This window comes from Gilliamella sp. BG1, from assembly GCF_046635625.1.
In the GTDB taxonomy this organism is placed as follows: domain Bacteria; phylum Pseudomonadota; class Gammaproteobacteria; order Enterobacterales; family Orbaceae; genus Gilliamella; species Gilliamella bombi.
The window spans coordinates 57,672-115,342 of sequence record NZ_JBIDFG010000002.1; the positions used below are offsets into that span (position 1 = coordinate 57,672).

The window sequence follows — 57,671 nt, forward strand, 5'->3', positions numbered from 1 at the left end:
CACGCTTGTGCCATTATGCGCAATTCACCATTAAAATCAGGCAAATCAAGCTCAACAACGCCCTCGCCATCATCATTTAGCTTAATGGTTTGCAATTGCTGAGCCACAATATTGACATCATTTGATGGTTTTTTGCCGTTAGCGCTAGCACCAAGCATTGCATCACCACCAAAGCTCACATTGACATTACGACCTTTACCTTCAATCAACTTACCATAAACATCATAAATATCGACGTTATAACGTTTACGACCTAAAAACGCACTATAAGGATCAGGGGTAACAAAATTGGTAATATTCAACACGCCAGAATCCACAGCCGAAACCAACACCGTTACCTTACGATCTTTTTGGATTGATTTTTTATCCAATTTAATTTTTATTGGAATGGTTTTTTCAGGCTCTGTCTTTTTCGGTGCTTCGATATTGACATTTAATTGACGATCTGAAGTATCAATTGGTAGATAAAGCAAACCAATAGCTCGCTTAATTGTCTGCACTGTGGCATCGGTTGATGGACGAATAATCATCGCATTAATATAAATATCATGACGTTCCCAGTTTTCAATTGGAATATCAACATCAAGACCATTATCATCAATGGTAATATTTTTCTTCCACAATATACCGTCATTAGTTTCAAGCGAAATATAACCAGAACCAGCAACAGGAGCTTGAACATGAATTTTTGCGGTATCACCGACTGCATAAGCCGTCTTATCAAGACTTAATTTAACCTGATCAGGGCGAACAGAATTAGTACCGTTGGTATTATCTTCCCAATTATAACCACTTCTAAAACGTATACTACTTATCACATTACTTTTAGTATCAACCACCTCAATACGATAAAAACCATAATCATTGGTTTGATAAGAAACTTTAGCTATACCATTTTCAGCAATAGAAAGCGGTTGCTCTTGCACAACAAATTCACTCGAATTGTACTCTTGATGCCACCCTGAATCGCTAGACCAGCTCCAATAGTAATTACGACGCTCACGAACAATCCTTGCCTTTAAATTCTTTGTTGCTAATTTATTGCCCTCAACGTCAACATAAGCGACTTCAAACTCAGCATTATCGCCTTTATCAACCGTTGGGCTTTTTTCATAGCGATCTGTCGACCAATCATAATAAGGCAATTGAGAAAACAACGCCCGCACAGCTGGCATTTGAACGCTTGGCCAAATCGCTTGGCTTGCATAACGAGTCACAGGGCGACCGCCAGAATCAAGCAAACTTGCCTGTAAAACCACATTAACTGGCGAACTCAATTTACCCCAATTGCTTGTATCAACTACTACTTGCGCATTTCCGTTTTTATCTAAAGTCGTCTCAACATTATCAAGTTGACTAACCTTATTACTGTTAGTTACATCACCAATGTTATAATCGGCAAGTTGAGGAATCGAATCAACTTTTTTAAGATAAATATGACCATCTAACGTATTTCCTGCGGCTGGAGCACCATAAAGGTACCAACCTTTAACATCAAAATTGATATGTTTATCAAACTGAATCGGATTAGTTGATGCGGTTGTAATTTCCATCCCCATACGTTCTGGCAAAAACTCTTCCACATTAAAATAAGCATAATGGTAATCAATATTACCTACATGAAAACGAAACGCCCATTTACCCGTTGCCGCACTTGCTGGAATGACATATTTCCATTGATACAAACCGCTTGAATCTTCATTTTCTTTAACCGTAAAATTGTCAACCACTAAATTATCGGGCGACATAACATCAACCACAATCGGTTGAGCAGGAAATGGCTGACCATCGGTATCACGCAAAAGTGCATTAAAATAAACTGTCTCTTTTGGACGATATAAATCACGAGAACCAAAAGCAAATAATTGTTTTTGATAGAAAGGAGATCCCGTTAAATTATATTCGCTTAAATTCAACGCACCATGTTCCAAATCAACCAAAGAAATTTGCTTGCCATCGCTTGCTGTCAGCAAGGCATATTCCATATCATCTGGCAACATTACATCGGCATAACCGTTTTCATCGGTTTTTGTTGAAATCGTTCTACAGCCCTTATTGCTATCACGCTCTCCTTTTCTACATAACACCGATACATCAATGTCTGAAAGCGGTTTACCATCATCTAAAGCATGCGTCATGATCGTCAAATAACCATAATGATAATCACGCACCGAAACGCCAATATTACTGACAAAAAATAAAGACGCAGGATTTGAATAATCATAGCTACCCGCTTTACTCATCACCGCAAAATAAGCACCCTCTTGTTGCAATGGTGAAATGGACGATAAATTAAGTAATACTGTTTCTTGCGAATTACGTTTTGGATTTAAATCAAAGCGAGACGTATAAACTAAATCAGCAAACTGTTGAAAATCCTTAGAGTCCCAACTTGATAATTGTTTAATAAAACCATAACCAGCAATAAAATCGGACAGCTTTTCAGGCTTAATTCTAAAAAAGTTAACATCAACCTTATCAACGTTAAGAGTAACCACAGGCAAACCGCTCATTGATTTGCTTGGCAACAAATAGCCACTACTAGCAAACCCAACCATTGGCTTACGATCTTGGGTTTTAATGTTAGTTTGATAAACCCAACCTAAATTACTGCCATTAATGCCTGCTAACATCTTATCAATGGTGAGATCTAATTGACGATTTGGTTCAAGATAGCGATGTCTTAATTCTAATCCGTTATCCGACAACTCCCAAGCTCCGTCAACATTACCCGTTTGGCGATCAACTAAACGAAGCAAATTAGAAAAATTGAGTTTAGGATTTAAAGGAACCGAAAAGGTAATAACTAAAGTACTTGAACCATCAATAATGACCTCTGAACTATCAATAACAGTTAATTCTTTACCGTGATATTTTTCAACTAATTCTGGTGTGGGGTTAAAGGCTAGTTTTGACGATTCATCTTGTACGATATCGTTGTCATCACTAGGATTGCTAATATCAGCGGTTGTATTATTATCAATAACTTTTGTTTCTGATTGCGTTTCTGCCTGTTCAGCGCGTGTGTTTTGTTCAGCGTCTTTATTATCACAACCAGCTAATGCTAACAGCAGGCTAAATACAACTAAATGCTTTACTAACCCCATTTTCCACCCCATAAACAATAATTCTTATTACTAATTATTTTTATCTAAATTTTAACCACATATTATGTACTACCTTTGACCTTTTAGCAAAGGGTGTTTAGTAAGAATAGTTATAGTGGATTGGCTGAAAAATGTAGCCGACTTAAAGTTGCTCGTCTCAGCCATAATATTCACCTTTTTTAAACTATCTTCGCCTTGTAAAATATTTAAATTTGTACCAATTTCTATCTACCTAATAAAACCAAATTCATCAATCCCTAATTAGCCTACTAACAACCTACTTTAGTTGAAGGGACATTTTAGTACTAGGATAAAGCAATCATATGGACTTTACGATATTATGGCAATATTGCGAGCGTTTATTTTTCTCAAAATTGTTCAAGTGGAATATTGGTTTTATTAAAGTTATTATTTCAATGTTTTTATTTAAATTAATTACTTATAAGCTAGGTTCTATTTTATTGGGAGATTGTATTTTATCTAGAAAAGCGCTCTTGCTTTTAGCTGCAAAAGCGCATAGATTGCCAACTTTGTTGGCTCTCAACCACTTATATTGGAGTGGCTTTTATTTTTTTCTTAACCTTAATTATCTCATAATCTAGATCGAGTTGAAAAGATTAACGATACCTAAGGGGTAATACACAAACCATAGATAAGATGAGGAAGCTCATAGCTACCTATGTGCCCAATATCAGGAGCAACAGCAAACTGACCAACTCCTACGGCAACATCACTTGTCCAATAATAGTCATTATACGGAAATCCCGTTCCAGGATAATCGCCCATATAACCCCACTCACTAAAAAAACCAGCACCAATTCGACGCTGATAATGATCACCAACTGAAGGAGGGGTGGCGGCTACTGAACCTTGACACCAACGAATTGAACTGACACCCGCACCTGAACAAATTGCATTGGTGACATCATTTACCTTTATAAGCCGATAACCTAAGCTATTACACCAATTTGCTGTATTAAAAGAGGTATCACGAGTTTCTCCACGATTAACAAGCCACTTCTGTAATTCAAACCCATATTTTACTACTGCGCTACCACTATTATCGTAACCAACTAACTCAAATGATTGTGGTAAGGTCGGTTTTCTAAGTTGACTTGGATTTGTAGCTTGCTGTTGAGTTTCGGTTGCTGTTGGACCTGTTAGCGTAACACGGACATTAAATCGACTTACATTAGTCATAGTAGCTGTAATCCCCCCCTTTGTCACTGTCGGCCAAGTTAATTGATTTGCCCCACCTATCTCCAAATCAAAGAATAAACCATTAGATGCTGTGGTTGGAAAGTTACGATTATAAGATGTAGGGTAGATAGACTGGGGGATAAAACCTCTATCTGAATCCCACATCTCAGCAGGACCGCGAAAATCTGTCCACGAATTTGTACCATATTTCAGATTAGGCTTGGCATAGCAAATTTTAGGTGGTAGATTTGGACTAATGTAATACACTGCGCTACCTTCTGTAAAAGTGCTAGTATCTGGTACTCCGTATTGCGTTCTTAAACTACCACCTGTACTACTTAACTCCACTTTATAAGGCGCATTACAAATATCTAAAGTATCATTACGATTAACCGTTTGGTTATTTTTATCCGTGATACTCAGCGTGATATCCCCTTTTACAGTGACATTACCATCACCATCATCATCTTGCCAAAAGTTACGAGTTATCACCAAGTCATTTAAACTCACTGTGTTAATAAATGGGGGGACTATCATATCAACATTAGCGAAAGTATCACTGTCATTTGGTAATACGATTGGGTTTGAAAATGATGATGTATTAGTCGTAGGTTGTAATATTGGTACCATCCGATAACTTAATATCTAATAAATCTTTAAATGAAATTGCTTTGGTTCTGCCACTATCAAACGTTAAATAGGGCGCAGTACCCTGAATGCGCTCAGAAGTCGTGGCCGATAATGCCTGTGATTCTAATGAGTACGGCAATAATAACAACGGCGCTAATGCCAATGGGATTTTTGAAAATAATTTTGTGAATAATTTCGATAATAATTCGAGAGATAATTTCGATGATATAAATGAGTTTCGTGCAAAAACTCGTCGAATAGGATTATTTGATAAATTTAAGACATAGGTTTGCCAGTGCCTTGTGCCTTGTGCCTTGTGCCTAAAATGGTACTGCATTTTGTTCCACCCGTCAAGTAACATTTTGTTTTATTTAGATTTTTATGGTTGTTCGCTTGTTTAATAAGCTTGCCTTTATAAAGCGGTTAAAGTATAGCTGTTTAGAAAATAGTTGGCTAGTTTTTTGGCGGACTTTTTTGTAAAGAAATGTAAAGATGAAAACGATTGGCTTTAGAGATAGGTGAATTTTATAATTAAAATATGTGTTAATTTTAGGAGTTTTTAACTTTTGTGGAATAATTAATATTGGTGATAACATCTAAAACAAAACACGCCCAACAGCCCAGTTTGGCGTGCTAGCTTTATTTCGTTATCGGTATATTTTGGCGCTCTGATAAGTCAAGCTTATTAATATTGTGGTGCTATAAGCATGTTTCTTGCTTTAAAATGATTCAGGTAGATTATTGATTTTATTGATTTTTTATTTTTAAATAAAATCAACCGTTTATAGCCTAGTTTTTTTATTACGTTGGATTTGGCTTTTTAAGAAAAGCGCTTTTGTTATTTGATAATAGCTATTAATAACAACTTGTTAATAACAGCTAGTTAATAACAAAAGCACAAGCTTTAAAATTGTATTGGTCGGGCGTTGTTTTGGCTTTTAGTCATTAAAGTGCTGGCTTTGCCTGCTCAGCGCCCAACTTGCGCCGTGGCTTTATTCTTTTGTTAGATTATCCTCTCACACCATAAGCACCTTCTGCGTCCTAATGATTAAGAAATAAACGCTAAAAACTAAGGTGTGGTGCAAATAGCATAATCGACGTTGCTGGCATTATCGTGCCTGACGACCCAGCCGCATCGAGAGTCGGCATGGTACTGGCGGCTGCTACCCGGTACGCCATTTGCCCAGCCGCCGTAGCCTTTGAAGCCCGTATCAGTGTAGCCGAGCATGTCGCCCCACTCCGTGAAAAATCCAGCGTCTATACGACGTTGGTATTGATAATGTCCTGACGACGGCGTGGCGCCATCTACGCCATTTATACATGGAAAGTTAAAATGTACACCACACTTCGCATTGGTTAAATCCCTTATCCTCGACATGCGATAACCCAAACCATTACACCATGCTAACTGGTCACTATAAATTCTCCATGCCCTCAGATAGACGAACCACTGCCTCAACACAAACCCATATTTTACTACCTCATCATTAGTTTTTATATCTCTACCCACTAACTCAAACGTCTGCGGTAACTTTGGCTTAGCAATTGGGTTAGGATGAGGATTGTACCATTGATTTTTTGCCTCTGGACCTGTTAACTTAACGCGAGCTACAACTTCTCCCTTATCTTCTTTAGGAATCCACTCATCATTAGCTACAACATTTGTCACTGTTGCAGTAATTCCCTCATGCGTGACTGGTTCCCATGTCAACTCTTCTGGTTCTATTCCTGTTATAAGTAAATCAAAATATAAACCATCCATACCAGTGGTCGGGAAATTTAAATTGTATGATTCAGAATTGATTGATTGAACTAAGAAGCCCTTATCAGGACTCCATATGTCAGCTGGGCCTGCATGTCCATATATGTCAGAACCACAGTCTAGATCCGGCCTTACATAATTGATAACTGGCGACGGTATTATTATTGCATCACTACAATTACCCGCTCGAGCCTTTTTACCATTCGCCTGTACATTCCATGACGATGACAATAATAACAGAGCTAATACTAGCAAAGCTGTTTTAGGTGATTTGAGCGATAATTTCGATAATACGTTGAGAGATAATTTCGAAGATATAAATAAGTTTCGTGTAAAAACTCGTCGAATAAGATTATTTAATAAATTTAAGACATAGGTTTGCCAGTGCTGGTGTCTGGTGTCTGGTGTCTAAAATGATAATTCATTATGGTTTACCTGTCAAGTAATTATTTGTTTTATTTATATTTTTATAATTATTTGCTTGTTTAATAAGCTTGTTTTCCTATAGCGATAAAAGTATAACCATTTAAAAAATTGTTGGCTAGTTTTTTGGCGGAATTTTTTGTAAAGAAATGTAAATTTTAGAAAAACACTGAGGTGTTTATACTTTGTGGTTAAAAACCCTCTAAAAACTCATAAGGTGCTTTTCCCGAAATCGCTTAAGATTTTGCATTCTATCTTTTAAATCGATAAATATTTGCTGATTATGTCATATCTCAATTCAAAGTTTTTATCACTCTTTCCGCTTTGCCATTCGTTTGTAGTCACAGGTAAATAAATAAAATTAGTTTATGATTAAAGATTATTTCAATTTCAGTAATTATTGATCCGTAATAATTTGCATACCATGTTGTCGCCCCGTCTGCATAAGGGAAATAATTTGTTTAATTTTGCCTTCATTAATTAAATTACTGACAGCAGGAGTATTGATAAGCACTTCAAACAACGCTTTACGCCCATTTTTTGTTAATATTAGCTTTTGACTGATAATTGCTCTTAAATTATTTGATAATTGTGTGCGAATAAAGTTACGCGAATTTTCATCAAATACATCAATAATACGATTAATGCTTTGAATAGCAGAACATGTATGTAACGTAGCAAAAACTAAATGCCCTGTTTCAGCTACTGTTAATGCAGTTTGGATAGATTTTTTATTACGTAATTCCCCAAGTAATATTATGTCAGGATCTTGCCTTAAAAGGCTATCAAGTGCGTAGTCAAAATTTGTAAGCTCTCTTTGTTGAATTAATGAATGTTGATTATGATAAATAAACTCAATGGGGTCTTCTAAAGTAATAATGTGTTTGGATTGAGTTGAGTTAATATATTCAATTAATGATGCAAGCGTCGTTGATTTACCACTTCCTGTAGCACCTGTCACTAAAATAATACCACTTTCGTGCGTTATTAGCTTTTTAAAAACCTCGGGCGCACCTATTTCATCTAGATCTGGAATCTGTTTTTTAATCATTCGAAACACTGCCGAAATACCACGCTGTTGATAAAAAATATTGACTCTAAAGCGACCTATTTCAGGAGATTGATAGGCTAAATCAATTTGTTTATCTTGCTGTAATTGTAATTTTTGTGATTCATTAAGTAACGCCAATAGTTCAGATTCTAAATCTAACGGCGATAACTTTTCGTTTGATACACACTGTAATTGTCCATTAATGCGAATGCGTGCAACTTCACCACTTGAAAGATGCAAATCGGATGCTTTTTGCGTTACACTAAGCGACAACATCGATTTTAACATTATATTTTACCTATTAGTTTATTAATTGGGAATTAACATGAATACAGTACGTGACAATTTACTTACTATAAAAAACACAATTCAAGAAATAGCAAAAAAATGCGAACGAGATCCCAATACAATCGAACTTATTGCGGTCAGTAAAACAAAGCCAGTAACCTTAATCAAACAAGCGATAGATGCAGGTCAACTATCTTTTGGTGAAAACTATGTTCAAGAAGGCGTTGAAAAAATCCAGTATTTTAAACAAACTCTCCCCAATACTTTATTAACTTGGCATTTTATTGGTCCATTACAATCGAACAAAAGCAAATTAGTCGCCGAACACTTTGATTGGATGCATACCATTGATAGATTTAAAATTGCTCAACGTTTAAATGATCAGCGCCCAGCTAATATGGAAAACTTAAATGTACTTATTCAAGTTAATATTAGTAAAGAAGCCAGCAAGTCTGGGGTTGAGCCTGAACAAGTTTCTGATTTAGCAAAACAAATTATAACACTACCCAATTTAAATTTACGTGGATTAATGGCGATCCCAGAAATTGAAAATGATTTTGACAAACAACTAAACGTCTTTAACAAAATGCACGAACTTTTGCGTTCTTTACAAACTGATTATCCATTTATGGATACATTATCCATGGGCATGAGTGGCGACATGCAAGCTGCTATTGTTGCTGGTAGCACTATGGTTCGAATAGGTACAGCGATCTTTGGAGCAAGGCAGTATTTGTGATATATTGCCCGAATAGTTTATTTTAAGGAGTCTTAAATGACATCGCTTTATTTTCTAGGTAATACCATCTTAACGGTATGTCTCTATGTTTTAATTTTGCGTTTATGGATGCAGCGTGTGCGTGTAAATTTCTATAACCCATTTACCCAATTTATCGTACGAATAACTCAACCTATTATCGGTCCATTACGCAAAGTCATCCCATCTATTAAGCAAATTGATACCGCTACATGGGTTCTTTTATATTTTGTTGCCGTCATTAAAATTATTTTTATTTCCTACTATGGAATGATTAATGAATCAATTTGGACTAGTAAATACCTGCTTTATGCTATTGCTGTCATAGCTCATGCATTTGGGCATTTATTATTCTGGTTATTACTATTTCGAGCAATTCTAAGTTGGGTTAGCCGTGGACAATCAAACGCGGATGAATTACTTGCTCAGTTAACTGAACCACTTATAGCACCAATTCGCCGTATTGTGCCACCGCTTGGAATGATTGATATCTCATTTATGATTTTTGTATTTATTTTAATGTTTTTAAATATGCTCGCTGTTGATGTATTTGGATATTTATGGATTGTGCTTTAAATTAAAATCAAAAGGGAGCTGTAGCTCCCTATTTTAAATAATATGGTCTTCCCAACAAATCACATCTTTTTCATAAACAATCCGATTTTTAACCGATATCTTCAGCTTATGCATAAGCTTTTTATTACCCGTAATAAGCGGATGCCAATGAGGCAATTGTCCTGTTTCAGAAAAATAACGATAGGTACAGGTTAAAGGTAACCATTCAATGGTAAGGAGGTTATCACGAGTCAACTTGATACAATCGGGTTCATAATCAAAACGTCTATTATAATGTTTACATTGACAAGTATTGGAGTCAAGCAAATTACAAGCAACATTAGTATATAAGATCTCGTCTGTATCTTCGTCCATCAATTTATTTAAGCAACATTGACCACAACCATCACAGAGCTGTTCCCATTCTTCATCACTCATCTGAGCTAATGTCTTATATTCCCAAAATGGCTCAATCATACTTTGAAATCATCTTCTTTTAGCATTTGTAAGAAAAATCCATCAGTTTTAATCTTTTCTTCTATTTCAGTGGCGGTACCAACTACAAATTTTCGTTTACCGTCAAGTAATACTTTCATGACAAAAACAGGTGAACCAAAAATAGACATTACTTTTTCAGGAATCGTTGAAAAATCATTTTCATGTTCCATATATAGATAGCAGTTCTCTTTTTTGGTACTTCGGTAAATATAACACCACATCATAAAATAAAACCTTTACTCATTAATACTATTTATTAAGACAATTTTGTAAATAAACACCTGCACCAAACAAGCCTGGATCTTCATGTGTTATTACATAAACAGGAATTTTTTTGACTAAATAGGACATACGACCTTTATGTTCAAAAGCATCTCTAAATGGAGATGTTTTAAAAAATTCGATAAAGCGTGGCACAATACCCCCAGCAATATAAACGCCACCTTGTGTATTAAGTGTTAATGCCAAATTACCACCAAAACGCCCCATAAAAGTACAAAAATAGGTTAAAGTTTGCAAGCAAAGTGGACAACTTTTAGATAGCGCTTTCTCAACAATAATGTCGGGTGTAATCTCTATTACTGGTTGATTATTAATTTGTAACAACGCTTGATAAATATTAACAATACCATTGCCTGATAAAAACCGCTCGGTAGAAACACGCCCAAATTTTTTGCGAAGTTGCACTAAAATACGGTCTTCATCATCACTTATCATTGGAAGCTCTGTATGCCCCCCTTCTCCTGACAAACTAATCCAACGTCCATTTACTTTAATTAAATGTGACACTCCAAGTCCTGTACCTGCACCATAAATTGCAATTGGATAATCTAAATCAGGTTCATCACCACCAATCTGAACAAGATCTTGTTTAGATAATTTAGGAATTGAAGTTGATACTGCTGTAAAATCATTAATTACTTCTAGTTTTTCAAGATTAAGTTCCTTAACTAATTCAGATCGTGAAAACGACAAATCATTGTTTGTCATACTAATTATATCTTCGTCATTAATCGGACAGGCAATTGCAATACAAGCCATTTTAACGGTAACCGATTGGGCTTGTAAGTAATTCTTAATTAATTTTAGCAATACATCATCCTTTGCAATAAGAACTTTAGTTATTGCTGATAGCTCATTTGTAGCCAAATTATAAAGCGCAAATCGAGCATTAGTTCCACCGATATCGGTGACCAGTGCATATTGATTCATGTTACTTCCTTTATGATAAATTAATTCTTTCAGTTAAAATATTAAGTTTTACCCATCACTCGATGAAAGTATATTGCTGATATTAATAATTATTTATATTAAATTATCCTAAGCAGTTAGTACGATAAGAATTTCATCTAATATATTAAAAAACTATCGAATAAAAACTCAATTTAAATCAATAAATCTACAACCACTTTTTAAGTTTAAAATAAATATAAGGAGCAACACCTGCTAGCAACATTAATAGTAATGAAAAAGGATAACCATATTCCCATTTTAATTCTGGCATAAATTCAAAATTCATACCATAAGCTGAAGCAACTACCGTTGGGGGTAAAAACACAACAGATACAACCGAGAAAATTTTGATAATTCGGCTCTGTTCAATATTGATAAAACTAGTTGCAGCTTGCATTAAAAAGTTTACTTTTTGGAATAATGACTCATTATGTGGAACAAGCGATTCAATATCGCGAATAACTTCACGAGCTTGTTCTAGTTGATCTACTGGCATCTTTGCTCGGCGAACTAAATAATTAACTGCACGTTGGCTATCCATCAAACAAAGACGAACTTTCCACGCGGTATCTTCAAGTTCAGCCAACGAGGTAATAGCTTCATCGTAATGCTCTTGAGCTGAACGATCCATAATAATTAAACTTAATTCTTCGAGTTCACTGTAGATATTTTCAATTTGATCTGCTAACTGTTCAACTTTAACTTCAAATAAATCAAGTAATACTTCATAAGGATTTCCATCGTTCATTCCTTGATAGCGCGATCGCATGCGATACAAACGAAATGCTGGTAAATCTCGCTCACGTAGTGTAAACAAACGACCATTATGCACTGTAAAAGCTACTGTTGAGTTGCCTGCACGATCTTCTGCATCTTCATAAAAAAAGAAAGAGTGGACGTGTAAACCTTCGTTATCTTCAAAAAAACGAGCTGACGCTTCAATATCGTCAAGTTCAATACTAGTTGCTAAGTTTTGTCCTAAATGTGTTAAAACAAAATCTCGATCAGCTTCTTCTGGCTCAATTAAATCAATCCAAGTTGCATTATTTATATCGCCTTCATTAATTTTTACTAATTGTTTGTTTTTTAATCCAAACGCATTAATCATAAGGCCTCCTATAGGAAAAATCTTTTAGAACATCACATTAACAAATGCTTGGCATTATACTCGCTATGGCAGCAAATTCCTATGTTTAAACCAATCTTTCTATATCTTTATAAAATGGGAGAAAAATTCCATTATTAAATTAAATTCGCTGATATTACTACAGTCTCATGTTACAATATGCAGCTTAAAATACTTATGTCATGTTTAGGAGTTAATAATGGCCAATAGAGGAATAAATAAAGTCATTTTAGTTGGTAATTTAGGTCAAGATCCCGAAGTTCGTTATATGTCTAATGGTAATGCAGTTGCTAATATTAGCATTGCAACATCAGAATCATGGAAAGATAAACAAACAAATGAATACCGTGAACGTACTGAATGGCATCGCGTTGTTATATTCGGTAAATTAGCTGAAATTGCTGGCGAATACTTAAAAAAAGGTTCCCAAATTTATATTGAAGGGCAATTACAAACTCGAAAATGGCAAGATCAGTCAGGACAAGATCGTTACACAACTGAAGTTGTAGTCAACCCAATTGGTGGTACTTTACAAATTTTAGCAACACGCAATGGTGGTGAAAACATGGGCGATGGTTCACAAAATTGGGGACAAAGTGCTAATAATTCTTCATCTGCACCAGTGGCTCCTTCTCGTCCTCTAACGCAAAATACACCAGCGCAACCAGCAGCAACACCAGAGCCACCAATGGATTTTGATGACGATATTCCATTTTAAGTATTAAAAGTTCAATTTGATTTAATGAAAGGAGTCGAATATTACTCCTTTCAAACCTTAATCTAATATTACATTTTATCTACTAATGCATAAAAATCATTCACGCTTGACATTATTTCTACTAATATTAGACCTATAATTATCAGTGTAGTGCCTACAATTTTTTCAAACATGGTAATAAAATCCGATACCGAATTACAACTACCTCCATATATCATTTTCTGTTTATTTCAATTATACTTAGCTGCAAATTTTGTTGGATTTAAAATAAATCTATGTTGGAACTTATACAAACTGTCGGCTTTGGTTTAATTTTATTTATTCCTTTAACGAATCCTTTAACCACTGTGGTACTGTTATTAGGTCTATCGGGCGATATGACCAATGAAGAGCGGAATTACCAATCAAAATTGACCTGTATTTATGTGTTTATAATTATGGTTGTATCGTTTTATTGTGGGCAACTAGTGATGAGCACATTTGGCATATCGATTCCCGGATTACGTATTGCTGGTGGCATGATTGTTGGCGTTATTGGTTTTAGAATGTTATTTCCACAACAACCATCACACAAAACTCTTGAAGCAGATGCAAAAAAGCAAGAGATCTCAAATAATATCGCTTTTGTTCCTCTCGCTATGCCAAGTACAGCAGGACCCGGAACTATAGCAATGATAATAAGCATGTCATCAACAGTAAAAAGTGGAGGTTATGACGTTTCAACTTGGGTTGTTTATACTGCTTCGATTTTAGTGCCTTTATTGTTATGTATTATCCTTTGGTTTTGCATGCGCAGTGCAGGTAGCATAATGCGCTTTATGGGGAAAAGTGGCATTGAAGCCACTTCAAGAATTATGGGCTTTTTATTAGTTTGTGTTGGAACTCAATTCATAATTAATGGTATTAAAGAAATTATATTGAATTTTCCTAATATTTAATATTAAACACCGACTCAACAAAGCTAAAGAGTCGGTATATTTTTAATCATTTCTACCCGCATTAAATAATCATAAAGTGGAACTAACTGTTTAAAACCTTTAACTAGTTTATCGGGTAAATCGCTATTTAACACATCCTCAATATGATTACTTGTCACCATAACCGCAATATTTTTTCGCTTATACCAGGTTGCAACTTTTTCGTCCTGCTCTTTAATTAATGGGCGTTTATAACTTTCGCCAACAAGCTCAAATGGTTTTTTGACGCAACGTATCATTGCTAAAAATTTCTTAGTATCGTTAAGAATTTCGTCTCGAAAGATATCCATTGTTTGTTTTGATGAACAATAATAGCCTAGCCCATATTGATAACTGCTTGGGCTAATTTCAAAAAAGTAAGCGGGCGCTTCTTTCCAATCTTTATTTGGTCGTTTAAATGTCAACCATAATCGGCTACGATAAAGTGATTTATCATTTGAAAAACGAGTATCTCGATGTATACGTGAAATCGTTTTACCAATAGCAGGACGAGTTTCAAACCACTCATCAATTTTGAGCATCTCTGGTGTTAATTGTTCAACCAAAAGCCTAAACGGTTTAACTAAATCGTTATCATAAATAGCACGATGCTCTTCAAACCACGGTTTGCTGTTTTTAATCCAAGCGTCTTGTAAAAAATTAAGTCCAGCTTGGCTAAAGCCAGTAAAGTTTGCCATTGCTTACTCCTTAAATAACGCTCTTACTTTTTCTAAATCTTCGAAAGTGTCGACACCAATTGCAGGAGGTTGTTTTGCCACAGCGACATGAATTTTTTCACCGTACCAAAGTACTCTTAATTGCTCTAACATTTCAATTTGTTCAAGCATTGATGGTGCCCATTTAATATATTGACGAATAAAGCCAGCACGGTAAGCATAAATACCAATATGGCGGAGATAAAAATCACCGATACTCGATGGTTTTAACTGTTCAGCTGATTTCGCAAAACGATCGCGTTCCCAAGGAATGGTTGCACGAGAAAAATAAAGCGCATAACCATCTTTATCTGTCACAACTTTAACTGCACCAGTATTAAATGCTTCTTCAACAGAATCAATTGGCACTGCTAACGTTGCCATTCCTGTTTTATATTGCACTAAATTTTCAGCCACTTGATTAATAATGACTGGCGGTATTAAAGGTTCATCCCCTTGTACATTAACAATAACTTCATCATCAGTAAACTGATAAGTATTTATCACCTCTGCCAGTCTTTCTGTACCAGAATTATGCTTATCACTTGTCAGAATGACTTCACCACCATACTCCTTGACTACCTCATAAACTTGTTGATGATCTGTGGCAATAATCACTCGATTGGCTGATGATTTTTTTGCTTGCTCCATCACACGAACAATCATTGGTTTACCATGAATATCCGCTAGTGGCTTACCAGGTAAACGGCTCGAAGCATACCTAGCGGGAATAATAACCGAAAAGTTCATAATTAAGACCTTATTATTTATTCTTGAATACATTCAGATTGGTTAAGTGGTTTAGCTTCACATTCTAACAACACCGGAATATTATCTTTAACTGTATAAACTAAATTATCTGTATGACAAATTAACTGCTGATTAGTACCATTATATTGCAATTGACCATGGCATTTAGGACAAGCAAGTGCGTTTAATAGGATATCTTTCATTTTTTCTTCTCTTTGGATTTTGTCTCAGCTAGTAATAAACAGATTTGATCAATAACTTGCACAGGTATTACCGCATCGATGGGCAGATACCACCAATTTTGTTGAGCAAATTGTCTACATTTAACTGCATCTTTTTCAGTCATTAAAAGTGTTTGTTTATTACGTGCAACATTGTTTAACAACGGTAAAGTAAATTTTTGATGATCGGCAAAAGAAACGGTTTCAACCACATCCGCTTGCAATTTACTTAACATATCAAAAAAACGTTTTGGATTACTAATACCAGCAATAGCACATATATTTGACAACGAAGATAACGCTCTTTTTTCTTGAGTAAGTAAATTCACTGCATACAGGGGCATTAATTGCATAGTAAAGGTTTTATTAGGATACTGCTGCGCTAAATTATTTACACTATCACCATTGATGACAATAAGATCAACCGATTTTAACCGACTTTCACGCTCTCGCATTGGCCCTGCCGGCATCCACCATCCATTACCAAATAGGCGCTTTCCATCAATCACCACCACTTCAATATCACGCGCTAAAGCATAATGTTGTAAACCATCATCAGTCAAAATAACATCTAATTGGTAGTGCTTTAATAACGCTTGAACAGCCTCAGAGCGATAAGGTGAGACAGCAATAGGTACACTAGTACGTTGATAAATAAGCACAGGTTCATCACCTGCTTGTTCGGTTGTGGTTGTATTATCTAAAATAAGCGGATAGTTATCAGCTTTGCCTCCATATCCTCGTGAAACGACTCCAACCTGTAATCCTTTTTGTTTTAACGATTCAATTAAACTAATAACTAGTGGCGTTTTACCGTTACCACCAACAGATAAGTTGCCAATAACAATAACAGGTACAGGAGATCGCCAAGATTTTAAAATACCAACTTGATATAAAAAGCGACGGAAAATAGCAATTAAACCATATAATAAGGAAAATGGTATGAATAACCAAAATAAACGATTTTTACCATACCACAGTTTTTCAATCATAACTTTAACATCACTCAATTACATTTAGTAAAATTGTTTTATATCTCAATATAACAATTATTATAGTTGCCTATAGCAAACGATAGCCTATTTTACTCATAATTTGGTAAACTACCAAACCAATCATGATACCATCTAGGTTTAATTTCACCTCGCATAGTTTTTAGCTTCCATGTTTGTTTATCAAAAAAAAGACTTATTTGACCTGTTCTAGCAGTAACATAATAGTCTAATTGTAAATCTTTATACTTTGCCATTACCTTATTGGAGGGGAGTTTCCAAGGATTATAACGAGATGTAGACGCCAAAGACTTTACTGGTTTAACATGATTTAGAAATGTATAACTTGACGATGTACTACTACCATGATGGGGGATTTGTAAAATAGTGGATGTTAGCTGATTTCGATATTTAGTAACTAACTGATATTCCTGATTACGTTCTAGATCCCCAGTTAACAATACAGAAAAATGTCCATCTGTAACTTGCACCACACAGGAATCCTTATTTTGAGCATCGCTAACCAGCTGATTAGGCCACAGCACATTAAACGTCAGATCATTCCAAATAACACTATTACCCGCTAAACATTGATAATCATTATTAAAATCAGAAGACGAACTCATTAACCATGCTTTAGGGTAAATAAGTTGAAGTAATTTCAAACCGCCAACATGATCATTATGTTGATGACTAATAATAATACCTTGTACATTCAAATTATGCCATTGTAGAAAAGGAATAATAACCCTTTCCATAGCGGAACTTTTTTCCCACTTAGCTCCTGTATCATACAAAATTGCAGACTTACCATCATGGATAACGATAGCTAATCCATGACCTACATCTAACATGTCTAACCGCCAACGATAGTGTTGCTGTTTAAAAAAAGGGGTAACCAGTATCATCAAAATTACGAGCAAAGTAATGCTAAAGCGTTGCCAAACACCTGTACGAATTATCACTAAAGTTAACCAACCTAAAAGACCTAATAAATAAAAATCTGAAGGGATGTTAATCCATAATTGATTAAGCCAATTTAAACTCAAAAATAGCCATTCTAGAGATTTATCAGCAATTAGCCAAAACCATAAGGCAATAGAAAAACAATCAAAAATACTAAATATTAACGCCAATAAAATGGTAGGAAATGTAACTAATGAAATAACAGGAATTGCAATTAGATTTGTTAAAATCGAAACTCCACTAACACCTTGAAAAACAAAAAACTGAATTGGAAGCAGCAATAAGGTTAACCCACACTGCAAATACAATATCCTAATTATATACCAACGTTTTTTATGCCTTACTGCTTTGGAAAGCGGCGCCCAATCATGCAAAAAAATTAAAGTTATTACTGCATAGCAAGATAACCAAAAACTTTCAGATAAAATCATCAATGGATCAAATAATAATAACAACGCAATGATCCGATTGATTTTTTGCCATGAACTTATTTTATATTTTTTATAACGAAAATAGATCCAAATTGACAAAGCAACCATAGCTCGCAAAGTAGGCGGATTAAAACCTGTTAACCATGCATAAAAAAATGCACATAACCACCCTATTATAATTGGTAAAAAAAAATAGATAAAACGCTTTGGAATAAAAAACAGTATAGCTTTAGCCAAAAAGCAACTAAGTCCATAAACAACTAAAATATGCATACCAGATATAGCCATTAAATGAGCAATACCTGTTTGCATCATTACCATACGATGCTCGTCATCTAATTGAGAACGATCACCAAAAGCAAGGGCTAGCAAAATACCTTTATAAATAAATAAATCGATATAAGGTATAGCCAAATCAGTAATATATTGTTTTAAGTCAGATTTATCATTTAATAACTTGGCATCAACCAATTTAGCCGATAATAAGCTACGATTTGCTATCGAAAAGCGTTGGCTATCAAATCCTCCATCATTTAAGTATCCATGTACAACTTTTGTTTTTAGTGTCAATTGCCAAATTTCCCCAGATTTAGGAGGATCTAACCTATCCCAGTAAACAGAAATCGGAATATCATTTGCAAGCGTAACATCTGAAATGGAAAAAATAGAAAATGACATGTAATAAGGTCCGTTGACCGTTGCTGCCTGATGAGTATTGATATTAACTACTTTGGCATGAACAACTAGCGTTTTATCAATATAGGGAGAAATGTTGGATAAATATTGCTTAGAATAAGCAGTTGACCACAAAAAACCTAAACTAAATGCAACAAAAACAGATAAATACCAACGAAAATTAACAGGAACGGTTAACACAATTAAAAACAAGATAAAAGCAAGTAAACACCAATATAGATCAGACAATAAATGGGGCAAAAAGAGTAATGGCAAACAACCTAATGAAAACATGATAGCCATTAAATCCAAAGAACAAATTTTTTGCACTAGCACTTTACCATCTTTAAATTGAACAATATAAGTTTATCACTTGATATTATAAAAAAATAATTGATGTTGAATTTTTCGATCTTTGTTCCATTTTAATCATTAATCTTAATGAAATTTACTGAAATTATTCGCAATATTGCATATTTTAAAAGAGGGATTTAACGACTTAAATCAACATAACGTTGACTGGTTTTTCCTTAATGATAAATGGTAAAGGTTATTTAAATAAGTAAGTACGACTAGATGATAGAAATTAAACTAGCTAAAACAAAAAAGCCTTTGATTTAACTCAAAGGCTTCCATCTAGGTGTGAAATTTAAAGATTATGCGTTTGCAGCATTATTTACTCTTTCACGTAATTCTTTACCTGGTTTGAAGTGAGGTATATATTTATGTTTCACTTCAACATTACCACCAGTTCTTGGATTCCTTGCTTTACGTGGAGCTCGATAGTTCAAACTAAAACTACCGAAACCTCGAATTTCCACACGATCGTTACTTTCCATAGCTAAAGCGATCTGTTCAATGATATCTCTAACTGAATCATCAACTAGTTGAACTGGGAGGTGTGTTCGCCAGTTAACAATTCGTTCTACTAAATCTGATCTGTTCATGATCACTCCTAATTTATTTATGTGGCATGTAACTATTTCATTTTATCCCATAAAAGAAAAAGAGGGCAAGCCCTCTTTACTCTTTGCATAAATATTTTTTACTCAGTTTTTGATGCAGCTTTGAATGCTTCTGCCATTGCATTAGTAAATGATGCATCTTCTTGAGTTGCTGTGTTGTTTACTGCTGCGAGAGCTTCTTTTTCATCAGCTTCATCTTTCGCTCGTACTGATAACGAAATTGCACGAGTTTTACGATCGATGTTAACAATTTTAGCTTCAACTTCATCACCAACTTTTAATGCAGTTGTTGCATCTTCAATACGCTCACGAGCGATATCTTGTGCTTTTAAGTAGCCTTCAATACCTTCAGCGATTTCGATGGTTGCACCTTTAGCGTCAACTGCACTTACTGTACCTTTAACTATTGTGCCTTTTTTATAGTTAGAAGCAAAGCTACTGAATGGATCATCTTCTAATTGTTTAATACCTAGAGAGATACGTTCACGTTCTGCATCAACTTGTAAAACAACAGCTTCGATATCATCACCTTTCTTATAAGCTTTAACAGCTTCTTCGCCAGGCATATTCCAAGAAATGTCTGAAAGATGAACTAAACCGTCGATACCGCCCTCTAAACCGATAAAGATACCAAAATCAGTGATTGATTTGATCTTACCGCTAACTTTATCACCTTTATTATGTGTTTCAGCAAATTGTAACCACGGGTTTGGTTTACATTGTTTAAGGCCAAGAGAAATACGACGACGTTCTTCGTCAATTTCAAGCACAACAACTTCAACAACATCACCTAAGCTAACAACTTTAGATGGATGAATATTTTTGTTTGTCCAGTCCATTTCAGAAACATGAACTAAACCTTCAACACCTGTTTCAATTTCAACAAAACAACCGTAGTCAGTTAAGTTAGTTACTTTACCTGTTACTTTAGTACCTTCTGGATAACGTTTAGCGATTGAAACCCATGGATCTTCACCTAATTGTTTTAAGCCAAGTGATACACGTGAACGATCTTTGTCAAATTTAAGTACTTTAACAAGTAATTCTTGACCAACTTCAACCACTTCACTTGGGTGTTTAACACGTTTCCAAGCCATGTCTGTAATGTGAAGTAACCCATCAACCCCACCAAGATCAACAAATGCACCGTAATCGGTAAGATTTTTGATGATACCTTTAACTTCAGAACCTTCTTGTAGATTTTCAAGAAGTTGTTCTCTTTCTGCACTATTTTCAGATTCAATAACTGCACGACGTGAAACAACAACGTTGTTGCGTTTTTGATCTAATTTAATAACTTTTAATTCGATTTCTCTATTTTCAATATGAGAAGTATCGCGTAATGGACGAACGTCAACTAATGAACCTGGAAGGAACGCACGAACGCCATTAAGATCAACCGTAAAGCCACCTTTAACTTTACCATTGATAACACCTAAAACTGTTGCAGCATCTTCAACTGCTTTTTCTAGTGTAAGCCATGCTTCATGACGCTTAGCTTTTTCACGAGATAAGATAGTTTCACCAAAACCATCTTCGATTGAGTCAAGCACAACGTCAACAACGTCGCCGACTTGAACTTCTAATTCGCCTTGGGCATTTTTAAACTGCTCTACTGGAATCGCTGATTCAGATTTTAAACCAGCGTCAACTAAAACAACATCTTTGTCGATTGCAACGACAGTACCACGGATCATATTACCAGAACGAGTGTCTAGTTGATTGATAGACTCTTCAAAGAGTTGAGCAAAAGATTCAGTCATATTTATATACTTAAGTTAATTTTAACGTCCACATTACATCCTGTCTTGTGGGGTTGTTTATAATACTCCATACATCCTTATAATGGAGCTAGTTTCACGCTATAATTTAAGTTACAACGCAAGTTTTTCGTTTATATACTTAATAGATTGATTAAAAACATCTTCAATAGACAGTGATGTAGTATCAATTATTAGAGCATCAATTGCAGGTTTAAGTGGCGCAACGGCGCGATGACGATCTCTTTCATCACGCGCAGTTATTTCCTGCAAAATTTCGGCGAATTTAACATTATTTTGCTTATCTTGCAACTGTTTCATTCGCCTTTCTGCACGAGATTGGGCACTAGCATCAAGAAATATCTTAACAGGGGCATCACTAAATACTACACTGCCCATATCACGACCATCTGCAACCAATCCAGGTGCTTGCTTAAAGTCACGTTGACGTTGTAATAAAGCTACTCTAACCGAATTAATTGCCGCCACTTTTGATGCGGCTCCCCCCGTCTGTTCTGTACGGATTTCTTTAGTCACATCAATCTGATCTAATAACACTTTAACATTATAACCTTGCGTATCAAACGTTAGTGGCAAATTAAGAGCTAGTTGTTCAAGTTTATTGGCATCATCTAGCGCAATATCTTGCTTAAGCGCACTAAGTGCTAGCACACGATAGATAGCACCAGAATCTAAAAGATGCCATTTAAAATGATTGGCTAATGCTTGACATAACGTACCTTTACCGACACCACTTGGTCCATCAACAGCAATAACGGGAACAGATTTATTCATTTCATTCTTCGCTTAATCGTTTAAATTGTTCGAAATAATCAGGAAAAGTCTTCATTGTGCATTTAGGATCTAATATCGTCACAGAAGTATCAGAAAGCGCCACTAGCGAAAAACACATAGCAATACGGTGATCATTATAGGTTTCGATTTCGGCATGGTTTAATTTAACTGGAGGAATAATAGTAATATAATCGTGACCTTCATCAACAGTTGCGCCAACCTTTCTTAATTCTGTTGCCATCGCATATAAACGATCAGTTTCTTTAACTCGCCAATTGTAAATATTACGAATTGTAGTTGGACCTTTAGCAAACAGCGCTGTTGTGGCAATAGTCATTGCTGCATCTGGGATATGATTCATATCCATATCAACACCGTGTAATTCACCACGAGAGCATTGAATATAATCATCAGCCCAAATAACTTTAGCCCCCATTTTTTCAAGCACATGAGCAAATTGGGTATCGCCTTGTAAGCTATTTTTTCCAATGCCAGTTACTTTAACACTACCACCTTTAATTGCAGCCGCTGCTAAAAAATAAGAAGCAGAAGACGCATCCCCTTCAACTAAATAATCTCCCGGCGATTGATAACACTGATTAGCTTTAACAGTAAATTTTTGATAATTGTGATTGGTAACCAAAACACCAAACATAGCCATCATTTTGACTGTAATATCAATATAAGGTTTAGAAACAAGATCACCAATAATAGTAATTTCTGTGTCTTGTTTTGCTAATGGCGCAGCCATTAATAGTGCAGTTAAAAATTGGCTAGAGACCGAACCATCAACTTTAATATCACCACCTGTAAAACCACCTTGAATATGTAGTGGTGGATAGCCTTCATTTTCAAGATAATCAATTTTAGCTCCACCTTGTCGCAAAGCATCGACCAAATGACCAATTGGGCGTTCTTTCATGCGAGGTTCGCCCGTTAACACAATATTATTATTTCCAAGACATAACGTAGCAGCTAAAGGACGCATTGCTGTGCCAGCATTACCTAAAAAAAGCTCTAATGCATGGTCGGATTGCAAAATACCGCTCACACCTTGCACATCACAAATCGTGCGATCGTGTGATAGCTGATACTTCACACCTAACGCTGCAAGCGCATCAAGCATATAACGCACATCATCACTATCAAGTAAATTCTTTAACCGTGTATTACCTTTACTCAATGCTGATAGTAATAAAGCACGATTAGAAACACTCTTTGAACCAGGCAAATTGATAGTACCATTAAATCTTTTTATCGGTTGTAATGTTAAGGATAACATAAGGACTCTCTTTAATATTCTTTAAAATTTCTCTAACGTCGCTTTCAATAAATCAATTGCTTGCTTATCTTTAGCACTATTTTCCCATAACTTATCAAATAAATGGCGATACCGTTTAATTGCATCATAAGATGACGTAATCGATGCAATACCGGTAGTAACATTAGGTAACTCACCTAATCGAAATGGGCTCATTGCTAATGAAATAGGATTCCCATCTTGATAAAAAATCTGAAAAGCAATTGACGGAATAGCTTCTTGTGTAATAGCAATTGTTGGCGCAAGAGATCGTTGTTCAATTAACTGAATTAAGTGATAAACTTCTTTGCGTGCTAGTAGCATTCTTTCCGATTTTTTACCCGGCGAAATAGTTAAATTACCAACCAAACCAATATGTAAAAAACGTTCTACATTACGTAAACTGATTAAATTAATAACTTTTGGAATTGATTGACAGAACTGAGTTTTACGATCTTTTAAAATGGATAAGGTAGTGGCATATTTTTGAGGATCAGCGGGTTTACTCGATTCATTTAACATCATCGCTAAATGAGACAAATAATCAGAAGAAGTTAATAAAAAGGAAAAAGGATCGAAATGAGAATAGATATGAGTTGATTGCTCTTCTAATTGACGCATACGTTCAAAAAAGCCTTCACCACTCGAATAGTATTCAGTATCAATGCCAAGTAAACTAGCAAAAGACGTATCAAGTAAGGAAGCCAATCGCTCTAGAGTTTCAATTTTAACGATCTCACCTTTTTCTAACCGATATACTGCTGCTCTTGAAATTTTAAGACTTTCTGCAACATCTTCAGCCTTCAAAGAGGCAGCAATCCGATACGCACGCAGACGCTGACCTATAGCACAATAATCAATCGATCCAGTAATCATAATACACTCAAACTATTAGGATTTTGGCAGTGTATCACAAGGTGATAGCAATGCCAATTTTTGGCAAAATGTTTTATTCCTATCTAAGTTTTTTCTCCTATTGAATTAACTTTTCTATTATTTATAACAATTTATTTAGTTTGTGACTGTAGTAATATAGCCTGCAAAGCTGATGCATTCTTATATTCGGTATACTCAGTTATTGCTTGTGGCTGCTTTAATATATCAGTTGTATTGCCAAGTACTTGTGATGCCATTACAAATCCGTTAGGTTGCATTACTGAACGTTTATAAAAATCAATCAAATCTTGCTTAGTAATTTTTTGCAATTGCTCGATTTTTTTATCCTTTAAATCAAACGCAAAACGTGAATTACGGTAGTCAGGCATATAACGACCAAACTCCTCATCCAATGTTTGCGGAGGCATTTTCAATTCATCAAGTACCGCTTTTTTATATTGCTCAATATCTTTTTTCGATAATGCTTGCAATTTATTCAGCATAACTGGATAAAATTCTTGGTAGCGTTTAATTAAATAAGCCGGATCATATTGATTACTTTGGATAATAAAACTCATTCCCGACGAATCACCAACCGTAATAGGCTCTGCAAATACAGCATAACCTAGTTGCTCATTGGTGCGTAACTGATCATAAAACCAAGGTGAAATAATTTTAGAAAGAGTATAACTTATCATACTACTACTAATTCGATCATAACCCATTGGAATATAGCTCATCATCAAAGCATTATCAGTGCTTTTTGCATGTTGAGTTATTTTAGCCTCTAACGAGTTTTTAATCTGAATATTATTAACAGGAGTAAATTCAACATCACGCACTAATGTTTTCTGGATGGCATGATAAAGATCTAAAGAGTCCTCATTAGACAAATTACCCAAGCTAAGCATATAAGGTACTGAGTGAGTTAATAAGTTATCACGGTAAGCTAATACATCATTAATGGTCATATTTGCTGTAATTTGTCGTTTTTCATCTCGTTCAAAATAATGCGGTAATACCGACAATGCATTAATAGGATTAACCGCTAACCGATAACTCTTAGCATGATCGGCTTTATCCAATTCTTGCAAATACCAAGATTTAGCTAATGCTAAACTTTGCTCATCAATAGTGGCCTTGCGATAGTTATCAAGTATGGCCGTAACCATTTTTGGTAAATGCTGACTAAAACCGCTGGCTGAAATCATTAAGCCATTATCATTACCAGTTGATAATGAAATACCAGCAACCCCAGCCTGAAATCGTAATTGTTCTAAATTACGGCTAACAATATAATCAAGCAGATTAAAAGCAACCACAGCTTTTACGTCGCTAGTAGCCTGATTATTGCGTAATGAAACAACAATAGCAGCTTTAGGTTCATTATTAAAATACTGGCTAGCAAAATGAATATGATTACCGCGCTTACTAAATTTTTCAGTTTGCGCTTGATTACGATTTTGTTTTAAAATCGTAAAATTATCAGGTATATAAGGATTGAGCTCAGGCAAACTAAATGTAAAATTTTTGCCTAGTGCTAACCAACTTGCTTTTTGCTCGCTAGTGATATTATCAATTTTATAGGGCGCATCTACAAAATAAGCAGTTTTATTGGTAGTTTGGTTTGGCGAAATCACCCAAATTCTAGCATTATTGGCAGTCAAACTTTTTAAACGTGCCGTAATAGCTGATTTATCAAAATGAGTAGCAACATAATCTGAATTTAACACATTTTGAACTGGATACAACAACATTTGATCTGATAGCCATTCTACATATGACATATCACGCTCGACATCTTGATATTTAAACTCTAACGCTAATACCTTTTGAATCTCTTGATAATAAGCGTCAGAAATGCCCTCTTTTTGAATCAACTGTAAATAATTAAAAATAGCGCCAATAACTTTATCTTTTTGAGCAAGTCCATCGTCGGTTAAACTCACATTAATACTCAATATACCACTATTACCATAACGGATAGGATTGATAGATGAACTAATTCCTTCAATTAAACCTTGTTTTTGTAACTGATCAGACAACGTATTATGACTACTGTTACAGATTAAATAAGTAATATACTCATCGGTTTTATCAGCAAATTTAGCCAAGTTATTTTCAATCGGAAACTGTAAAAACAATAGCTTTTTGGGTTGTGCTGGTACCATAGAAATTTGTTTATTTAACACATTTGGTGTTATAGCGGGTTTATCAACTATTGGGGCATTAATATTTTTATTAGGGATTTTACCAAAACTATTTTCAGCTAATTTTGTCAATTTATTGATCGACTGATTGCTATACATCACTCCAACCATAATATTGGCTGAATAATAATCTTTATGAAAATTCACTAAAGCATCTTGTAATTTACTATTTTCTTTATCACTTAACGTTTCTAAATTACCGCCTGAAAATTGAGAAGCTGGATGGTTTTGATTAATTGTTTCAGAATCAACTTGCCCGATCCTAAAACCATCATTTGATCTGGCCATTGTCAATTCAGCGTTAACTGCATTACGTTCTTTATCGGCAAATTTAGGATCTAAATTGGGCTCAGCAATAGCATCAGCTAAATAATCCAGTGCTTTATCAAATGCGCTATTTTCAACTTCAAAATAAAAAGCTGTTCTATGTGCCGCAGTGCTAGCATTATAACTTCCCGAATGACGACTTAAAAATTGAGAAAAGCTTGCTGGTTCTGGATAATTTTTCGATCCCATTAATACCATATGTTCAGCATAATGAGCCAACCCTTGTTGCTCTTTGGGATCTTGCAACGAGCCGACAGGCAGTGCTAATGATGCCAGTGATTTTACAGCATTAGGATCTGAAACAAGTAACACTCGCATTTTATTTGCTAGCTCAACCACCTCATATTGGCGCTTATCGCGCTCGCTTTGCTGAACTTTTTCTAACAAAACTGGGCTCACAAGCTTATTTTCAATAGCAAACAATATCGGTGAAGTAGTCATAGTTAATAATCCAATAACACTACTAATTATTAAATTGACTATTTTTTTATTTTTCAAATCCATAATATTCACTCGCTTGACTTTATCATCAAAAAAATACGGTTAAAAAGAAAGAAGCGGATGTATCAAAATGCTTAAACATAATGATAGATTCCGCTATTTTGTGATGAATACAATTAATGTTCTCGAGTTTTTCTAAACTCAATATCAGGATATCTTTCTTGAGTTAAATTTAAATTAACCATACTTGGTGCCACATAAGATAGATTATCCCCGCCATCTAAGGCCAAATTTTGTTCACATTTTCGTTTAAACTCTTCCAGTTTTTTCACATCTGAGCACTCAACCCAACGCGCTGTTGTCACATTAACTGGCTCATAAATGGCTTCAACGTTATACTCTGATTTTAAACGAGCAACCACCACATCAAATTGTAGCACCCCTACAGCTCCCACAATTAAGTCATTATTGGTTAATGGACGAAACACTTGTACAGCACCCTCTTCGGACAATTGAACTAACCCCTTTAATAACTGCTTTTGTTTAAGTGGATCTTTAAGACGAATTCGACGAAACATTTCTGGTGCAAAGTTAGGAATGCCTGTAAATTTCAGATCTTCACCTTGTGTAAAAGTATCACCTATTTGAATCGTGCCATGATTATGTAAACCAATGATATCACCAGCATAGGCTTCTTCAACATGTTCACGATCACCTGCCATAAATGTTAAGGCGTCAGAAATATTGATATCTTTAGCAATACGTACATGTCGTAACTTCATGCCCTTTTCATATTTACCTGATACAATGCGCATAAATGCAACGCGGTCACGGTGTTTAGGATCCATATTGGCTTGAATTTTAAAAACAAAACCACTGAACTTTTCTTCTGATGATTCGACTTCACGCTTATCGGTTTGACGAGGTTGAGGAGTTGGTGCCCAAGCTGTTAAACCATCAAGCATATGATCCACGCCAAAATTACCCAATGCCGTACCAAAAAAGACTGGCGTTAAATCGCCTGACAAGAAAGCATCTAAATCAAATTCGTTTGATGCGCCTTGCACTAATTCAAGCTCTTCACGCAGTTGCTGCGCTAAATCATCACCCACCGCTAAATCCAAATCAGGGTTAGTTAACCCTTTAATAATTCGGACCTCTTGTATTGTATGACCTTTCCCTGATTGGTAAAGGTAAGTTTCATCTTTAGCTAAATGGTAAACACCTTTAAATAACTTGCCACAACCAATCGGCCAAGTAATAGGGGCGCACATAATATTTAACTCGTTTTCAACCTCATCAAGCAGTTCCATTGGATCGCGAATATCACGGTCTAACTTATTCATAAAGGTTAAAATTGGTGTATTGCGTAATCGTGTCACTTCCATTAATTTGCGAGTACGATCTTCAACCCCTTTTGCTGCATCAATTACCATCAAACAACTATCAACCGCTGTTAGCGTACGATAAGTATCTTCAGAAAAATCCTCGTGCCCTGGAGTGTCTAATAAATTAACTAAGCAGTCATTATAAGGAAACTGCATAACAGATGTAGTAATTGAAATACCACGTTGTTTTTCCATTTCCATCCAGTCTGATTTCGCATGTTGGGCATTAGCGCCTCGTCCTTTAACTGTACCAGCTGTTTGAATCGCATGACCAAATAACAATACCTTTTCGGTAATGGTTGTTTTACCAGCATCGGGGTGAGATATAATTGCAAAAGTGCGACGTGCATTAACTTCGTCTAAATAAGCTTGTTCTGTCATAAAACTGTTTTAACTCACACAAAAATAATCACATATTTTAGCAGGTATCTGCCTGTTTTGCTATTGATGTTATATGCAACGTTATTTGCCTTATTTATTTATCTATGCATAATATTTGACTTAATAAGTAATGCACTATTTACTGCTTTTTGTTAAAAAGTTTCAGGTAACTATATGTTTAAGTATAAAAACTGGGATTTGCTATGAACATTCGTGATTTAAAATTGTATTTACATTTATGCGAAACCTGTCACTTTGGTATAACGGCAAATGCTATGCATGTTAGTCCATCAACCTTATCAAGGCAGATCCAACGACTTGAAGAACATTTTGGTCACGCGCTATTTATTCGAGACAATAGGCAAGTACAAATCACTTCGGAGGGCGAAAAAGTTAAACGTTTTGCTCAACAAGTAATAAACATGCACCAACAACTAAAATATGATTTAGATCAATCTAACCAACAAATTGTCGGCGAACTCACTCTATTTTGTTCAGTCACCGCTGCATATAGCCATCTACCTGAAATACTTGATCGCTTTAGGATCCACTATCCTCTAGTTGAAATCAAACTATCAACGGGTGATGCTGCTGACGCTGTAAAGAAAATTCAAGCAAATGAAGCCGATTTAGCTATAGCAGGCAAACCAAAACAGCTCCCTACTGGTATTGAGTTTTTAAAATTTGGCGAAATTGAAATGGTATTGCTAATACCTAAACTTAATAGCACGTTTAGTGACAGATTACATCAAAAACAGCCTGACTGGCATAATATTCCCTTTATATTGCCTGAACATGGCCCTAGTCGCCACCGTATTGATTTATGGTTTAAGCAAAGAAAAATTTCTAATCCCAAAATTTATGCTACGGTCGCAGGACACGAAGCCATTGTATCGATGGTTGCTTTAGGTTGTGGGGTAGCCTTATTACCTAAAGTCGTAATGGACAATAGCCCTGAACGAATAAGAGAGCGCATAACCGAATGGTCAACAAACTTAATGGAACCGTTTGATGTTGGTATTTGTGTACAAAAAAGAAGATTATCAGAGAAAATCATTGCTGCCTTTTGGGCAATTTGCAATCTCAATTTACCTAATAACGCATAACAAAAATATAGTGTATAATTACACCTCAAAAAATTAAAACTATATAACGTGTTAACTAGCATATACCTAATTTTTTATTAAGATTTTATGTAGCAGAATAACATTGCATGGTATTGAAAATGAAAAAGATAAAATTAAGAACGTTAGCCTCATTGATATTTTTTGCCGCTGTTACTATGCCATTAATGGCACAGTCCAATACCACAAAACCAACCACCTCTAACATAAACGCTGGTACTGGCAAAAACAATACAAAAGCTGACAGCAAAACGGCAACGTCAACCACAACCACAACTATAACAACCAATACTGAAACTAACAGCAGCACGCCATCCCCAATTGATAACACAATTAAAAAACCAAAGTGGCTAGTCCGCAATACATTAGCTTATTATGATGGTGATAGTGATGACCTTGTTACAGCTGGGCTTGGGTTTACCCCATTATCAACCACCACTATCGTACCAGAAGTTGAAATTCCAGCTAAACCAAACTTTCAAGAACGCCGACAAGCTAAACTAAATCGCTATATTGACACCAAAATTGGTGAAGGAACACTATTTGGTTTTAGAAAGCAAGAACTAACTCCTTTGTTTGACGGTAAAATTGCAGGTACCGAAATATCAGCCGTACAAAGACAAGACGGTGTTGGCATGTTGCTACAAATTCCACTTGATTTTAACAAAAATAAACCTTGCATTGTTGCGGTTCCTGCTAGTGATTCGGATGGAATATTTAATACCAAAGATATACAGATTCGTGGATTATGGGGACTCCGTCACAACTGTGCAGTAGTATATAACGACAAAGGGCTAGGTAACGGCATTTATGATATTGAACGCAAACTTGGATTCACCGTTTGGGGAGAAGTACAAAGCGGTAACATCTTATTCTCTCCTTCGATTAATAATAAAGAAAAATATATCAAAAAATATCCCCATCGCTATGCTATAAAACAACTACACTCGCAACTCAATGCCGAAGCCCGCTGGGGGGAACACGTATTAAAATCCCTAGAATTTGCTTTTTATGAACTTAATATTATGTTTTCACCGAATGATCAAGCTATATTTAACAAAGACAACACTCTGGTTTTAGTCTATGGCGCAAGCGATGGTGGTGGAGCAGCATTAAAAGCTGGCGAATTAGATGATCAAAATATGATTGACGGTATTGTTGCAGTTAATCCACAAATTCAACCAAATCTTGACAAAGCCTCAGTTAAACTCAAAATCGGCAACAACAACTCGCAAAAGTTAGAAGCCAAATCTATTGCTAATTACAGTGCTTATGGTGCGTTATATATACCATGTGCCATACCAGCCATAACAGCTTATAAAGACGATGCTTATGTACCTTATGCTGATTATTTTCTTTATTCACAAGAGCGCTGTAACGCCCTTAAAAAAGCAAAGTTACTTACTACAGGAACACCAAAAGAAGCGTTAGAAAAACTACATAAAAATGGTTGGACACCAGAAATGGATATTCAACTACCCTATTTTTACTACACTGAATCTATTGGTCTACCATATCAATATATTAGTGCCTATGGCAAATATAGTGTCACCGAAAATATGTGCAATTTTTCGGTAGCAAGCACCCAGCAAAACCCAATTAACAACACAGGAAAAGTTGCACCATTAAAAGAAATTTCGTTTGAACAAATATGGGGAATGGCTAACGGCCATTTACCGCTTTGGAATGGCCGTAATGCAACGGTTTTGGATCTAGTTGAAAACGAAGATCTCAACACCCCAAGACGTGAATTTTATTCTAGCTCGCAAACGAAAAATACAATCGATTACGGCACTAAAGGATCGATCTGTGTTTATAAAAAATCACAAGAACCACGCATTAAAGAAGGCATAAAACAAGTTATGGCATCGGGTAACTTACATGGTATAAAAACCTTTATTGTCCATGGTCGGAACAATGTTAAACAATTACCAAATTATACATCGCGCGCTTATGTCGCACTAAATAGCTTAGTTGAAGGTAAACAATCACAACTGCGATATATTGAAGTAGAAAACGCCAGCTACTTAGATGGCCGAGCCCCATTTGACAACACATTACTACCAATTGATTATTATGGCGAAGATGCCATCGAGTGGTTATGGGCTAACTTAACCAACAACGCTACGCTACCAGTAAGCCAAGTTGTACGTACCAAAACTCGTGGAGGTAAAAGCGGTTATGCGCCACAAATAACCGACAACAACCTAAAACCAATAGCTCAAACGCCAAATAGCAACAGCATTATCCAAAAAGCAGATGGCAAACTGATATTGCCAAATTAACAGCAAATAATCTAAAACACTACTGGTTTAAGCATAGCGGCTTGAACTGGTAGCACCAAAATCCAGTTTAGCTGGTGCTATCTTTTACTATTAAACAGATTTTGGGATATAACAAAAAAAATAACGACTCTAATTGAGCATAATGCTGCTTAACATCAACAATTGTTTCTTTTAACAAATATAATTTTGGTCGTCTATTTGCCATGCCACTAAGGACATTACCAACAAAGTCAATAGAAGCATAATTTTCGAGCCACTCCCCTTGCCACATTGAATTCATAAAATGCTGATAATCTACCGGATAAACGTCAATATAAGGTTGGATATGAGCTTTTGTTACTTGATTAAATTGAGACACACTCGACAACAAACCATAATTAGCCCAATGCTTTGACAAAAAATGATCCCACACAATATCTAATGTAATGGGTGCAACTCGCTGATGCGATTTTCTAAACAGCAGCTTTGCTTTCTTAACTTCAAGCAGGCTATCGGTCAATCTATCAATTTTACGGTGTAGCATAATGCCATCGGCAATATTAGAGTTATAAATTAAATAAGGATCACCTTTAACAAAATCAGCAACTGTATTACCAATCAACGAACTACGTGCTAACGTAGCCAAATGCAAATGAGCAAGAATATTCATAAAAGTAACCGTTAATTATTCACGATGTTTAAATTCGCCTTCGGCGAAACCTTCTCGCCAGTAACTAGTAATATGAAAAGCATCAGGCGACAAATGTATATATTTATCTTTAATAGCATGACGAACAGATTGTGCCAACGAACGCTCCATCCCTCCCCAAAACAACAACTTATTTTGCTCTGATAAATCAGCATTAATTACCGCATCAACTAATTGAAAGGGATTATCCCTATTTTGTATAAACCAATTCACCTTAATATTTTTATTATCTGGCAACGGCACTATATCACTTTTATGATTAACCTGTATAAAGGCAAAAGCCTTCTGATTTTGAGGAAGATGTTCAAGCGTAAAACATATGGCGGGCACAGCCGAAATATCCCCCATTAACACCAAACAATTATCAGTAAATCGCAACTTGCTGGCTGCCGCAATCAAACCAATTTGGTCACCAATCTTAGTTTTTTGCGACCACACTGAAGCCAATCCTGTATCATGAATAGCAAAATCAACAAAAAATTGATTAGAGGCACGCTCAAATTCGCGCACACTATAACTACGGACTAGCTGACGTTGCTTATCATCAACAGCGATTTTATTATTATCATCAAGTTTAGGGAAAGTAATTACATTGGTCGAAGGATCAGGAAAAAGCAATTTTAAATACGGACAAACCCATAATGGATCGATATTTACTGGTTTATCGCTACTAAACTGTATGCGAATAAAACTGGGAGATATTTTTTCAATATTCAATACTGTTAATAACGCATTGACGATGACTTTCTTATTGAATTTGATTTTTCCTATTTTTTCATCCATCAGCTGATCCTTATATTTATTGCTAAATGGCATCATCATACAACAAAATATATTAGAATAATGCTATTTTTATAATTGAAAAAATAGATAAACTTGTTTAACCCAAAAGCGATGAAACAAGTTTAGAAAAAATCAAATTAAAAAATAAATTTAAAACGATAACGCACCAAAAGCATTACACCAGTCTTGATCAAACTTAGTAATCGCCGCATCAACAGCTGGATCAGAAATAAATAGCTCAGCCACATCTACTGGCAACGTAATAGACTTACAACCAGCAAGCATACAGTCTAACGCTTGCCTTGGCGTTCTAAAGCTTGCGGCTAACACCATCGATTGTGGACAGTGCAAATCTAACAATTCTTGTAATTCCAGTACTGTATCTTTACTATTTCCGCCTTGAGCATCAATGCGATTAACATAAGGTGCAATATATTTAGCCCCTGCTAATGCAGCTAAAAATCCCTGCCCTGCACCATAAACAGCCGTTCCCAAAGTTGGAATTCCTTGCTGGGTTAACTCTTTAATTGCAATCAATCCTTGAGCATTGACAGGAATTTTAGTCACAATCGATGGTACTGCTTTTCTAAGCTGATGAGCTTCTTTTATCATTTCATCAGCATTACTTGAAAGTACCTGAGCAAATAGTAATTTATCTGAACCCAATACTCCCTGTAGTTCATCTAATAACGAAAAAATTGGCTTGCCCGATTTTGCTACAATGCTTGGATTAGTGGTAACCCCACTAATAGGTAACACCTTAGCTAAACGTTTAATGGCGACAAGATCGGCGGTATCTAAATATAATTCCATGGTTAACTCCTAGCTAAAACCAACAAATATCTATTAACGTATACATATAACGCTCTTTGTATTACAAATTTTGCGTTACAGCTATAGTAAAAAAAACTGATCCAACCGCCTAGAAGACAATTTTGTCATTTACTGGATTTTTGTACGCTAAATAAGAAATTGAGATTTAGATCACACAACGAAAAATTAACATTAACTTATTAAATAAGAAAGAAAAATTTATACTTATTTTCATCTTTTCCATATGCGTATATAATCTAAACGATAGTACACACTTGATTTATCATTAACTTAATTTATGACAAAAATCATTAACGAAAAACTAACCAAACTAGTCAATAACCAAGAGTCAATCAATCATATCTATTTTGCCAATAGTAATGCTTGTCCGCCTTCACTTGCCTACCAAGTCAACTTTCCTAGAATTGAAATTATATTAGAAGGAAAGCAACAGATGCTATGGGCGGATAGTAATGGCAAAGTTATTGAAAAAATATTATCAATTAATGATCTTTTATATATTTCCGCTCAAAGTTGGAACAAACCCATTTGGACAAACCCTGTTACTTCATTAAACATATTGTTTGGTAAACAACAAATTGGTATAAGCCTTTTGCATTGGGATGGCACACAACTAATTCCGCTTGGGCAAATTAACACACCAAGACGAGGCCCGCGGGTTGGTACATTTATTATTCAAGCGCTGACCGAACTTATCTGGCAAAACCAATCATGTAAACAAAATCAAACTGCTTACTATCTTATTCACAGTTTACTTAGCAACACACTCGATTTGTTAAATATCAATATCAAAACATCATCCAAAACTACTTGCCTATATGAAGCCATTCGCCAATATATTGATACTCACTTTCGTGAAGATATTACACGCGACTTTTTAGCTAATATGTTTTACATTTCACCCAATTACTTATCACATCTATTTCAAAGCGAGGGAAAAATAGGGCTAAATGAATATCTAAATCATATTCGCTTAGAATATGCAAAATCGCTATTAAAGGATTATGATCTAAATATAAAAGAAATTGCTCTAGCATCGGGGTTTAAAGATAGTAATTATTTTTGTCGGATTTTTAAAAAAAAGACAGAGCGAACACCCACTGAATATCGTCGACAATATCATAGTAAGTTAATGTGCAAATAGTTTTTTCACAGTTAACTTTCAAACTTTTTTGTTTTTTAATTTAATAATTTTAATTAAAATTAAGCTGTTATACAGTAGTAAACGTTATGCTGTTAAAAATAATAATGCCAGAATTTCTAACCGCCTATGCGGCGGTAAACCTTGAAACTTGAAGCTGATCTGCAGTATGTCGATTTCTAACCGCCTATGCGGCGGTAAACCCATAGCAAATGAAAGGTTTGGACTGGTTCGAATTTCTAACCGCCTATGCGGCGGTAAACCGTATGATGTTGAAGTTAAATCGTAGTCACTTATTTCTAACCGCCTATGCGGCGGTAAACATTGTGGTAAGTTGACTGTTCACCGCCGAGTAATTTCTAACCGCCTATGCGGCGGTAAACGTCATTTTATCGGTGAACTCATCCTTGTTTCGATTTCTAACCGCCTATGCGGCGGTAAACAACCGAACCTGCCTTTGGATTACCAGCGATATATTTCTAACCGCCTATGCGGCGGTAAACGTGCTGTCCAAATTTCTGTAGCTGTTCATTATATTTCTAACCGCCTATGCGGCGGTAAACTATTATATCGGTTTCTAGTTTACCGCCGAGTAATTTCTAACCGCCTATGCGGCGGTAAACCAAAGCGATTGAATCAGCAAATGATTTAATTCATTTCTAACCGCCTATGCGGCGGTAAACTAGCGGCCTTACAGATTTGGAATCAATAATAAATTTCTAACCGCCTATGCGGCGGTAAACTTTATAGTAATTATGAAGTTAATGATTATCATATTTCTAACCGCCTATGCGGCGGTAAACAAAATATATTAGTTGTTGGAGGAACGGGGAGCATTTCTAACCGCCTATGCGGCGGTAAACAGTCACTGCACCAAATCTTGGTTAATCAACAAATTTCTAACCGCCTATGCGGCGGTAAACAATGACTTAATAAATACAAATAATATTGATAAATTTCTAACCGCCTATGCGGCGGTAAACCTGTAAAAAGTATTTCTATAAGTTCGCCGCTAATTTCTAACCGCCTATGCGGCGGTAAACTAGAAACCGATATACTATAAACCCTGTTTAGCAAAAGGCAAATAGGATTTCTGTTTTCAAAAACCCTTTTTTGTAGATCTTACATAATACTTTGTTTTTATTTACTTTTATTTATTAATAAAAAAAAGGGTTGGTAGTGTTTTAGCTATTTCTATGATGGATCAATTTTACCGTTAGAAATCACTTATGTATCGTTTTGATTTTATTAAATTTTGGTTTTGTATGTTAAACAAAACATACAAAACCAAAAATAAAAAAATCAATCTAACTTAGGATGCTGATCGACTAAATTCTGACGCTGTTGTTGTAATGTTTCGATCTGCTGTTCTATATCTTCGACTCTTTGTTCTATTGAGTCAAAGTGATCCGATAATATTTCTTTTGCCTCTGACCTGTCTGATGCTGCGGGCGTTGCGCCGCGGAGTGGACGGTTTGCGGTTTCTTTCATTTTTATGCCTGTAAGTAAACCCACTAATGCCACAACCATTAAATAATAAGCTGGCATGTATAAATTATTACTTTCTTCAACCAACCAAGCCGCCACTGTTGGAGTAGCACCAGCAACTAATACCGAGATATTAAATGATATAGCTAGAGCACTGTAACGAATACTAGTCGGAAAGATAGCCGGTAAAATTGAGGCCATAACACCAGTAAAACAGTTAAGTAATACAGCTAAAATCAATAATCCTAAAAAGATAAGACCTATAATATCGCTATTGATCATAACAAATGACGGATAAGCAAGAATTAATAAACCTAAGCTTCCCCCAATAATGAACGGCCTGCGACCTATTTTATCGCTAATAAAACCAATTAATGGTTGAACAAATAACATACCTATCATGATAGCAATAATAATTAGTACGCCATGATCTGTATCGTAATTTAAGTTATGAGATAAATAACTAGGCATATAGGTAAGCAACATATAATAAGTCACATTAGTAACAATCACTAACCCTACACAGACTAATAGGCTTTTCCAATATTTGATAATAATCTGTTTGAAAGTCATTTTAGGTTGATTAGTAATATGATCGCGAACATTTTGATCCATCAAATCGGTATGTTGTTGAAATGCAGGTGTTTCATCTAGCGCATGACGTAAGTAAAGCCCAATTAGTCCTAGCGGTAAAGCGAATAAAAATGGAATTCTCCAGCCCCAATCATGAAATGCAACTTTGCCAAGAATACTAGATAAAAGCACGACTAAACCTGCTCCAACTAAAAAACCAGCAATCGAACCAAAATCTAACCAACTCCCCATAAAACCACGTTTTCGATCTGGCGAATATTCGGCAACAAATATAGCCGCACCAGAATATTCACCCCCTATTGAAAATCCTTGCGCAAATTTAGCTAGCAATAATAATATTGGTGCAGCAATACCAATCGAGGCATAAGAAGGAATTAAACCAATACAAAAAGTGCTTAACGACATAATAATGATGGTTATTGATAATACTTTTTGGCGTCCAAATTTATCACCAAGGATCCCAAACACTAAACCGCCTAACGGCCGAACTAAAAATGGTACGGAAAACGTGGCTAGTGCAGCAACCATTTGCACACTAGGGGATGCATCAGGGAAAAATACTTGCCCTAAAACATAGGCTAAAAAGCCATATACACCAAAATCAAACCACTCCATCGCATTACCAAGTGCTGCTGCGGTAATGGCTTTTTTTAACTTGCTATCATCAATTATAGTAATATCGTTGATGTTTAATGGTTTATTTTGGGACTGTCTTATTTTTTTCATAAAATACCGCCTGTTTACATACAAATAATAAAAAGGAATGATGCAACAAGGTAAACGGTTACCTTTTAATACACAAAGAACAATACTTTTTAGATTACACTTTGAAAAAGTGTTTATCAGTTAATTAAAATTGAAGCAAAATACAGCAAAGATAAAAAAAGAGGATAATAAAAAAGCAAAAACTAATGTTTTATTGTTTGTTTTAATTTCTACTAAATAACAACAAAACAATTCCTTTTTGTGAAAATTGAGTGCTAATTATAGCAAAATAACCTCATTTTGTAAAATTTTCTTGATTTTTAAGTTAAAACTAAAACTATTTTAAAAACGATTGTTTGTATTATTAACTATTTCCGTGAACAAAAATAGATCCCAATAACTATTAGTACTATCGACACAATATGAAAATACGCAACTGGCGTATGTAAAAATAGAATACTGAAAATTCCTGCTGACAAAGGGATAATATGAGTATAGATTTGCCCACGTGTTGCGCCAATATCCATAATACCTTTATTCCAAAATAAATAAGATAACCAAGACGCAAAAATAGCAATATATAATAAGCCAAGCAAAAAACTTGTTGAGGTATAATGCGCTAGGTTGGAAACTGGGTAAAAATAAAAATACACTAACGCAACAGGAAGTAACATGACCGAACCTAACACGGCACTAACAGTCACAAAAGCATTGCCAGATATAGATTTATCTTTTAACCGTATAAATGCGCTATAACAAGCCCAGCTCATTGCTGATGCCATTGCCCACAAATCCCCTTTATTAATATTACTCAACTCACTTAAATTGGTTAGATTTCCTTGTAAAATCAAATAAATCACGCCAATTGTACTAAATAGCACGCCTAAAATATTATTTTTTGAAATTGTATCATTAAATAACAATTTATTCATAACCAACACCATACATGGTGTTGCAGAAAGGTAAATTGATGCATTAAGCGATGAGGTATATTGCAATCCAACATAAAGTGTTAATGGAAACAAAATCTGCCCAAAAATGGCTAACAAACAAATGGGACCAATTGATTTTCTAATTTTGGATAAGTCATTACGAACTTGGCGTTGATATAAACACAATAATAACAGCGCAGTAATAACCCAACGACCTTCGGATATTACCATAGGATCAGCTTGAGTAACTAAAACACGCCCAACAACGTAATTACCACCCCAAAAACAAGCCGCCAAAGTAAGAAATAAATATGGCATAACAATACCCAAATATTAGTATAAAGATATAATGGTATGAATTCTATTATATACCTAAAAAAAGCAAGAAATAACCAAATTTACAAACAAATACTTTACCTATTTTTATACGGTTAATTGGTTCAATTTATAACTACGCTAATAACTTAATCTAGAATACTTATTTGTTATCCATTAAAATAATTAAACTAAAACTGACAAGGTAATTCCTATGCGCTGGAGAGACCAACGAGAGAGCGATAACATTGAAGATCGTCGCTCACAATCAGGAAGTGAAATAGGAACAAGACTTCCAATTGGTGGTAAAGGTAAGATTGTTTTATTTATTGTAGTGTTAATTGCTGGCTATTATGGTGTTGATTTAACTGGCTTGCTAGATTCAACACTAATTGATACGAACAGTACCGAACAAAATACTAATCAATATTCAATTGATGATGAAGATGCCGTCAAATTTACGTCTATCATTTTAGCAAGTACTGAAGATTATTGGCATCAAGAATTTCAACGTTTAGGTAAAACCTATACTCCCCCTAAGTTAGTACTTTATAAAGGCTCTACAAGAACATCTTGTGGCACTGGTCAAACCTTTATGGGACCATTTTATTGTAGTATTGACAAAACTGTCTATCTAGATATGTCTTTCTATCAAGAGATGAAACAGCGACTTGGTGGTGGTGGCGACTTTGCTCAAGGTTATGTAATTGCGCATGAAGTTGGTCATCATGTACAAAATTTGCTGGGCACATTTAGCCACGTTGAGCAATTAAAACAAGGTCAGTCCACAATCACAAATAACCAATTGTCGGTTAAATTAGAACTCCAAGCCGATTGTTTTGCTGGCATGTGGGGCAATGCAATGCAACAGCAAAATCGGCTGGATGAAGGTGATATTGAACAAGCTTTAAACACCGCAAAAGCCATTGGTGATGATCGCTTGCAACAACAAAGTGAAGGTTATGTTGTACCTGATAGTTTTACCCATGGTACATCTAAGCAACGTTATACTTGGTTTAAACGTGGGTTTGATAGTGGTGCAATTAACGAATGTAATACATTTGCTCAATAAGGAAATAATATGTTAGAAAAGTTAGTTAATCGCGTTTTACTAGTCAATGATGATGGCTTTGATGCACCAGGTATTAAACTATTGCAAGAAGTGGCAAAAAAGATAGCTCACGAGGTTTGGGTAGTTGCACCAGCCATAGATCAAAGTGGAGTATCTTGTTCAGTGAGCTTAAAAACGCCATTTAGAGTTGTTCAACGTGGAAAACAAGAATTTGCCGTTTATGGCACTCCTGCCGATTGCTCACTATTTGCAATTAAATATTTGATGGCTAACAACCTACCCGATCTAGTACTATCTGGAATTAATAATGGCTCAAATGTAGGATTTGAAACAGTGTTATCTGGCACTGTTGGTGCGGCAATGATGGCTATGACTTTGGGCATTCCTGCAATTGCATTGAGTCAATTAACCAGTGAAGATAACCAGCCAACTGACTGGAGTTGTGCTAAACATCACGCTCAAACAGTTATTGCTAAATTACTTTCGTTACCATCTGCGCAAAATATTTGTTTTAACGTTAATTTTCCTGCATGTACAGCACAACAAATTAAAGGTTTGAAAATAACAAAACAAGGCGATAGCGATGTAAGTCGTTTTATGGTGATACCAACACAAGATCCCGAAGGCAACGATTACTTTTGGTTTAGAGCAAAACGCAATTTACAAATACTTGATGACAATAAAGAACTTGATGCCGCTAATGCCAACTTTATTGCCATTACGCCATTGGGTTATGAAAGGACCGATTATGCCTTTTATGAAAAACTGTTAAACACATCTAATCTTTAATTGTTTCAGTAATTTGTCTTCCTAACTATTAAGAAGACAAATTACACTTAATTATTTATTTACTATTGATTGTGTTATTAATTATCTAACTATTCATCTACTTTCAGCCCACGTTAGTTTTTACATCCTTCACCAACGTACAGAATAACAATGATATCGCAACCATTACTAACGCAATCCAATAGATAACCTCATGTCCATAGGCTTCTGATACAAATCCTTGCAACATTCCAGCTATAATTATGCTGAAAATAACACCATTATTAAATAAAGTAGAAGCCACTCCCATTCGGGTAGGCAATAAATCCTGAAAATAGATAATACCAATGTTAGCTACAATACCAATAAATAGAGCATTAAAGAGCTGTAATGCTAATAAGGCATATTTACCAGTACAAAAAATCATACCAAGATAAAAAATCAAACCGCAAACAATCGCAATAAAAAATAGATTTCGTTTACCTAAATGAGGTACTAAATATCCAGCGATGAGCATAACTGGAATTTCGATACCAGCAGCAAGCCCCATCAATACACCCGGCAATGAATCTGAAAGATGTAATACAACATCAACATAAATTGGCATATCAATAATATACATCATATTTGCTGTCCACATAAATACCGTAGATAGCAATAAACAAAGCACATTTGTATTCTTCCAAAGTGGTTGATTTGCCGCTTGTAACTCTGCTTCGTTATTAAATTGTGAGGTGGGATTTTTTTCAACCGAAGGTAAAAAAATAGCAACAAACAGCATCGCGACCATAAACATGCACATGCCCGTTAAATACATTGCCGTAAAACCAAAATTAATAGCTAAGCCAAAAGAAATTGGTGGGCCAAATACCCAAGCAAGCGAAAGTTGAGCTCGAATAAGTGAATTAAATGCCACAACATTACGCCCAGTTTTAACGGCATATTCGCGTGCTAAAGCAAAAATTTGTGGCATAGCAGCAGACGATAACGCAGCAAACAAAACACCCAGCGTGATTAATACCAAATAGTGACGTGTAAACGCAAAAGTAATGCTATTAGCAATGCCCATTAAACAGCAAAATATAACAATATAACGCCTATCGCCCTTTTTATCGGAATATTTAGCCAATAAAAAGCTACCCACAATACTGGCTAAAGCATTAACAGAAAAAAAAAGTCCAACTAGCCGTGAATTAACATTAACTTCAAAAGTTAGAAATCGACTTAAAGTAGGAGATTGTAAAGCACCAGCAATACCAACAATAAAAGTTGTGACTAGAAATGCGACAAAAATAGTGCTTTGCTTTTGGCGAAACGAAGATACATTAGCCATAATAATACACAATAGATGAATTTACGTTAATTATATACATAAAATCGGCATAAACGTAACAAAATTAAGGCTAAAATAAAGTTGATTAGTTTTTTGCTGATTTATTACGGATAAAATCAACATTTAACTACTTATTGGCGAACCATAAATTTGCAAGGCTCGCAAGCTTTGCCTGCTAAAAGCCCCAACTTGCGCGGGGGCTTTATTCTTATCTATATTGTTCTCTAGGCATCATAAGACCTTCTGCTCCCTAAGGATTAAGAACTAAACGCTAAGGAGTGGTGCAAACAGCAAAGCCGCTGTAGTAATCGCTGTAACTGCCGACGCCGCCGTAGTACGAGTAGACAGTGAACTGAACGCTATCTGTATCTGTAGCGTCACTTGTCCAGAAGGTGTCGAAGACAAAGTCCGCATCAGTGTAGTAGGACATAGCGCCCCACTCCGTGAAAAAGCCTGCTCCTATGTGACGCTGATAGCCAGTAAAACCTGAGGATGGATTAGCGCCATCTATGTCATTTACACATGGGTACCAACGATTATCTACACCACACTTCGCATTAGTTAAATCTCTTATCCGTGGTATTCGATAACCCAAACTATTACACCATGTGGTTTGATTAGAAAGGCTAGCCCCTTGACCTCCCCGATTGACGAACCACTGCCTCAATTCAAATCCATACCGAACCTCATTACCACTTCTATCCCTACCGATTAACTCAAATGTTTGTGGCAAAGATGGCAAGGTAATTTGACTAGGATTAGAATTGCTCCACTGGCTTCTTGCCTCTGGACCATTCAACGTTACCCGTGTTACATTCTTGGATTTATCTCTAATCCATTTATCTTCGTTTGTACCTTGGTTTGGTAATATCCAACTCACCGTTGCTCTTATACTACCACTTGTGATAACGGTCCAAGTAAACTGACTTGCATCTATCCCACCTATATCCAAATCAAAATACAATCCATCTGACCCCGTAGTTGGAAAATTTAAACTGTAAGATGATGGGGTTGTTGACTGAACTAAAAAACCCTTAACTGGATTCCATATGTTAGCTGGACCTGCATAGCGTGGGTCGTCCCAATCCAAGCTAGTTCCAGTTGTGCCACCATACAATAAATTCGGCCTGACCGAACAAATAACTGGCGGTAACGGCAAAGTGATATAATATTCCGCTGTCCCTCCGTAAAACCTACTACTATTCGGCACGCCATACTGCGTAGTTAAAGTTCCCCCTGAACTATCTAAGGTTACCTTATAAGGTGCATTACATATATCTAATGCATCGCCACGACTAACAGCATTTCCATCTTTATCAGTTATTGCTAACGATATACTTCCTAATGCGGTAACACCATTTGTACCCTGACCATCTCCATCATCATCTCCCCATTTACCTTGTGTCACTAAGTCATTTATATTTATTGAGACGCTTAATGGCGGGACTATCATTTCAATATCAGCCAAGGTATCCCCTACATTAGGTAACTTGATTGGCGCTGTTGGTGATGAAGAATTATTTTGCGATGTAAATGTTCGACCATCTGATAACTTAATACCTAATAAGTCCTCTGTTTTAGTCACTTTAGTAACACCACCATCAAAGGTTAAATAAGGCTCAGTACCGTGAATGCGCTCAGAAGTCGTGGCCGATAATGCCTGTGATTCTAATGAGTACGGCAATAATAACAACGGTGCTAATGCCAATGGGATTTTTGAAAATAATTTTGTGAATAATTTCGATAATAATCTGAGAGATAATTGCGATGATATAATGGAGTTTTGTGTAAAAACTCGTCGAATAGGATTATTTGATAAATTTAAGACATAGGTTTGCCAGTGCTTGTGCCTTGTGCCTTGTGCCTAAAATGGTACTGCATTTTGTTCCACCTGTCAAGTAATATTTTGTTTTATTTAGATTTTTTATAACTACTCGCTTATTTAATAAGCTTATCTTTCTAAAGCGATTAAAGTATAGCCGTTTAAGAAATAGTTGGCTAGTTTTTTGGCGGACTTTTTTGTAAAGAAATGTAAATTGTAAGAATTATTCATCATGAATGGGCATAAACTTTATGGTTAAATTAATCTAAATATTTTATAGCTAAAAAGTTTAATCGACTATTTAAACAAAATACTAAGTATTTTTATTTAAATAGTCATCGTTAAAGAAAGGGAAATTAAGGTGTAACGCAGGCTACTCTATAGTCTTGATCCGAATGATCTCTACCACCAACAATACCTGTATTTGTCTCTACAACGACATTGTTGTTGTACGCTTTTTGATCTGAATCTGATGTCCAATAATACCCTCTATAGTCTCCCCAAGCAGGATCGCCAACACGAAAATATTCCCAATCACTATCTTTATAATAAATCTGAGTCATACGTCCCCATTCGCTAAATAATCCTCCCATCCAATAACCATTCACTTTATAACTAATTTTTCGTAAATAGCTTCCGTCTGTTATACCATTTTGCCAATGGTTACGTCTTGAATTAGTAAAGTCAAGCACTTTGGTCATACGATATCCACCACCATTAAAGTTATTACAAAACGCTACGGCATTTTGATAACCGCCTGCACCGCCTTTTTTAGCTACATACCAACGCTCTAATCTAAAATTATACAATGGGTCATTGTTTTTATCGTGTAAATAAAATGTTGAAGGAATAAAAGAACCAGGATTACTCTCCTTAGGACCCGTTAAGTTAATTTTTACAAGCCCTGTAGGTAGCGTATTTTCAGCATTTAACGTTAATGTTACCCCTCCTGTCAAAATTGTTCGACCATTCGTATTAACGATATCTTGTGCTTTCATTCCTGCAACACTCAAGTAAAAAAATAAATTATGAGAGCCTGTGGTTGGAAAGTTTGCTCCAGGATTCGCTGGATTATAGGCATAAAATCCTCTATATTTATTCCAATCTCCATGCGGATCGTTAAGAGAAGAAACTGCACCATCGTAAGGTATATCATTTGAATGCCAATCATATTCTAAGTTAGGCATAGCATAACAAAATTGTGGTTTATCCATTTTGGGATAAAGATAATAGGTATGCCTATTTCCAGTAAATTTATCACTTTCAGAAGGAATACCATATTCTGTCTTAATGCTCACATCTTCCGCTTCTAACGTCAATTGATAAGGTGCATCACAGCCATTTAATGCTTTATCTGAGTTATCTTTCACATAATTAGTAATATCTTGACCATATAAATTCTGCCATTTAATTTTTAATTTACTTGAATTGACACGATGAAGTGTATCGCCATCATCATCCTTCCAATAACCATTGTCAGCAATCACTTTATCTGCCAATACTTCTGGATAATTCCCATGCGGTACTAATGTCTTGATATCCGCAAAAGTGGCTAAAAGTTTATCTAACACTAATGGATTTTCCATACTTGAGCTATCATTTGATACAGTAATAATTTTGTTTCCGGGCAATGTTACTGATAATAAGGGACTAACTGAATCGGCATGAGTCGCACCGCCATCAAAGGTTAAATAAGGCGCAGTACCCTGAATGCGCTCAGAAGTCGTGGCCGATAATGCCTGCGATTCTAATGAGTACGGCAATAATAACAACGGTGCTAATGCCAATGGGATTTTTGAAAATAATTTTGTGAATAATTTCGATAATAATTTGAGAGATAATTGCGATGATATAATGGAGTTTTGTGTAAAAACTCGTCGAATAGGGTTATTTGATAAATTTAAGACATAGGTTTGCCAGTGCTTGTGCCTTGTGCCTTGTGCCTAAAATGGTACTGCATTTTGTTCCACCTGTCAAGTAATATTTTGTTTTATTTCGATTTTTTATGATTGATCGCTTATTTAATAAGCTTGTCTTTCTAAAGCGATTAAAGTATAGCCGTTTAAGAAATAGTTGGCTAGTTTTTTGGCGGACTTTTTTGTAAAGAAATGTAAAGATGAAAACGATTCGGTTTTATAGATAGGTGAATTTTCTAATTAAAATATGGTGTTATCTTTAGGACTTTTTGACTTTTACGGAATGATTAATATTGCTGATAACATCTAAAACACAAACACGCCCAACAGCCCAGTTTGGCGTGCTAGCTTTACTTCATTATCGGCATATTTTGACGCTCTGATAAGGCAAGCTTATTAATATTGTGGTGCTATAAGCGTGTTTTTTGCTCTAAAATTGTTCAGGTAGACTATTGATTTTATTGAATTTTTTATTTTATATTTTTAAATGAAATCAACCGTTTATAGGCTAATTTTTTATTACGTTGAATTTGGCTTTTTAATAAAAGCGCTTTTATATTTAATAACAAAAGCGCAAGGTTTGTAGGGGGGGGCCTGCTCAGCGCCCCAACTGCGAGAGGTATTGTCCTTTGTTATATTATTCTCTATTTGCACCATAGCCTAAGAATTAAGGACTAAACCTAAGGTGTAACGCAAAAAGCGTAATATCTGCGGCTAAGATCAGTTTTGTAGACGATGCCGTAAGGCAAGTAGACAGTGATGCCATAATTATCTGTCCAGTAGTTATCGTTGGCTACATTCGCATGAATTTCACCGTGCGCATAAGCGTTAATTGGGATAGGTCCCCACTCCGTAAAGAAACCTGCGCCTATTCGCCGTTGATAACCATTAAAACCCGACGATGGAGTGGCGCCATCTTCGCCAAATCTATTGCATGGAAACAACGTCTTCTTCGCACACTTCGCATTAGTTAAATCCCTTACCTTTGGTATGCGATAACCCATACGACGACACCATTCAGCTTGATTAGATGCAGTATCACGCACATCTCCTCGATTGACGAACCACTGCCTCAACACAAATCCATATTTTACTACCTCAACGCCATTTCTATTTCTACCCACTAACTCAAATGTTTGCGGTAACCTTGGCCTATACACTAGAGGGTTCCGAGCGCCCCATTGACCTCTTGCATTTGGACCATTTAGAACAACCCGAGCTACAACTTTATTCCAATCCTCTCTAGGAAGAAAAACAGCATCAATACCAAGAATCTTATTCTTATGCATCGGCACCCAAGAACCAGCTTCAACATTTACCACTGTAGCAGTGATTCCCTCATGCGTGACGGGTGCCCATGTCAATTCTCTTACATCTATTCCTCTTATGAGTAAATCAAAATATAACTTATCTGCACCTGTAGTCGGGAAATTTAGGCTATATGATGATTTAACTAAAAAGCCCTTATAAGGATTCCATATGTCAGCTGGACCTGCATAACGTGCATAATTGCTGTCATACCAACTTAGACTCGGCCTTGCATATTCAATAACTGCCGGCGGCGGCGGTGGTGGTGGCGGCGGCGGTGGTGGTGGTGGCGGCGGTGGTGGCGGCGGTGGTGGCGGCGGTGGTGGTGGTGGTGGCGGCGGTGGTGGAGGTAGTTCTGGAAGTGGTGTTGAAGGTAAAATTATTGCATCACTACGATTACCCGCTCGATCCATTTTACCATTCAATGCCTGTAAATCCCATGAAGATGATAATAATAACACCGTCAACGCTAACGAAATTTTTCGGGATAATTTTGATAATAATTTGAGGGATAACTTCGAGGATATAAACGAGTGAAGCGTTAAAACGCGTCTATTTAATAAATTTAAGACATAGGTTTGCCAGCGCTGGTGTCTGGTGTCTAAAATGATAATGCATTATGGTTTACCTGTCAAGTAATGATTTGTTTTATTTATATTTTTATAATTATTCGCTTATTTAATAAGCTTGTTTTCCTGTAGCAATAAAAGTATAACCATTTTAAAAATTGTTGGCTAGTCTTTTGACGGATTTTTTGTACAGCTTTGTTAAGAATACAGTTACTTAAACTTTGAATAAAAGTTTAAGTAGTTAGAAATTTTATTTTTTCTTAAAAAAATACAATCAATAATGTAACCAAGTTTTATAAGTGATTTTTCAATAGTAAACATAAAACTCATTTAAAATAATTAATGAGTTTTATATTTATTAAGATAATCCACTAAAAGATTGATTATAATAATTAGCTATTTTGAGGCATTGAGACTAACTTTTTTAGGATAAAATTCAGAATGACGCCATAAAGTGGCAAAAAGAATAATCCGCAAATTAGAATTTTAAAACTATAGTCCATTAACGAAATTTCGATCCAATGATTTGCCATAAATTCATCGTTACTTTGATAAAATGCGATAGCAAAAAAGACAATAGTATCAATACCATTACCAAATATTGCCGATGCTGTTGGGGCAACCCACCATGATCTGTTTTTTCTTAAATAGTTAAAAACAGTAATATCCATTAGTTGACCAACTAAATAAGCGGCAAAACTTGCCAATGCAATTCTAAATACGAAGCTATTAAATTCCGTCAATGCTGATAATCCAACCCAATGGGTTTCAAAAAATAGTACCGAAATCAGGTATGAAAATAACAATGCAGGAATCATTACAACAAAAATGATTTTTCTGGCTAAACTAGCACCATAAATTCGAATAGTCAGATCGGTAGTTAAAAAAATAAACGGAAAAGTGAATGCCCCCCATGTGGTGTGAAAACCAAAAATATCAAACGGGATTTGGACTAAATAATTACTTGAAGCAATAACTAAAATATGAAAAAAGGCCAACCAGTAAAGGGCTTTTTGCTGTTGTTTACGGGTAAAGTTTGTTTCTATCGATTCTGAATGAGTGTTCAAATACATCTTTTTTCCTTTTTAATGGGGTGAGAGAACCCAGTTGTTGGTTAATCTATTTACTTTGAGCCATATATTCTTTTAAGCCCTTATCACGCAGCAAGCAACTAGGACACTTACCACATCCCCCTTCAACACCGTAATAACAGGTATGGGTATGTTTTTGAACATAATCAAGATAACCTAGTTTATCAGCCATTTCCCACGTTTGCGCTTTGGTTAAATACATCAGTGGCGTGATGAGATTAAACGCATAGTCCATGGCTAAATTCATTGATACATTCATTGATTTAATAAAGACATCACGGCAATCTGGATAACCACTAAAATCGGTTTCACAAACTCCAATAATAATGTCAGAAATTCCTTGTTGCTTAGCATGACAGCCAGCCAAAAGTAAAAAAAGCATATTACGCCCATCAACGAAGGTATTGGGGTAATCGCCATCTTGAGCGGCTTTAATTTCTTGAGCGTCATCAATCAACGCATTATTTGTAGTTTGTTTGATAACTGATGTATCAATGACAGTTTGCTCAATACCAAGATCATCTGCGATCCATTTGGCTTTTTCAAGCTCTATTGCGTGGCGTTGACCATAGCGAAAACTGATTGCCTGAACGTTTTCACGTCCATAATCAGCAATGGCTTGCAGTAAGCAAGTGGTTGAGTCTTGCCCACCAGAAAATATAACTAGTGCTTTACGAGTTTGCATTAACTGTTCCTGTTTGGATAGATTAGATTAGCGATTATCCACTTTTTCTGGATACATGTCGTGATTGGCTAATCGATTAGCCGCAACTTGTTCCCAATGAGTATCCGATTTGCCATAATTGGCATAAGGATCAATCGAAATGCCACCTCGCGGAGTGAATTTTCCCCAGACTTCGATATATTTAGGATCCATTAATTTAATCAGATCTTTCATAATGATATTAATGCAATCTTCATGGTAATCGCCATGATTACGAAAGCTGAACAGATAAAGTTTTAACGATTTACTTTCGACCATTTTAATATTGGGCACGTACGAAATATAAATTGTCGCAAAATCAGGTTGCCCTGTGATAGGACAAAGACTAGTAAATTCTGGGCAATTAAATTTAACAAAATAATCGTTATTCGGATGTTTATTATCGAACGTTTCGAGTATTTCAGGACAATAGGTTGTTGGATAGCGAACAGACTGATCGCCTAGTAGTGTAATTTTACTCATTATTTTTCCTTAGTTTTTTAGCGTGGGAGGTTCACGAACCACGTAATAAGGCGCACACCATACTCTTTTTGCTTAAAAAAGTCTAGTATAGCAAGATGGTTATACAAAATATAAAACTAACACCATCAACAATAGCCATCGATGGTGTTAATGATAAAAATGTTGTTAGAAAGTAAGAAAACTGGAAAATAGTCTAATTATTATAGCTTACTTTGATCCCAATTCTTTATAAAAATCAGATAATTTAGTTTTAGCTTCATCAAGTTCCATTTTGGCATCAGATAATTTTGTTTGTTGTTTGATAATTTTCTGTTTATTACCTTTTGCTCTTGCTTGTTCTAATTCTTTAGTCCTTTCAGCCACTTTATTTGATTTTTCATTAATCTTTTTTTTGTATTTGGCTTCTAAATCATCATTTGAACAATGCTCATTTACTTCGCGTAATGCTTTCTCAAGCCCTTGGATTTGATGAGAATTATTATTTTTTTTAGCATAATCAATCTGTTTTTCAATGGACTGTTTTTTGCTTTCACACGTTAGTCCTTCTGATTGGCCATTTGAGGCATAAGCACCAAATGAAAATGAAATAGCCAAAGTAATAATACTTAATTTACAGACTAACCAACTTACTGATTTCATATAAATTTTCCTTAAGTTTATTTTCTTAATTGGACACAATCAACTTTATGATCTCTACCTTTAGTTAGAATAAGATTCGCTCGTTCTTTTGTTGGTAAAATATTTTCAACTAAATTTAATTCATTAATTTCTCGCCAAATTCGGTTAGCAATATTTGTAGCTTCATGTTCTGGAAGTTTTGAGTAATGATTAAAATAAGAGTTAGGATCGCTAAATGCACCCTCCCTAAATTTTAAAAACCGATTTACATACCAATCATGTAATAATGACATATCAGCATCAACATAAATTGAAAAATCGACATAATCCGAAACAAAAACTCGGTTATTCGCTTGTGGATAATTCAGTGTACTTTGCAGTACATTCAAACCTTCAAGAATCAAAATGTCAGGACTATCAATAACGATTTCTTCATCTTCGACAATATCATAAACTAAATGAGAATAAACGGGTGCTTTAACTTGTGCCTGTCCTGATTTTATATCAGCAACAAAATTAAGCAATTTTTTTATATCGTAAGACTGAGGAAACCCTTTTTTATTCATTATTCCATGTTCTTCAAGATATCTATTTGGATATAAAAAACCATCAGTTGTTACCAAAGCTACCTTGCGATGTTCAGGCCAACGGGTTAATAATGCTTGTAGTACTCTAGCGGTAGTACTTTTACCTACAGCAACACTGCCTGCAATGCCAATAATGTAAGGTGTTTTTTGACTTTTACCTAAGAATTTAGATAAAACAGCTTGCCGATTAAAATTATTGCTGATGTAATAATTAAGTAATCTAGATAAAGGTAAATAAATTTCACTCACTTCATCCATGGATAAATCTTCATTAATACCTTGTAACGAAACTAATTCTTCTGCTGTTAAAGTCATTGGTACCGTATTACGTAAGCTAGCCCATTCTTGACGATTGAATTTCAGATAAGGGCTTAAGTGATTTTTCATTTTATTGTTCTCTAATTCGGTCTAACAAATTTATTCGGCTCAGATTATACATAAATTTATTTTTTTACAATCTTAAATTAGCATGACGTCTTCATCATAGCTATATTTTGGACTTACTGATAAAATACGTTTGTAAAATGATTAACCCTAATATTAGACAGAGATTTTATGTTAAAAAATAAATCAAAACAGAAAGCTAAAAAAAGCCGTCAAGAGATTAATGAAGAATCTCGGGAACTGAAGCGTAAACGCAAACACAAAGGTTTACCAAGTGGCTCTCGCTTTAATAAGCTAGATAATAATAAAAATAAAAATTCGACAAAAACAACCAAAGATCCAAGAGTGGGTAGCAAAAAACCTATTTCTTTAATTGTTGAAGATTCTAACAATATAGAAAAACCTGTTAAACAATCTAAACCAATTAAAACGATTTTATCGCCACAACAAGAATTAGAACAGTTAGAGAACGATCCGAAATTAGATATGTTACTTGATCTAGTCGAGCAAAATGTCAAACTCACTAAAGATCAACAAATTTATCTTGATAGAAAATTGAATCGTATCGATGAACTGATGCAAGAGCTTGGTTATACTGATGACGACTTTGATGATTTTGATGAATTAGACGAAAAGAAAGAAGATATTGTTAGTTTATTAAAACGAAACTAATAATAGGAAAATATAATTAGCAATCGTGATAGTATGTGTCTTGATATGAGTAGGAATATCATCCAAAAATAATATTCCTACTGATAATTTAAACTTAGAATCCATTACTTTTATTCAGTCAATTAATAATTAAAAGTGAGCAATTCATAGTGCCAATATTAATTATGTTAAGTTTATATTTTGGGTTATTGATTTGCACATTGTTATATTTAAATAAAACTAATCGAATCAAAATTAAAACCAAAATCAAGAACCAACAAAAAGCAATAGTAAAAACTCATAAAAATAACAACACTAAAGATAGACATAAGCGGAAGTAAAAAGCATGACTGATACGCAATTATGGGATCAAGCGTTAATTGAAAAATATAATTATTCTGGCCCAAGATATACCTCTTACCCTACTGCACTTGAATTTAACGAAAAATTTAATGAGCAAGAATTTTTATCGGCGGCAACTCGTTATCCCACAAAACCGTTATCGCTTTATGTGCATATTCCGTTTTGTCATAAGCTTTGTTATTTCTGTGGTTGTAATAAGCTTATTACTCGCCAAACACAAAAAGTTACCAAATACCTTGACATTTTAGATATTGAAATTGCCGAACGCGCAAAATTATTTAAACATCGCACGGTAACACAAATGCACTGGGGTGGTGGTACACCAACTTTTTTAAACGATGCTGAAATTACTCGATTGATTACCTCGTTAAAAAAGCATTTTAATTTTGTTGCTAATGCCGAACTATCCATCGAAATTGATCCGCGTGAAATAACACCACAAACAATTGACCATTTAGCAAGTGTTGGTTTTAATAGGCTAAGTATGGGAATTCAAGATTTTAATCACGAAATCCAAAGCCTAATTAATCGTGAACAAGATGAAACATTAATACGGTCTCTTATTAATCAAGCACGTAAAAATAATTTTCACTCAATTAGTTTAGATTTAATTTATGGCCTACCAAAACAAACCATTGAAAGTTTTGCCGAAACGCTCAATAAAGTGATTGATATTTCTCCCGATCGTTTAAGTGTATTTAATTATGCCCACTTACCAAGCCGTTTTGCTGCCCAACGAAAAATTAAAGATGATGATTTGCCTAATGCCAATCAAAAATTGCAGATCCTACAAACTAGCATTAAAAAGTTAACCGAAGCTGGTTATCACTTTATCGGTATGGATCATTTTGCTAAGCCCTCTGATGAATTAGCTATTGCTCAACAAGAAAATAAATTGCATCGTAATTTTCAGGGGTATACAACTCAAGGCGATGCTGATTTACTTGGACTTGGTGTGTCGGCCATTAGTATGTTAGGTGATAGTTATGCGCAAAATCAGAAAGATCTAAAAATCTATCAAACTCAGGTTGAGCAAAAAGGACATGGATTATGGAAAGGATTCACCTTAAATCCTGACGATAAGATTCGTCGTGATGTGATAAAACAGCTTATCTGCCATTTTCATTTAGATAAAAATGTTATTGAACAACAATACCAAATTCAATTTGATGATTATTTTGCTGAAGATTTAAAATTACTGGCGCCATTGCAAAAAGATGGATTAGTGACAATCAATAACAATATAATCGAAGTCCAACCTAAAGGACATTTATTGATACGCAATATTTGTATGTGCTTTGATATTTATATGCGAAAAATGGCAAGGCAGCAGCAGTTTTCTAGGGTTATTTAATTTGAAGTCGTTTGTCAAATTGCTGTAAACAATATGAGTAATTCCTACAAAGTAAATATTATGTTAATATTTAGTCTAATTTAATAAAAAATAACAAATAAATTATTTGTTTTATTGTGATTAAAGGTTAGCTTTTAAATTCACAATTTTAGCCTTTAGACATGAAATTTTTATTTTTAATAAGGAGTATATTGATAAAATGGCATTGATGAATAAATTAGTAGAAGTATTTCCAACTCGCCCTTTAAAAGTCATGAATTTAAAGCAAGAAGGCTCAATGCATCAAATAAGAAGATTACTTGCAGCAATAATTTTCTTTGCGTTAGCTTTATTTATGGCCATAAGAAATTATCCTGGATTAATTGATGATTATAAAATATCACAGAATTCTGTTGTGGTTGACTATGATGTAGAAGGAACATGTCGTGCAAGACGTATGGTTGATAACTGTTCAGTGAAAATTACTACTGATACAGGACAAGTTATTAAGCGTGATTATACTTTCATTGGGGGGAAAAAAGGAAATTATCAAGTTGTAACTGTCGCTTCGGCCGATGATTTATCACTAGTAACAATCAATTTAGCTATTGATAATATGCGGACTGTATTTGTGGCTACTACTGGTCTTATTCTTTTGTTGTTGTTGGTTACATGGATGAGTTTAGGATGTTTCTTAAGAACACATAAAATGATAAAAGTTATCAAGGAAATTAACGGGCAAAAATTAACACCTGTTATTGTACCAGTTAAACTAGTCTCTTATGGTAAAATAATAACTGCCTTATATCGTGCAAGCAATGCACAAGGAATAAATGCTAAATATGCAGCCAATTTTAATAAAGACTCAAACGGTGGACCAATCATTATAGGTGATAAGATTAGAAATAAATGTAATGTGTTGGCCGTAGTTGGAGAAAGCAACTCTGTTCCTATTCTTCTTGACCAAGAATTTATGCGCTGTGATTTTACCTATAATGAAATGCAGGCATTAAAAGAAGCTCTCTCTTAATCCAGATATGATATCAAGAATAGTGAAATCAGTTTGTTTTTAAATATTTAAATTTTATACCTAGGGCGATAACGTCGCCCTATTTTTTTAAACAAAATAAACAGCACTTATTAATGGCTTGCTAGATAAACCTTAAATTTCGTCGTTTGGGCAATCACTTCAACGCTTTTGAATGTTTCATCTAAAATGGTTTGATACGGTAAAAATGAATTTGCCACAATGCACAAATAACCATTTAATTTTAGGTGTTTTTTTGCTTCTTTGATTAACGTATTAACGGCCGTGTAATCAGTTTGTTTACCATCATGAAAAGGTGGATTCGAAACAATAAGATGATATTTATCATTTAGATTTGAAAAAACGTCACTCGCTACAACTGTGGCATTAACATGATTACGGTTTAACGTGGCTTTACTTGATTCAATTGCTGCACAGCTTACATCAGATGACGTTAGTGCTATATCAGGGTTTAATTTACCTAGCACCGTGGACAAAATGCCCGAACCACATCCCACATCTAATACATTACCTTTAATAATATCAGTACGATCCATCAATGCATTTAACAGTAATTCACTACCAGCATCTAACCCTTTTTGGCTAAAAACACCAGGTAAGCTTTTGATTTCAATATTCTGATTTTCAATAGTTAAATGATAACTTAACCACCATTCATCAAGATCAAATGCTAAACGGCTATCTGCATGAAAATGATATAAACCACAACGTCTCGCGCTATCGATTTTTTGAATTGTACCAAAATCACTCAATAAAGCTTCCACGCTTTTTACACCTGTTCTATTTTCACCTATGATAAAAATATCACTACCTTTTGGCATATTATGCAATAAATAAGAAAGCTGAAATTGTGCTTCGCTTTTAGTTTTTGGCCAATAGTAAATCAGTGTATTCATTCCTACGTAAAAATCCGCTTCTGGCAATAATGAAAAATAGGTGTGATTGCCTCGTGCACTAGCTTTTAGACGTAAATAAGTATGAAATTGTGTGCAATGAATCTTAACTTGATTTGCCGACATAATAGATGGATAATTATCCTGAATATCGCCAGCTATCAGCACATTTTTATCGTTAAAAAATGTTTGGTGACGCTCAAGTACTTGACTTGCTGGGGTAAAAGCAGATGTTGCCATATTTCCTCAATGAAAAACCTTTATAAATTGATGCATTGATTATACAATTAACTATCTTTAATCTCTAATAAAAAACAGTAAGTCAATAATGACACTACAAGA

Annotated in this window: 49 protein-coding genes, 1 CRISPR repeat array and 1 riboswitch (2 of these 51 cut by a window edge); of the genes, 13 read left to right on the forward strand and 36 right to left on the reverse strand. The window is 35.2% G+C overall.

Annotated elements, in window-relative coordinates; translation table 11 throughout:
• The 5 genes from ACGH80_RS01075 to ACGH80_RS01095 all read right to left on the reverse strand — a co-directional run.
• A protein-coding gene (locus ACGH80_RS01075; RefSeq protein WP_296300028.1) for an alpha-2-macroglobulin family protein crosses the window boundary here: on the reverse strand, nucleotides 1-3,107 show its 5' portion. It extends 2,047 nt beyond the left edge of the window; only the first 3,107 of its 5,154 coding nucleotides appear in the window; it begins with the start codon at nucleotides 3,105-3,107; its stop codon lies off the left edge, out of view.
• Between the two features lie 627 nt (nucleotides 3,108-3,734).
• Entirely contained in the window at nucleotides 3,735-4,937 is a 1,203-nt protein-coding gene (locus tag ACGH80_RS01080) for a hypothetical protein (RefSeq protein ID WP_411630416.1), read from the reverse strand.
• Nucleotides 4,909-5,274: a hypothetical protein gene (locus ACGH80_RS01085; protein WP_411630417.1), complete on the reverse strand. Its 366-nt coding sequence runs from the start codon at nucleotides 5,272-5,274 to the stop codon at nucleotides 4,909-4,911. Before ACGH80_RS01085 ends, ACGH80_RS01080 begins: the two co-directional genes overlap by 29 nt.
• Before the next feature lie 732 nt (nucleotides 5,275-6,006).
• On the reverse strand, nucleotides 6,007-6,930 hold the full coding sequence (locus ACGH80_RS01090; protein ID WP_411630418.1) for a hypothetical protein: 924 nt from the start codon (nucleotides 6,928-6,930) through the stop codon (nucleotides 6,007-6,009).
• Nucleotides 6,931-7,519: 589 nt separating this feature from the next.
• The gene (locus ACGH80_RS01095; protein ID WP_085163951.1) at nucleotides 7,520-8,461 is read right to left on the reverse strand and encodes a type IV pilus twitching motility protein PilT; all 942 of its coding nucleotides are present in this window, start codon (nucleotides 8,459-8,461) and stop codon (nucleotides 7,520-7,522) included.
• 37 nt (nucleotides 8,462-8,498) lie between these two features.
• Between ACGH80_RS01095 and ACGH80_RS01100 the strand changes: the two genes are divergently transcribed.
• Together ACGH80_RS01100 and ACGH80_RS01105 are read left to right on the forward strand one after the other, a co-directional pair.
• Nucleotides 8,499-9,200 (forward strand): YggS family pyridoxal phosphate-dependent enzyme, encoded by a 702-nt coding sequence (locus ACGH80_RS01100; protein WP_174799377.1) that lies wholly within the window; start codon nucleotides 8,499-8,501, stop codon nucleotides 9,198-9,200.
• 36 nt (nucleotides 9,201-9,236) lie between these two features.
• Nucleotides 9,237-9,794: a YggT family protein gene (locus tag ACGH80_RS01105; protein WP_174799376.1), complete on the forward strand. Its 558-nt coding sequence runs from the start codon at nucleotides 9,237-9,239 to the stop codon at nucleotides 9,792-9,794.
• Nucleotides 9,795-9,827: 33 nt separating this feature from the next.
• On the opposite strand, the gene ACGH80_RS01110 is transcribed toward ACGH80_RS01105, so the two are convergent.
• The 4 genes from ACGH80_RS01110 to corA form a co-directional block, all read right to left on the reverse strand.
• On the reverse strand, nucleotides 9,828-10,250 hold the full coding sequence (locus ACGH80_RS01110; protein WP_034912894.1) for a YcgN family cysteine cluster protein: 423 nt from the start codon (nucleotides 10,248-10,250) through the stop codon (nucleotides 9,828-9,830).
• The gene (locus ACGH80_RS01115; RefSeq protein WP_081296761.1) at nucleotides 10,247-10,495 is read right to left on the reverse strand and encodes a YcgL domain-containing protein; all 249 of its coding nucleotides are present in this window, start codon (nucleotides 10,493-10,495) and stop codon (nucleotides 10,247-10,249) included. The genes ACGH80_RS01110 and ACGH80_RS01115 overlap by 4 nt, the downstream gene beginning before the upstream one ends.
• Before the next feature lie 25 nt (nucleotides 10,496-10,520).
• A complete protein-coding gene (locus tag ACGH80_RS01120) occupies nucleotides 10,521-11,483 on the reverse strand; it encodes a glucokinase (protein WP_065589242.1) in 963 nt (320 codons plus the stop codon).
• A gap of 187 nt (nucleotides 11,484-11,670) precedes the next feature.
• Nucleotides 11,671-12,612: a magnesium/cobalt transporter CorA gene (corA, locus tag ACGH80_RS01125; protein WP_034912903.1), complete on the reverse strand. Its 942-nt coding sequence runs from the start codon at nucleotides 12,610-12,612 to the stop codon at nucleotides 11,671-11,673.
• Between the two features lie 217 nt (nucleotides 12,613-12,829).
• Between corA and ACGH80_RS01130 the strand changes: the two genes are divergently transcribed.
• A complete protein-coding gene (locus ACGH80_RS01130) occupies nucleotides 12,830-13,348 on the forward strand; it encodes a single-stranded DNA-binding protein (protein ID WP_065589243.1) in 519 nt (172 codons plus the stop codon).
• Between the two features lie 275 nt (nucleotides 13,349-13,623).
• Complete coding sequence (locus tag ACGH80_RS01135) at nucleotides 13,624-14,286, forward strand: MarC family NAAT transporter (protein WP_174799375.1); 663 nt, start codon at nucleotides 13,624-13,626, stop codon at nucleotides 14,284-14,286.
• Between the two features lie 23 nt (nucleotides 14,287-14,309).
• Here the strand turns inward: ACGH80_RS01135 and ACGH80_RS01140 are convergent, their stop codons facing one another.
• From ACGH80_RS01140 to prfC, 12 genes are all read right to left on the reverse strand, one after another.
• The gene (locus tag ACGH80_RS01140; protein ID WP_411630419.1) at nucleotides 14,310-15,002 is read right to left on the reverse strand and encodes a DUF2461 domain-containing protein; all 693 of its coding nucleotides are present in this window, start codon (nucleotides 15,000-15,002) and stop codon (nucleotides 14,310-14,312) included.
• Nucleotides 15,003-15,005: 3 nt separating this feature from the next.
• Entirely contained in the window at nucleotides 15,006-15,770 is a 765-nt protein-coding gene (gene kdsB, locus ACGH80_RS01145; protein WP_174799373.1) for a 3-deoxy-manno-octulosonate cytidylyltransferase, read from the reverse strand.
• Nucleotides 15,771-15,787: 17 nt separating this feature from the next.
• A complete protein-coding gene (locus ACGH80_RS01150) occupies nucleotides 15,788-15,973 on the reverse strand; it encodes a Trm112 family protein (protein WP_411630420.1) in 186 nt (61 codons plus the stop codon).
• Nucleotides 15,970-16,983 carry a tetraacyldisaccharide 4'-kinase gene (gene lpxK / locus ACGH80_RS01155; RefSeq protein WP_174799372.1) on the reverse strand — a complete coding sequence of 338 codons (1,014 nt, stop codon included), beginning with the start codon at nucleotides 16,981-16,983 and terminating at the stop codon, nucleotides 15,970-15,972. Before lpxK ends, ACGH80_RS01150 begins: the two co-directional genes overlap by 4 nt.
• A 92-nt stretch (nucleotides 16,984-17,075) precedes the next feature.
• Nucleotides 17,076-19,358, reverse strand: a complete 2,283-nt coding sequence (locus tag ACGH80_RS01160; RefSeq protein WP_174799371.1) for a DNA internalization-related competence protein ComEC/Rec2 — start codon at nucleotides 19,356-19,358, stop codon at nucleotides 17,076-17,078.
• Between the two features lie 353 nt (nucleotides 19,359-19,711).
• Complete coding sequence (gene ihfB / locus ACGH80_RS01165) at nucleotides 19,712-20,002, reverse strand: integration host factor subunit beta (protein ID WP_034912930.1); 291 nt, start codon at nucleotides 20,000-20,002, stop codon at nucleotides 19,712-19,714.
• Between the two features lie 98 nt (nucleotides 20,003-20,100).
• A complete protein-coding gene (rpsA, locus tag ACGH80_RS01170) occupies nucleotides 20,101-21,783 on the reverse strand; it encodes a 30S ribosomal protein S1 (RefSeq protein ID WP_085163945.1) in 1,683 nt (560 codons plus the stop codon).
• A gap of 111 nt (nucleotides 21,784-21,894) precedes the next feature.
• A complete protein-coding gene (cmk, locus tag ACGH80_RS01175) occupies nucleotides 21,895-22,575 on the reverse strand; it encodes a (d)CMP kinase (protein WP_065589251.1) in 681 nt (226 codons plus the stop codon).
• A 1-nt stretch (nucleotide 22,576) separates the two neighbouring features.
• A complete protein-coding gene (gene aroA / locus ACGH80_RS01180) occupies nucleotides 22,577-23,857 on the reverse strand; it encodes a 3-phosphoshikimate 1-carboxyvinyltransferase (RefSeq protein WP_296302696.1) in 1,281 nt (426 codons plus the stop codon).
• A gap of 21 nt (nucleotides 23,858-23,878) precedes the next feature.
• Nucleotides 23,879-24,751, reverse strand: a complete 873-nt coding sequence (locus ACGH80_RS01185; protein ID WP_411630421.1) for a helix-turn-helix domain-containing protein — start codon at nucleotides 24,749-24,751, stop codon at nucleotides 23,879-23,881.
• A 131-nt stretch (nucleotides 24,752-24,882) separates the two neighbouring features.
• A complete protein-coding gene (ptrA, locus tag ACGH80_RS01190; RefSeq protein WP_411630422.1) occupies nucleotides 24,883-27,729 on the reverse strand; it encodes a pitrilysin in 2,847 nt (948 codons plus the stop codon).
• Nucleotides 27,730-27,905: 176 nt separating this feature from the next.
• Nucleotides 27,906-29,498 carry a peptide chain release factor 3 gene (gene prfC / locus ACGH80_RS01195; RefSeq protein WP_411591547.1) on the reverse strand — a complete coding sequence of 531 codons (1,593 nt, stop codon included), beginning with the start codon at nucleotides 29,496-29,498 and terminating at the stop codon, nucleotides 27,906-27,908.
• 203 nt (nucleotides 29,499-29,701) lie between these two features.
• Between prfC and ilvY the strand changes: the two genes are divergently transcribed.
• Together ilvY and ACGH80_RS01205 are read left to right on the forward strand one after the other, a co-directional pair.
• Nucleotides 29,702-30,604: an HTH-type transcriptional activator IlvY gene (gene ilvY / locus ACGH80_RS01200; RefSeq protein ID WP_085163939.1), complete on the forward strand. Its 903-nt coding sequence runs from the start codon at nucleotides 29,702-29,704 to the stop codon at nucleotides 30,602-30,604.
• A 119-nt stretch (nucleotides 30,605-30,723) separates the two neighbouring features.
• Entirely contained in the window at nucleotides 30,724-32,907 is a 2,184-nt protein-coding gene (locus tag ACGH80_RS01205) for a 3-hydroxybutyrate oligomer hydrolase family protein (RefSeq protein WP_411630423.1), read from the forward strand.
• Nucleotides 32,908-32,974: 67 nt separating this feature from the next.
• Here the strand turns inward: ACGH80_RS01205 and ACGH80_RS01210 are convergent, their stop codons facing one another.
• The 3 genes from ACGH80_RS01210 to fsa form a co-directional block, all read right to left on the reverse strand.
• Entirely contained in the window at nucleotides 32,975-33,556 is a 582-nt protein-coding gene (locus ACGH80_RS01210) for an ACP phosphodiesterase (protein WP_411591550.1), read from the reverse strand.
• 15 nt (nucleotides 33,557-33,571) lie between these two features.
• On the reverse strand, nucleotides 33,572-34,378 hold the full coding sequence (locus ACGH80_RS01215) for a siderophore-interacting protein (RefSeq protein WP_411630424.1): 807 nt from the start codon (nucleotides 34,376-34,378) through the stop codon (nucleotides 33,572-33,574).
• A gap of 150 nt (nucleotides 34,379-34,528) precedes the next feature.
• Nucleotides 34,529-35,191 (reverse strand): fructose-6-phosphate aldolase, encoded by a 663-nt coding sequence (fsa, locus tag ACGH80_RS01220; protein ID WP_174799511.1) that lies wholly within the window; start codon nucleotides 35,189-35,191, stop codon nucleotides 34,529-34,531.
• Nucleotides 35,192-35,489: 298 nt separating this feature from the next.
• Between fsa and ACGH80_RS01225 the strand changes: the two genes are divergently transcribed.
• Complete coding sequence (locus ACGH80_RS01225) at nucleotides 35,490-36,356, forward strand: helix-turn-helix transcriptional regulator (protein ID WP_411630425.1); 867 nt, start codon at nucleotides 35,490-35,492, stop codon at nucleotides 36,354-36,356.
• Nucleotides 36,357-36,468: 112 nt separating this feature from the next.
• A CRISPR array of direct repeats spans nucleotides 36,469-37,396; the repeat unit is 28 nt; unit sequence ATTTCTAACCGCCTATGCGGCGGTAAAC.
• A gap of 259 nt (nucleotides 37,397-37,655) precedes the next feature.
• Here ACGH80_RS01225 and proP read toward each other — a convergent pair.
• Together proP and ACGH80_RS01235 are read right to left on the reverse strand one after the other, a co-directional pair.
• Nucleotides 37,656-39,161 carry a glycine betaine/L-proline transporter ProP gene (gene proP / locus ACGH80_RS01230; protein ID WP_065559897.1) on the reverse strand — a complete coding sequence of 502 codons (1,506 nt, stop codon included), beginning with the start codon at nucleotides 39,159-39,161 and terminating at the stop codon, nucleotides 37,656-37,658.
• Between the two features lie 347 nt (nucleotides 39,162-39,508).
• Nucleotides 39,509-40,390, reverse strand: coding sequence for a DMT family transporter (locus ACGH80_RS01235; protein WP_065589261.1), 882 nt, complete (start codon nucleotides 40,388-40,390; stop codon nucleotides 39,509-39,511).
• A 211-nt stretch (nucleotides 40,391-40,601) separates the two neighbouring features.
• On the opposite strand from ACGH80_RS01235, the gene ACGH80_RS01240 reads away from it, so the two are divergent.
• Together ACGH80_RS01240 and surE are read left to right on the forward strand one after the other, a co-directional pair.
• Nucleotides 40,602-41,459 (forward strand): neutral zinc metallopeptidase, encoded by an 858-nt coding sequence (locus ACGH80_RS01240; RefSeq protein WP_065589262.1) that lies wholly within the window; start codon nucleotides 40,602-40,604, stop codon nucleotides 41,457-41,459.
• Nucleotides 41,460-41,468: 9 nt separating this feature from the next.
• Complete coding sequence (gene surE, locus ACGH80_RS01245; protein ID WP_075524084.1) at nucleotides 41,469-42,248, forward strand: 5'/3'-nucleotidase SurE; 780 nt, start codon at nucleotides 41,469-41,471, stop codon at nucleotides 42,246-42,248.
• 103 nt (nucleotides 42,249-42,351) lie between these two features.
• On the opposite strand, the gene ACGH80_RS01250 is transcribed toward surE, so the two are convergent.
• From ACGH80_RS01250 to coaA, 9 genes are all read right to left on the reverse strand, one after another.
• Nucleotides 42,352-43,560: an MFS transporter gene (locus tag ACGH80_RS01250; RefSeq protein WP_411578940.1), complete on the reverse strand. Its 1,209-nt coding sequence runs from the start codon at nucleotides 43,558-43,560 to the stop codon at nucleotides 42,352-42,354.
• Nucleotides 43,561-43,831: 271 nt separating this feature from the next.
• Nucleotides 43,832-45,268 (reverse strand): hypothetical protein, encoded by a 1,437-nt coding sequence (locus ACGH80_RS01255; protein WP_411630426.1) that lies wholly within the window; start codon nucleotides 45,266-45,268, stop codon nucleotides 43,832-43,834.
• A 470-nt stretch (nucleotides 45,269-45,738) separates the two neighbouring features.
• The gene (locus ACGH80_RS01260) at nucleotides 45,739-47,169 is read right to left on the reverse strand and encodes a hypothetical protein (RefSeq protein WP_411630427.1); all 1,431 of its coding nucleotides are present in this window, start codon (nucleotides 47,167-47,169) and stop codon (nucleotides 45,739-45,741) included.
• Between the two features lie 809 nt (nucleotides 47,170-47,978).
• The gene (locus ACGH80_RS01265) at nucleotides 47,979-49,067 is read right to left on the reverse strand and encodes a hypothetical protein (protein ID WP_411630428.1); all 1,089 of its coding nucleotides are present in this window, start codon (nucleotides 49,065-49,067) and stop codon (nucleotides 47,979-47,981) included.
• A gap of 500 nt (nucleotides 49,068-49,567) precedes the next feature.
• Nucleotides 49,568-50,248: a 7-cyano-7-deazaguanine/7-aminomethyl-7-deazaguanine transporter gene (locus ACGH80_RS01270; RefSeq protein WP_296302816.1), complete on the reverse strand. Its 681-nt coding sequence runs from the start codon at nucleotides 50,246-50,248 to the stop codon at nucleotides 49,568-49,570.
• A 46-nt stretch (nucleotides 50,249-50,294) separates the two neighbouring features.
• A complete protein-coding gene (gene queC, locus ACGH80_RS01275) occupies nucleotides 50,295-50,951 on the reverse strand; it encodes a 7-cyano-7-deazaguanine synthase QueC (protein ID WP_411630429.1) in 657 nt (218 codons plus the stop codon).
• Nucleotides 50,952-50,978: 27 nt separating this feature from the next.
• The gene (queF, locus tag ACGH80_RS01280; protein WP_065561507.1) at nucleotides 50,979-51,452 is read right to left on the reverse strand and encodes a preQ(1) synthase; all 474 of its coding nucleotides are present in this window, start codon (nucleotides 51,450-51,452) and stop codon (nucleotides 50,979-50,981) included.
• A gap of 3 nt (nucleotides 51,453-51,455) precedes the next feature.
• Nucleotides 51,456-51,500: riboswitch (PreQ1 riboswitch) on the reverse strand.
• A 159-nt stretch (nucleotides 51,501-51,659) separates the two neighbouring features.
• Entirely contained in the window at nucleotides 51,660-52,091 is a 432-nt protein-coding gene (locus ACGH80_RS01285) for a DUF1090 domain-containing protein (protein ID WP_411630430.1), read from the reverse strand.
• 17 nt (nucleotides 52,092-52,108) lie between these two features.
• On the reverse strand, nucleotides 52,109-53,044 hold the full coding sequence (gene coaA / locus ACGH80_RS01290) for a type I pantothenate kinase (RefSeq protein ID WP_411630431.1): 936 nt from the start codon (nucleotides 53,042-53,044) through the stop codon (nucleotides 52,109-52,111).
• A 168-nt stretch (nucleotides 53,045-53,212) separates the two neighbouring features.
• Between coaA and yihI the strand changes: the two genes are divergently transcribed.
• From yihI to ACGH80_RS01305, 3 genes are all read left to right on the forward strand, one after another.
• Complete coding sequence (gene yihI / locus ACGH80_RS01295; protein ID WP_296301112.1) at nucleotides 53,213-53,713, forward strand: Der GTPase-activating protein YihI; 501 nt, start codon at nucleotides 53,213-53,215, stop codon at nucleotides 53,711-53,713.
• A gap of 325 nt (nucleotides 53,714-54,038) precedes the next feature.
• A complete protein-coding gene (gene hemN, locus ACGH80_RS01300; RefSeq protein ID WP_296301111.1) occupies nucleotides 54,039-55,409 on the forward strand; it encodes an oxygen-independent coproporphyrinogen III oxidase in 1,371 nt (456 codons plus the stop codon).
• A gap of 199 nt (nucleotides 55,410-55,608) precedes the next feature.
• The gene (locus tag ACGH80_RS01305) at nucleotides 55,609-56,418 is read left to right on the forward strand and encodes a hypothetical protein (RefSeq protein WP_411630432.1); all 810 of its coding nucleotides are present in this window, start codon (nucleotides 55,609-55,611) and stop codon (nucleotides 56,416-56,418) included.
• A gap of 110 nt (nucleotides 56,419-56,528) precedes the next feature.
• Here ACGH80_RS01305 and rsmC read toward each other — a convergent pair whose 3' ends face one another.
• Nucleotides 56,529-57,569 carry a 16S rRNA (guanine(1207)-N(2))-methyltransferase RsmC gene (gene rsmC, locus ACGH80_RS01310; protein WP_411630433.1) on the reverse strand — a complete coding sequence of 347 codons (1,041 nt, stop codon included), beginning with the start codon at nucleotides 57,567-57,569 and terminating at the stop codon, nucleotides 56,529-56,531.
• 88 nt (nucleotides 57,570-57,657) lie between these two features.
• On the opposite strand from rsmC, the gene ACGH80_RS01315 reads away from it, so the two are divergent.
• On the forward strand, nucleotides 57,658-57,671 hold the start of the coding sequence (locus ACGH80_RS01315) for a DNA polymerase III subunit psi (protein ID WP_085165670.1). It continues 394 nt past the right edge of the window; the window shows 14 of its 408 coding nt (coding positions 1-14); the start codon lies at nucleotides 57,658-57,660; its stop codon lies beyond the right edge, outside the window.

What these genes read in the sequence shown, in the direction of transcription:
- fsa (WP_174799511.1), bottom strand. Translation starts at nt 35,191, where the DNA reads ATGGAATTATATTTAGATACCGCCGATCTTGTCGCCATTAAACGTTTA.
- ACGH80_RS01215 (WP_411630424.1), bottom strand. Translation starts at nt 34,378, where the DNA reads ATGGATGAAAAAATAGGAAAAATCAAATTCAATAAGAAAGTCATCGTC.
- ACGH80_RS01095 (WP_085163951.1), bottom strand. Translation starts at nt 8,461, where the DNA reads ATGTTAAAATCGATGTTGTCGCTTAGTGTAACGCAAAAAGCATCCGAT.
- ACGH80_RS01115 (WP_081296761.1), bottom strand. Translation starts at nt 10,495, where the DNA reads ATGATGTGGTGTTATATTTACCGAAGTACCAAAAAAGAGAACTGCTAT.
- corA (WP_034912903.1), bottom strand. Translation starts at nt 12,612, where the DNA reads ATGATTAATGCGTTTGGATTAAAAAACAAACAATTAGTAAAAATTAAT.
- ACGH80_RS01185 (WP_411630421.1), bottom strand. Translation starts at nt 24,751, where the DNA reads ATGATTACTGGATCGATTGATTATTGTGCTATAGGTCAGCGTCTGCGT.
- surE (WP_075524084.1), top strand. Translation starts at nt 41,469, where the DNA reads ATGTTAGAAAAGTTAGTTAATCGCGTTTTACTAGTCAATGATGATGGC.
- yihI (WP_296301112.1), top strand. Translation starts at nt 53,213, where the DNA reads ATGTTAAAAAATAAATCAAAACAGAAAGCTAAAAAAAGCCGTCAAGAG.
- coaA (WP_411630431.1), bottom strand. Translation starts at nt 53,044, where the DNA reads ATGAAAAATCACTTAAGCCCTTATCTGAAATTCAATCGTCAAGAATGG.
- ACGH80_RS01085 (WP_411630417.1), bottom strand. Translation starts at nt 5,274, where the DNA reads ATGCAGTACCATTTTAGGCACAAGGCACAAGGCACAAGGCACTGGCAA.
- queF (WP_065561507.1), bottom strand. Translation starts at nt 51,452, where the DNA reads ATGAGTAAAATTACACTACTAGGCGATCAGTCTGTTCGCTATCCAACA.
- rpsA (WP_085163945.1), bottom strand. Translation starts at nt 21,783, where the DNA reads ATGACTGAATCTTTTGCTCAACTCTTTGAAGAGTCTATCAATCAACTA.
- kdsB (WP_174799373.1), bottom strand. Translation starts at nt 15,770, where the DNA reads ATGAACTTTTCGGTTATTATTCCCGCTAGGTATGCTTCGAGCCGTTTA.
- cmk (WP_065589251.1), bottom strand. Translation starts at nt 22,575, where the DNA reads ATGAATAAATCTGTTCCCGTTATTGCTGTTGATGGACCAAGTGGTGTC.
- ACGH80_RS01235 (WP_065589261.1), bottom strand. Translation starts at nt 40,390, where the DNA reads ATGCCATATTTATTTCTTACTTTGGCGGCTTGTTTTTGGGGTGGTAAT.
- proP (WP_065559897.1), bottom strand. Translation starts at nt 39,161, where the DNA reads ATGAAAAAAATAAGACAGTCCCAAAATAAACCATTAAACATCAACGAT.
- ACGH80_RS01105 (WP_174799376.1), top strand. Translation starts at nt 9,237, where the DNA reads ATGACATCGCTTTATTTTCTAGGTAATACCATCTTAACGGTATGTCTC.
- ACGH80_RS01080 (WP_411630416.1), bottom strand. Translation starts at nt 4,937, where the DNA reads ATGGTACCAATATTACAACCTACGACTAATACATCATCATTTTCAAAC.
- prfC (WP_411591547.1), bottom strand. Translation starts at nt 29,498, where the DNA reads ATGACAGAACAAGCTTATTTAGACGAAGTTAATGCACGTCGCACTTTT.
- ACGH80_RS01160 (WP_174799371.1), bottom strand. Translation starts at nt 19,358, where the DNA reads ATGGCTATCATGTTTTCATTAGGTTGTTTGCCATTACTCTTTTTGCCC.
- ihfB (WP_034912930.1), bottom strand. Translation starts at nt 20,002, where the DNA reads ATGAACAGATCAGATTTAGTAGAACGAATTGTTAACTGGCGAACACAC.
- ACGH80_RS01135 (WP_174799375.1), top strand. Translation starts at nt 13,624, where the DNA reads ATGTTGGAACTTATACAAACTGTCGGCTTTGGTTTAATTTTATTTATT.
- lpxK (WP_174799372.1), bottom strand. Translation starts at nt 16,983, where the DNA reads ATGATTGAAAAACTGTGGTATGGTAAAAATCGTTTATTTTGGTTATTC.
- ACGH80_RS01270 (WP_296302816.1), bottom strand. Translation starts at nt 50,248, where the DNA reads ATGTATTTGAACACTCATTCAGAATCGATAGAAACAAACTTTACCCGT.
- ilvY (WP_085163939.1), top strand. Translation starts at nt 29,702, where the DNA reads ATGAACATTCGTGATTTAAAATTGTATTTACATTTATGCGAAACCTGT.
- ptrA (WP_411630422.1), bottom strand. Translation starts at nt 27,729, where the DNA reads ATGACTACTTCACCGATATTGTTTGCTATTGAAAATAAGCTTGTGAGC.
- ACGH80_RS01130 (WP_065589243.1), top strand. Translation starts at nt 12,830, where the DNA reads ATGGCCAATAGAGGAATAAATAAAGTCATTTTAGTTGGTAATTTAGGT.
- rsmC (WP_411630433.1), bottom strand. Translation starts at nt 57,569, where the DNA reads ATGGCAACATCTGCTTTTACCCCAGCAAGTCAAGTACTTGAGCGTCAC.
- ACGH80_RS01110 (WP_034912894.1), bottom strand. Translation starts at nt 10,250, where the DNA reads ATGATTGAGCCATTTTGGGAATATAAGACATTAGCTCAGATGAGTGAT.
- queC (WP_411630429.1), bottom strand. Translation starts at nt 50,951, where the DNA reads ATGCAAACTCGTAAAGCACTAGTTATATTTTCTGGTGGGCAAGACTCA.
- ACGH80_RS01205 (WP_411630423.1), top strand. Translation starts at nt 30,724, where the DNA reads ATGAAAAAGATAAAATTAAGAACGTTAGCCTCATTGATATTTTTTGCC.
- ACGH80_RS01140 (WP_411630419.1), bottom strand. Translation starts at nt 15,002, where the DNA reads ATGGCAAACTTTACTGGCTTTAGCCAAGCTGGACTTAATTTTTTACAA.
- ACGH80_RS01305 (WP_411630432.1), top strand. Translation starts at nt 55,609, where the DNA reads ATGGCATTGATGAATAAATTAGTAGAAGTATTTCCAACTCGCCCTTTA.
- ACGH80_RS01240 (WP_065589262.1), top strand. Translation starts at nt 40,602, where the DNA reads ATGCGCTGGAGAGACCAACGAGAGAGCGATAACATTGAAGATCGTCGC.
- ACGH80_RS01120 (WP_065589242.1), bottom strand. Translation starts at nt 11,483, where the DNA reads ATGAATCAATATGCACTGGTCACCGATATCGGTGGAACTAATGCTCGA.
- aroA (WP_296302696.1), bottom strand. Translation starts at nt 23,857, where the DNA reads ATGTTATCCTTAACATTACAACCGATAAAAAGATTTAATGGTACTATC.
- ACGH80_RS01210 (WP_411591550.1), bottom strand. Translation starts at nt 33,556, where the DNA reads ATGAATATTCTTGCTCATTTGCATTTGGCTACGTTAGCACGTAGTTCG.
- ACGH80_RS01225 (WP_411630425.1), top strand. Translation starts at nt 35,490, where the DNA reads ATGACAAAAATCATTAACGAAAAACTAACCAAACTAGTCAATAACCAA.
- ACGH80_RS01250 (WP_411578940.1), bottom strand. Translation starts at nt 43,560, where the DNA reads ATGGCTAATGTATCTTCGTTTCGCCAAAAGCAAAGCACTATTTTTGTC.
- ACGH80_RS01150 (WP_411630420.1), bottom strand. Translation starts at nt 15,973, where the DNA reads ATGAAAGATATCCTATTAAACGCACTTGCTTGTCCTAAATGCCATGGT.
- ACGH80_RS01100 (WP_174799377.1), top strand. Translation starts at nt 8,499, where the DNA reads ATGAATACAGTACGTGACAATTTACTTACTATAAAAAACACAATTCAA.
- ACGH80_RS01285 (WP_411630430.1), bottom strand. Translation starts at nt 52,091, where the DNA reads ATGAAATCAGTAAGTTGGTTAGTCTGTAAATTAAGTATTATTACTTTG.
- hemN (WP_296301111.1), top strand. Translation starts at nt 54,039, where the DNA reads ATGACTGATACGCAATTATGGGATCAAGCGTTAATTGAAAAATATAAT.